This window comes from uncultured Endozoicomonas sp., assembly GCF_947495845.1.
Lineage (GTDB): Bacteria > Pseudomonadota > Gammaproteobacteria > Pseudomonadales > Endozoicomonadaceae > Endozoicomonas.
This window is the reverse complement of record NZ_CANMAO010000005.1, coordinates 115344-173014: the sequence shown is the minus strand read 5'-3', so window position 1 is coordinate 173014 and position 57671 is coordinate 115344. Positions and strand designations below refer to the sequence as shown.

Below are 57671 nucleotides of genomic sequence, written 5' to 3'. Positions count from 1 at the left end.
GACCCTTTGCTTCGTGGGGCTGCGTATGCCCAATGGAATGGTGAGCAGCATCATTGGGATATTTTGAGGGGCAACCGGATAGACGGTACGGTTCTGTTGGAAGAAGCTGAAGAACAATCGCTGTTTCCATTACAGTTGCTGTGGGCGAACCCGAATGCAGAAAGTGATGGTATTTGGACGTCTCCCCGGGGCAGCGCTAAAGTGGGCTGGTTGGTCAGTTATATTATTCCTATTAAATCTGAATCGGGTTTGCGGGGCTATTTTTGGGTTGATATTAATTTATCAGACTTTCGGCATCATCTACTGGATGCAGGATCAGACGTAGCGCATTTTTCCATAGTGAACAGTGCCGGGAAGTACCTGCAAACGGACAGTGAAACCCCCAGAAAACATGCGCTTGATACAATCCATGAGAGTCAATTTTATTATGGCTCCCCGGGGATGTGGAATGATTTGGAGGATTTGATTGCCCGGGGTGAACCTGAGTTCAGAAATACATGGGTACCGGCTCGTCAACATGAATACTGGCTAATGGGGGCGCCAATTAACCCGGTGTCCTGGTGGATGATCAGTTATGCCCCTAAAAAAGTGGTGCTGGCCTCTGTGCTTGATCAGGCTCAGATCAATGCACTGTTAATGATGCTTTCCCTTGCGCTCATTTTTTCCTGTGCAAGTCTGGTATCGGTCAGAATTACACGTCCAATCGTTCGATTGAAAAGAGCGATGGATGATTTTGCTTTCCGGCAAATTAAACCATCGATTCAAAAGTTCAGCGAAGATGAAATTGGCAGTCTGACTGAAAGTTTCCAGCAGTTGGCTGACCGTTTATGTGATCGTGAAAAAGCACTGCATCAAGCGAGAACGAATAATATTGGCCACCTGCTTGGCAAGGTGAAAGGGAAGTACTTCTATTTCAATCTTAATAAAGAAGGGTGCGTGACCCATGTCAGTCCGTCCATACTGGCAATTCTTGGGTATTCTCAACAGGCCTTTCTCCGACCACTGATGGGATTGCTGGAAGGGCAGGATAGCCAGTATCGTTTTCGTCAGGAGTTTCGGGAGGTGATGGCGGGATGTGGTGATCATGCTTTTGAGCTGGATGTGCGGCACATTGATGGCAGTGTGCGGCAGTTGGAAATTTACTGGAGTGACATGGGGGATCTTCCAGGAAGACAGTATCAGATCGAGGGGCTGGCTCATGATGTTACTGATCGGGTTAGCGATACCCGGAAATTTAAGTTGCTGCTGGACAGTGCACCGGATGCCACCGTGATCGCGACGCCGGAAGGCATTATCAGCATGGTGAATTCCAGAGTAGAAACCTTGTTTGGCTATCATCGGGAAGATCTGGTGAATATGCCTCTGGATCTTCTCACGCCCATTGGCAGCCGGCCCCGGCATCCATTGCTGAGCGATCTGACAAATGCCAGTTGGGAAACCCTCTGTCTTGAAGGCTTTGAATCGGAAGCGGTGAATAAAGAGGGCAGGGTCTTTCCTGTGGAAATCACCAGTAACCCCTTGCGAATGGACGACGGTCTTCTTATATCAATGGTTATTCGGGATGTGACTGAAAGCAAGCGAATAAAGGATGAGCTGCTGAGCGCTAAAGAGGCTGCAGAGCGGGCGAATCTCGCCAAGGGATTATTTCTATCCAATATGAGTCATGAGCTTCGAACCCCTTTGAACGGAATTCTGGGTAATGCTCAATTGCTGCTCAGAAACCCTGACGTGCACAAGGCTCAACGTAAGAGTTTGAATACGATAGAAGCCAGTGGGCAGCATTTGCTGTCCTTGATCAACGATATCCTTGATCTGACGAAGATCGAATCCAGTGAGATTGAGTTGCATTTCTCAGCTGTTGATCTGAAGGCATTATTAAAAGGTGTACAAAGTATCTTATTAGAGAGGGCCAACAGTAAAGGGATCGATCTACGGTTGATTATTGAGCCATCACTGCCTGATATTGTGATGCTCGATGAAATAAAAGTACGACAAGTGTTGCTTAATCTGATCAGTAATGGTGTTAAATATACATTAAATGGTTGGGTGGAATGCCATGTTTCGATCGCTAAGGCGCAGTTGTATTTTGCGATCTGTGATACCGGTGTTGGCATTGCTGCCGGTGATTTGGAAGCAGTATTTGAGCCCTTTCGACAAATACACCTCGATTATCAGATGGGTGGTACTGGCCTTGGATTAGCGATCAGTCGCCGATTGGTTTTGGCAATGGGAGGGCAGCTTGAGGTTGTCAGTGAGCCTGGAAAGGGGAGCCGGTTTTCATTCACCTTGCCATTGGTGGTGCCTGTCAGTCATGAAGGTGGGAAGCGGGTGAGTGAGTCTCCTTATGCCTCAGGCTATACCTCTCTCGACAGCAAGTGTCAGCAGATTATGGTGTTGGTTGTTGATGATGTCAGTAGTAACCGGGAAATGCTCGATGCTTTACTGGTTTCTGCTGGCTTTAATGTGATGACAGCGTGCAATGGGGTTGAAGCTGTTAAAGCAATGAGAAACACCTATTTCGATCTTGTGATGATGGATATTTCAATGCCAGTGATGGGCGGTGTAGAAGCAATGAAGCTGATTAGAACGCTGCCCACCGCGGATGATATTAAAATTATTGCGGTAACGGCCAGTGTTAGCCAAGGGGCTAGAAAACAGTTGCTTGACCAGGGGTTTGATGAATACATCGCTAAACCAGTGGACGCTGGTGTTATGTTTGAGAAAATCGGAAGGCTTCTGGGGGTGCAATACATTGGTGATGTTTCTGAACCTGTTGAAACATCCGAAGTATGGAATGAAGAGTGTGTCTTGTTACAGCTAAAAGAAAAGAATGTATTTTCTGATACCGTTATTTCTCTTTTTGATCAGGGAGATTTAGAGCAGTTGAAACGTTATCTGCTGAGTTTTCAACAGGACGACAGTTTTCAACATATTATTGGGTTTATATTGTCGCTTATTAGCGAAATGGATATCGCCAGATTGGAGAATTTTATCCGTCGGCTCTCTAAGTAGTTGGCCATTTGGAATCGAATATTTCTGGCTTGTTGACCAGGTTCTCTGCAAGGCGCAACGGCGGGAGCATAGCGAGCTATGTGACAAGAGTTGCAACGCAGTCAGAGGGCCTGATCAACAAGTCAGAAAATATGATTTCATATGGTTGGGTACTTAAAGCAAGAATCTGAAGCAAGAGTTACTGGAAAAGACTGGCTTCAGAAAAATCTGAAACCAGTGGTTGTTATCATTGTCTACGACGTTGTCCAAAATAGATCAATAATAAAAGTAGAAACGCAGGAATCCAGACCAATTGTTTTGGTGGGCGTTCTGCAGCAACTTCAAGCTTCAGTATCTGCCAGTCAAAATCGATACCGACTTTTTGAGCCTCACTGTTAAAGTCCACCATATCGATGATCAAGTCATCACCATTCAGTAGCACTTCGAGACCCATGTTGCGGAAGCGATCATCAGCGAGACCTATATCGCCTGCGGGCAGAATGGCCATCTGCGTCACCTGTCGTCCTTCCAGTGTTTCACCAGTCACCCAAAGCCTTGCTCCAGCCTGATCGGGCAGCGCTTCGACCTGTTCAACAATGGCGGCTCCTTCGTAGGTGTTATACGGCGGATAGACTTTATCCCACCAGAAGTCCGGGCGGAAAAGGGTAAAGGCAATTAACAGGAGGCCAAGGGTTTCGTACCAACGGTTTTTCACCAGCCAATGCCCTTGTGTCCCGGTGGCAAACACGAGCATGGCGGCAATCGCGCCGAATACAATAATGATGAGCTGTGGAATGCTATCAACCCCGATCAGCAACAGCTCCGTATTAAAGATAAACATAAACGGCAGAATCGCGGTTCGAATATCGTAAATAAAACCCTGAATACCGGTTTTAATCGGGTCTGACTGAGCAATAGCAGAGGCGGCAAAGGCTGCCAAACCTACAGGCGGCGTATCGTCTGCCAATATGCCAAAGTAAAACACAAACAAGTGGACAGCAATCAACGGTACGATCAGGCCGTGTTGAGCACCTAAAGTGACAATGACCGGTGCCATGAGTGTCGAAACCACAATGTAGTTTGCCGTCGTCGGCAGACCCATGCCCAGAACCAGGCAGATAATGGCGGTAAACAACAGCATCAGTATAATACTGCCGCCAGACACCCACTCTACAAACTCGGTCATGACCAGACCAATACCTGTCAGAGTGACTGCGCCAACCACAATGCCAGCAGTCGCCGTTGCAACACCAATGCCGATCATGTTCCGTGCGCCGGTGGTCATGCCATCAATCAGATCAAAAAAGCCTTCCTTCACATGGGTGATGGTGTTTTCTTTTCGGAACCAGTCAATCAGTGTTTTATGGGTCAGGGTGATAAAGATCATCACCATTGTTGCCCAGAAGGCAGACAGGCCGGGAGAGTAGCGTTCAACGGTCAGGCACCACAACAGCACTACCAAAGGCAGAAGGTAGTAAAGGCCGCGTTTGATGGTTGGGCCGGGTATCGGTGTGCTGCGAATCTCATCTTCAATGTTGGTGATCAAATCGGGCTGGGCTGCGGCAATTTTCAAAAGCACAAGGTAGGCTCCCAGCAGAGCGACTGTGATAATCCATAAGGCGTGATCCCCCATATATTGCTGGGTCCAGCCAACCCCGTAAAACACCGCAGCGCCCAGGACACACATTCCGGCAAAGGTGCCGGTAAATGACATCAGTGCCTGAGTTTTGGTGCGGGTTACGCTTTTGGGTAAACCCTGCATGCCTGCTTTTAATGCTTCCAGATGCACGATATAAAACAATGCGATATAGGAAATCAGCGCTGGCAGAAGCGCATGGCGGATAACATCGATATAGGAAATACCAACGTATTCCACCATCAAAAACGCAGCGGCGCCCATAATAGGCGGCGTTAGTTGTCCATTGGTGGATGCGGCGACTTCAATGGCCCCTGCTTTATGGGCAGGAAATCCGACCTTTTTCATCAATGGAATCGTAAATGTGCCCGTTGTCACCACGTTGGCAATAGACGAACCTGACACGATACCGCTGAGTCCTGAAGAAACCACTGCCGCTTTAGCTGGTCCGCCTTTCAGGTGGCCGAGCAGTGAAAAGGCAACCTGAATAAAATAGTTACCCGCGCCAGCCTTCTCTAATAAAGAACCAAACAGAACAAACAGGAAAACAAAGCTGGTAGAAACGCCCAGAGCAACGCCAAATACGCCTTCTGTTGTTATCCAAAAATGGGACAGCGCCTTGTTCAGGCTGGCACCTTTATGAGCAATAACGTCTGGCATATAAGGGCCAGCAAAAGCATAAGTGATAAATACCGCGGCCACGATCATTAATGGCGGGCCAAGTGCTCTGCGGGTCGCTTCCAGTAATAACAGCATACCTGTTGCAGCGGTTATGAGATCTAAAGTGATCGGGGCGCCGGCACGGGTTGCCAGTTCTCTGTGAAAAATATACAGATAGGCGGCGCAGAAACTGCCGGCGGCTGCGAAGACCCAATCCGTGACAGGTACCTGGTTAGAAAACGATGTCTTTCTGGCAGGGTAAGCAATGAAAGCAAGAAAAATGGCAAAGGCCAGGTGAATGGCTCGAGACTGGCCATCATTAAAAATGCCGATGTTGAAAATATACGGCAGTGGTGAAGCATTCCACAGCTGGAAGAGAGACCAGGTCAGGGCGATACCCAGCAAAATGAATTTAGCCGCGCCCTGAGGTTGCCGCCCACCCTGTTCCGATTGGTTGACGATTTGTTCGGCAGAGCTTGTTGGCTCTGAATAGGGTGATGAGTTCAGCTTATCGCTGTTGAGTGTGTCCATAAATTACCTGTTAATTGAAAATAGAGGCGCCGCAAAAGTGAGATCACCTTGTCAGCCCAATAAGGGAAAGGAAGCTCTGTACTGAAAAAGCAGAAATGACTTCCAGAACCAGTGCACTGGATTGCACTGAAGCTGTCGCATAATGAGTTCAGGCAGCACTCGAAAAGCGCAGCATTTTGAGAAAGCGACTGCGTTTAGGGAGGTAGCGAGCAAGAACATACCATCGTCATCCTCGCGAAGGCGGGGATCCACTGACAACGATGGATTCCCGCCTTCGCGGGAATGACGGTAGCCGGTACTTTCTTCCCTTCTACTTCCCTTAGCAGTCGCTAACTGAAGACTCGGTTAGAGAAGACCAGCTTCTTTGTAGTAACGCTTGGCGCCTTCGTGGAGAGGAACACTCAGGCCGTCAGTGACCATTTGTTCTTTCTGCAGGGTGCCAAAAGCCTGATGCAGTTTCTTGAAGGTGGTGAGATCTTCAAACACGGCTTTGGTTACTTGATAAATGGCTTCATCACTGGCATCGGTAGATGTTACGAAGGTCGCAGCAACTCCAAAGGTTTCAACGTCCTTATCATTGCCAGCGTACATACCAGCTGGAATGGTCGCGGTGCGATAGTAAGGGTTGTCTTTGATCAGCTGTTCCACTTTGTCGCCGGTCACGTTAACCAGAACTGTGTCGCAGGAGGTGGTGGCTTCTTTGAAAGAACCGGATGGGTGGCCAACGGTGTAAACAAAGGCGTCAATCTTGTTGTCGCACAGCGCTTTGGCATGTTCCGCCGCTTTCAACTCGGAGACCAGAGAGAACGCACTGTGATCCCAACCATAGGATTCCATCAGCAGTTCCATGGTGCCGCGCTGTCCAGAACCCGGGTTACCGATGTTCACGCGCTTGCCTTTCAGGTCTTCAAAGGTGGTGATGCCGGCATCTTTTCTGGCCAGAATGGTGAACGCTTCCGGGTGTACAGAGAAGATAGCGCGCAGCTTTTCATTGGCGCCCTGTTGTTCAAAAGCGCTGGTGCCGCGATAGGCGTGATACTGCCAGTCGGATTGAACGATACCCATGTCCAGCTCACCGGCACGGATGGTGTTCAGGTTGTAAACAGAACCACCGGTGCTTTCAACTGAACAACGGATGCCGTGTTCTTTGCGGCCTTTATTCACCAGGCGACAAATAGCACCGCCAGTAGGATAGTAAACACCAGTAACACCACCGGTGCCAATGGTTACAAATTGCTGGTTGGTAGCAGCGCTGGCCGTTGAAGATACAGCAGCGAAACCGGCCCCCAGAATGGCAAGTCCCAGTTTTTTGAAAATGGTCATTGTCCGTCCTCGTTATTGTACTTTTATTACCATGGGATAAAGTCAGAGAGCTAATAAAGTACCCCTGACTTTTGCACACGGCTGTTTTTTTATTCAGTCCGGAAAACTCGTCATGAGTTGTCCGCTCCCCCTGACTGATTGTGGAGTCTGAATCCAGAAGGAAGAGATGCAGACATTGCCTGTTGGACTATCCCGGTTGAGTGGATAGTCCTGATGGAGGACTGGAATGCTAACACAGGAGAAGGGTGATTTCTTTGATTTGCGTCTCTTGTTCTCGGTATACGCTTATGATATTGCGATAAATACAATCTGCTTGTGTTATTGGCAGCACTTTTTGTATTTCTTGCCACTGCTGCAAGGGCAGGGATCATTTCTTCCGATCTTCTGGAAAGGCTGATTTGGGTAAATAAAATACCACCGTCCGTTTATTTTGCTGAACGATGAGCACTCCTGATGAGCATGAACGGGGCCATCTTCGTCTTCTCGAAATGAGGCTTTGAATTCAACAGTGCCCGAAGTGTCGCTTTCCTGCCCTGCCTGTGTGTCTAGAATTTCCAGCTTTTGCCACAAGGTGTCGGGTGTTTGTTCATACACCTGTTGTTCTCTCAGAGCCGCTTGTTGTTCCGGGTGCGTGGTGGTAATTAGATACGGAAAGTCGTTCAGGGTGTAGGCGGTATACCTGGAGCGCATCAGTTTCTCTGCGGTAGGGGCTGATAGGTTTTCCAGATATTGCCCGCAACACGCTGCCATTGTTTGTTGGGAGCCGCAGGGACAGAGAGATTCAGTGACTGTTTGTTTCATGTTGTTTGGTTCATACGGCTGAGTTCAATGAAATGGGCTGGCGAAATGAAGAATCATAACGCAAACGAGTCGCTGTATAAAAAAAGATCTCTATTATTTGATGTGTATCAATACGCATTTGATCAAAAAAACGGTAAGTTGTATGTACATATACCTAGCCAAGCAAGAAGTATAAGAAGTAATGGAAGTCAGTGCCGACGAGATTGAGGATTTACTCTATTGGACCCTGCAGCAAAGCTGGCCGGTAGAGGAGCATCTCGTCAATTTTGCCACCCGGCAAATTGGTTACGTTAATAAAGGTGGCAACTGTGGCATCAGTTATCCCGGGTCACCAAGGTTTCCGACGTTACAGCCAGGGCAGGTAGCGGTGCAGCACTGGTCGTCTGGTTTAGTGTTGGCGGTGAGCGAAGTGGCTTACCTAAAAACATTGCAACAATTTTTGGTAGATCGTGGAGAAGGTGAATGGCTGGCAGAAATGCCTGAGCCTGAGTCTCGCCGCAGACAATCGCTGATTCTGGAACTTTCTGGCATGACAGACGCTTATCGCCTGACCTCTTACCTTAAACAGCAATTGGGCGTATTGACTCACCTTCAAGGGCTTTCGGGAATCAAAGGGGCAATGATGGACGATCGTCTTTCCAATATGCCAGAAAGCCTTGTGATTGAAGGTCTCGGTTTTATTGAAACATTTTTGCCTTACAACTCTGTTGAGCTGCAAGAGATGTTTGCCGATTATCAGCGCGCATTTCCGTGTCGACAGCTGTCATTGCAGCTGGAAAGTCCATCGGGTGTTGGGCAGTTTTTCTAATCCTCCGTTCAATCTTTTCGCTCAACGCTTTTGCTCTGTGGCATCTACCGGTGGTAACTCCCGACATATTCGATACAATCATTCAGTGTTGAATTCTCTTTATTGATAAAGTCCCCCAGAGCGAAGCGCGCAGTGCTTGATGAGTCCCAGAAAAAAACAATCCAGAAAGCGTACAGCGCATTTCTTGAAAGCAAGAAGCTGAAAGCCCGCAGTGGGCAGAAGCAAATGATTGCCGAAATTGCCCGCGCCCTTGGCGATATTAAAACCGACAGCGAAGGCAGTCGTATCTCTGATCCATCCGTCACTGTGATTGAGGCGGGAACGGGCACCGGTAAAACCGTGGGTTATGTGTTGCCTTCGGTGGTGATGGCGCAGGCGGCCAAGAAGCGTTTGGTGATTGCCACGGCGACGGTCACGCTGCAGGAACAGGTTATTAATAAAGACCTTCCGGACATTATTCTCAAAACCGGGTTGAAATTTTCCTACACCCTCGCCAAAGGTCGTGGTCGTTACGCGTGTCTTAGCAAACTGGATCGCCTGCTGCAGGAAGAAGAAGCCACTGCTTCGCTCATGGATATGTTTGCGTACGATGGCTTCACTCTGGAAAGCGATCAATCGTCTCTGGCGCTTTACCAAAATATGCTGGAAGCCTTCGCTGCATCAAAATGGGAGGGTGATCGTGACAGCTGGCCCGATGCACTGGAAGATCAGCAATGGCGAACCATTACCACCGATCACGCTCAGTGTAGCGGCCGACGCTGTGGCTTTTTCAAGAACTGTCCTTTCTATAAAGCCCGGGCGGATCTGGAACATGCCGATGTTGTGGTGGCAAATCATGACTTGGTGCTGGCGGATCTTGCTCTGGGTGGCGGTGCTATTTTGCCAGAACCCAAAGACGCTATTTATGTGTTTGATGAAGGCCATCACTTGCCGGACAAAGCCATCGGTCACTTTACCTGTCAGACCCGCGTCAAAGGCACAGCCACCTGGTTGGAACGAGCTGGTCGGAACCTGCAAAAGATGTTGAGTCAGCAGGCGCTTCCCGGCGATCTTGGTGAATTTCTGGAAAGATTGCAGCCTGAATTCGATTCTCTGGTGAATGCGCTGGGGCACACCCGCGAGATGTTGCACAGTATTGCCCAGTTTGAACCCAGAACCCAGTTTACACCGCAAGGTGAAAGTCAGGTTGCCCATTACCGTTTTCCGGAAGGGGTTATCCCGGAAGAATTGCGACAGCAGGCAGAACGGTTGAAAGCTGGCTTCAGCAAATGCAGCGGTATGCTGGAAAAAGTCGCCAGCGCATTAAACGATGCAATGGATGGCGATGTTCCCGGTATTGATCGCTGGCAGGCGGAACAGTTGTATCCGGAAATTGGCGGCATGCTGTCCAGAATGGAAGGGCATTTTCAACTCTGGCTAACCTACACCATGAAAGACCCGGAAGGTGAACCGCCATCAGCCCGCTGGCTGAAATGGAGTGAAAACAGTTTTGGCGAAGAGCTGGAAGTGTTCAGCAGCCCGATTCTCTCCTCAAGAACGCTTTGGCAAACTCTTTGGAATCCCGCTTACGCAGTGATTGCAACTTCTGCAACACTGGCGGCGCTGGGAAGCTTTAGTCGTTTCCGTATGCGCTCCGGTGTGCCGACAGAATCCAAGTGTGTGATTGTCCCGAGCCCGTTTCTGCATCAGGAGGCTGCTTCTCTGGTGGTTCCTGCTATGTCATCGAACCCGAAAAATGCAGAAGAACATACGGCTGAACTGGTGGAGTTGCTGCCTGACCTGCTCAATGAAGCTGATCACCCAAGAGGGTTGTTGGTATTATTCTCTTCCCGTCGGCAAATGAAAGATGTGCATTTTGGTATGGATGCAGCTCTGCAGGATAACATTCTCTTGCAGGACGATTATTCACGACAGGAGTTGCTTAAAAAACACCGTCAGAATATTGATGACGGTAAAGTCAGTATTTTATTTGGGCTTGCGAGTCTGGCGGAAGGTATCGATTTACCTGGCCATTACTGCGAGCACGTGATTATCGCTAAAATTCCCTTTTCAGTTCCGGATGATCCAGTGGAGTCTGCGTTATCGGAATGGTTGGAAGCCCAGGGGCGTAATCCGTTTATGGAAATCACGGTGCCGGATGCCGCGATTCGTTTAATACAGGCCTGTGGTCGTTTATTAAGAACGGAGCAGGACCGGGGCAGAATTACGCTTCTGGATCGCCGTTTGGTCACTGCTCGTTATGGGCAGATGATTCTTAACTCTTTGCCGCCTTTTCAGCGGGTGATTGAGCCGGTATCAACCACTACGATTCGTTAATAACCGTTGTTTTCCAGTGATCGTATAAATCAGTAATCTTAGAAGAGCAGAGCAATTTCATTACGGCATTGAGTTGCTCTTCTTCCCAGTGCCACCACTGCATTTCTTGCAGCTGACCAATACTTTTTTCATCAAAGCGGTATTTGATAAGCTTTGCCGGATTGCCTCCCACTACTGAGTATGGTTCAACATCTTTCGTCGCCAGGGCACGGCTGCCAATAATGGCGCCATCGCCAATGGTGATGCCGGGCATGATCATTGCTTCGGAACCAATCCAGACATCATTGCCAACGACGGTGTCACCGGTGGGCTGGTAACCATCGGGTGCTTGTTCGTGGCCTACATAAAAGAAGGGGAATGTGCTGACCCATTCGTGGCGATGTCCTTGATTGCCTGCCATTAAGAAAGAGGCGCCAGAACCAATGGAGCAGAATTTTCCAATGATCAGTTTGTCCACATCATCCCGGTCGGGCATCAGGTAGCGGGCGCAGTCATCAAAACGGTGGCCGTGGTAGTAACCCGAATAATAACTGTGATCACCCACGATGATGTTTGGGTTGGTAACCTGATCTTTTAAGGGTATTCCCGCAAAGGGACTTTCAAAATAATTTGGCATAATGGTGAGCAGATAGACGCAATAAAAAACAAAGAGGTGGTTAATGGATATTATCGACAAAGCATTTAATGAGCTGGATAGTAATGCCCTTTATGACATTCTGAAACTGCGGGTCGATGTTTTTGTGGTTGAACAAACTTGCCCTTATCCAGAGCTTGATAACAAAGATAGGCTTTCTGGTGCTCGCCATATTTATCTGAAAAATGATGAAGCCGTTATAGCTTGCGCCCGCTGTTTGGCACCGGATGATGTGTTCACGGGTAGCTCTGCGATCGGGCGGATTGCGGTGGCTGCCAATGAGCGCGGACATGGGTATGCGCGTTTGATTATCAACAAGGCCATCGACGTCTGTCGAGAGCGATGGCCGAATAACCCCGTGATGATGTCAGCCCAGACGTATTTGCTGGATTTCTATCAGAGTTTTGGGTTTCAATCTGTGGGTGAACCCTATGAAGAAGATGGTATTCCTCATCAGGATATGGTGCTTCACACTCTCTAATTGAGGTGGTTGCATTCAGGGCTTATCTGGGGGAAGGTAAGCCCTGCTGACAAATGGACTTTCATCAAAGTGTAAAAAAAGTGTAACCACTACACGTTAGATTTCGTTGCAGTCGAACAATAACCAACAAAGAACAATAACAGAAAAGGTGTCCCGTTGAAGATTCTTAAAAAATCCCTCTTTGTTCTCTTTCTGATCGTTGCTGGCGCGTACCTTTGGCCAAAGCCGGATCCGGTGAGTCATGTGTATTTTGAGGGCGTCGATGAGCCAGAGGTGATCGCTCATGGCGGCGGGCTTGGTGTACGACCTGCTAATACGCTGGCTGCATTACAACAGGCGACAGTGGATCAGGCTGACGTGTTAGAGATTGATCTGCAGTTAACGAAAGATGGCGAGTTGGTTCTGCTTCATGATTCGACACTGGATCGCACGACCGATTTGAGCGGTCCTGTCGAAGAGATGACAGTAGAAGAAGTAAAAAAGGCTAACGCCGGCAAATGGGATACACCTTCTGGCGATAACTTTGCCGATTTGGCGATCCGCATTCCAACCATCGATGAAGCCTTTACCGAGTTTGGCCATAAGCGCTGGGTTATCGAAATTAAAAATGAAGGAGAGAATGGCGCTATTGCCCTTTGTCAGAAAATTCGACAGTTTGAAATGAGCCAGAAGGTGCTGGCAGCCTCTTTTCATGATGATGCGATTCAAACGTTCCGTGCCGTTTGTCCTGAGGTGGCGACCTCTTCATCCAGCGGCGAAACAACCTTGTTTGTTGTGGCGGCCAAGTTGGGGGTATCTCATTTGATTCCGATGGGTGCCGTGGCTATGCAGCTGCCTCCTAACAGCTCCGGATTAGAAATATTGGAGCCCCGTGTCATCCAGGCCGCAAAAGATCGAGGTTTGAAAATTCATGCCTGGACGATTAATGAAAAAGAAGAAATGGAACGGCTGTTGGCGCTCGGTGTGGATGGGGTGATTACGGATTTTGTTGAACGAGGGCGTAGCGTTTCAGGTCTTTAATCGTTTGATTTACTGTGTCAGGCGTCTATTAAAGCGAAGTGTGCGTGGTGTTTTGTTGAAATTGCCAGCCGGAAAAACTGGCTGGTAGGTTAGAGAAAATTCTTTTCAGTTATAGGTGACTATTGCTGTAATTGCAGTGGTTCCATCTATTCTATTTTGCTCATAGTTGTTTTTTTCTGGTATAGACTGATTGCGTCTCTGGCTCATAAGAAAAAAGGACATGTTATGGAGGTAATACCGCCTTGTAGCTCCAGTCAAACAAAATCATCAATCCAGCAGAGAGGCTGCGGGATCTTCAGGCTGTTCTGCAGCTGCTTTGGTCGCACTGTTAAATCAAACAATGCGCATGAAGTGATATTCGTTCAAAAGCGTGAGCGATCAGTTTATAAGGATCTGACTGTAAAGGATGTTCGTGATCGAGGTTCGCATACGGTCGAGAAAGTAGTTACTAATATTCTACAGAGGTTGTCAGAAGAGGATATTAGGCCAACGGTTTCAGTGCACTTGGTGAGAATGTTTTCCAGGAGAGTAGTCGATCAGTTAAAAGATGGAATGACGTCGCTGACTGTGACAATGCCTCATGGCAAAAGCAGTGTTTTGGCAGTAGAAATGCCTATACAAGCATCGAAAAATGTTGCTCCAGGTGCCCAATTAATGTTGACAAAAACCATGGAAGAGGCGGTTAATGAAATATTCACTGTAATAGGTGAATATGTTAAACCGATATTACGCTCTCATATTGTCAGTAATGGTTTAGAAATAAAAGCCCCCTTGGACATACGAGATCAATTGAACGGTATTGCAAATGAAATCTTTGCAAAGCTGGAAAAATCAGACAATGTTAAACTTTTTATAACAGTTCGCAAGGCATCTTCTATCACTAACAAGAGTGACTTTGTCACAGTCGGAAGCACTCGCTGGATTTGCGTTTCAAGAGAGTGTTTAGAAGAAAAACTGTCCCATAATGGAAAGAAAGGGCTTAAGGCGTATTTTCAAGCTGAAACAAAGCAAGGCACATCCGTTAGGCTTTATCGAAAGCTTGTGATCACTGGTAAGTCCAAAGCCTCATGACTAATGAATAGGATATTCACCGGTCATGAGGTTAGAAACCGAAAAAATCAATTAATAAGAGGGTTTTTGAGAGCCTCGCAGGCGCCGGTGAGTCCGGGGTAGTCATGAATGATCAGGCTCGTTGGAATGCCTTGCAGATACCCAGTCATTTTGTCGTTAACTTCAAACGATGAGCGGAATCCAGATTCCGTAAAAAACTCAGGAAACCTTGGAATAATACCGCCAGCAATATAAACACCACCCTGAGCACCAAGTGCTAATGCAGAGTTACTGGCTGCTCTGCCCAGCAACGAACAGAAATGTTCCAACGCCTGTTTACACATCGGTTCGCCTTCCAATGCACGGGTCGTGATTTCGTGATTCTTCAAGGTCATTGGGTTGCTGGCCAGAATGCTGTGTGCCTCAAACAGTAACTCAAGACCAGACCCGCACAGTACAGTTTCCCAGGATACGTAATCCATCTTCTGTTGAATAATGGCGAGAATATCGCTGTCTAATGGTGTAACCGGAGAAAATGCGGCATGGCCACCTTCGCCGGGCAGAGGTAACCAATGATCCCCTACTTGTTTTAATCCGGCAACGCCAAGGCCGGTGCCCGGGCCAATAATGAGTTTGGCAGTGCCTTCAATGGCTTTTCCGCTACCGATTTTCACTAAAGCGGCATCGGGCAGTGCCGGCAGCGCCAATGCCTGGGCAGTAAAGTCATTAATGACCTTGAATGTTTCAAGTTTCAGCAAAGCCTTCATTTCCGATTGATCAAATGTCCAGTGATTGTTGGTCATTTTGATACGAGGGCTATTTACCGGGCAGGCAAAGGCCATGCAGGCTTGGGCGACGGTGGTCTTCTGGCTAGTCAGGTAATCGGCAACCGCCTGATCCAGGTTGGAATAATCACCGCAGGGCAGCACCCGGATGGACTCTTCAATAATCTGCCCATTTTGCGCAAGAGCAAAGCGAGCATTGGTCCCGCCAATATCGGCGACCAGGGCGGAAGTATTTTGCGAAACGATGTTAGCTGGCATAAGCAAACTCTTCGAAGAAGAAGTATAAGGCGAAAGGAATATAGTATGACAGTTCAGGTTCTGTATTCTACTGACTGTCTCTCAAATGTGTTTGATGAGGTCGTTTCAACACAGTGCAGGTTAATGTAGAATTGTCCAGTTATACTGCAGGGTTTCTTGATCAGTTTTCCCTCTTGAGTTTTTAGATTATCTGGCTGGCACGTCAGGTGAGTTTGTGTTTGGCGTACGAAGCCCGTCCGTCCTTATAAAGTGAGTGATAAAAGCACATGTTTGAAGTAAATCCCATCAAGGAGCGTATCAAGGATCTGACGGCGCGTACTGACGTGCTTAGGGGGTATCTTTGACTACGCTCAAAAAAGCGAGCGCCTGCAGGAAGTAGAACGAGAGCTGGAAGACCCGAATGTCTGGAACGATCCGGAATATGCTCAAAAGCTGGGTAAAGAACGTTCCACTCTGGAAACCATTGTCAGCACCATTGATGACCTGACCGGCGGCCTGACCGATTCCGAAGAATTGTTGGAAATGTCCGTTGAAGAAGAAGACGAAGACGGCGTTCAGGGTGTTGTGGACGAACTGGATGAACTCACTGAGAAACTGGAAGTGCTTGAGTTTCGCCGTATGTTCTCCGGTGAAATGGATCCCAACAGCGCGTTTTTGGATATCCAATCCGGCTCCGGTGGTACAGAAGCTCAAGACTGGGCCAACATCCTTCTGCGTATGTACTTGCGCTGGGGTGAAGCCAACGGCTTTAAAACTGAAATTATTGAAGTGTCCGCCGGCGAAGTAGCGGGCATCAAATCCGCAACGGTGCAATTTATTGGCGACTACGCTTTTGGCTGGTTGAGAACAGAGATTGGTGTGCACCGTCTGGTGCGTAAATCGCCTTTCGACTCTGGTAACCGTCGCCACACCTCTTTTGCGTCGGTATTTGTTTCTCCGGAAATTGATGACAATATTGATATTGAAATCAATCCATCCGACCTGCGGGTAGACACTTATCGCTCCAGTGGCGCAGGTGGTCAGCACGTAAACACCACGGATTCCGCGGTTCGTATTACTCACGAACCTTCTGGTATTGTGGTTCAATGTCAGAACCAGCGCTCTCAGCATCAGAACAAAGACAAGGCAATGCAACAGCTGAAAGCCAAGCTGTATGAGATGGAGATGCAGAAACGAAACGAAGCGTCCCAGGCCATGGAAGACACCAAGTCCGACATCGGTTGGGGAAGCCAGATTCGTTCCTACGTTCTGGATGACTCGCGCATCAAAGACTTGCGCACCGGCGTAGAGACCCGCAACACCCAACAGGTGTTGGACGGTGATCTGAACAAGTTTATTGAAGCGAGCCTGAAAAAAGGTCTGTAATTCGATTCTCGGATGGCATGCACCATCCGTGACTGAACCGTTACTGAAAGAGCGTCTATCTATTATGTCTGAAGAACATCAAGTGGAAGATCGAGCTGAAGCAGCTCATGAAGAAAACCGACTGGTCGCCCTGCGTCGGGAAAAGCTGAATGGCATCCGTGAAAAGGGTGTGGCTTTCCCCAATAAATTCCGTCGTGACGCCCTGGCCGGAGATCTTCAGGCACAGTTTAAGGATCATGATAAACCGTCACTGGAAGCTTTAGGGCATCGGGTGAAGGTGTCCGGTCGTATCATGTTGAACCGTGGTGCGTTTATGGAACTGCAGGATATGTCCGGCCGTATCCAGCTGTACGTTAACCGCAAACAGCTGTCCGCCGAAACGCTGGCTGACGTGAAAAGCTGGGATCTTGGGGACATTATTGGTGTGGAAGGTAACCTGCAGCGTTCCGGTAAGGGCGACTTATTTGTGGATATGGAAGCGGTACAACTGCTGACTAAATCCCTGCGCCCGCTACCAGAAAAGCACAAAGGCCTGACGGATACCGAGCAGCGCTACCGCCAGCGTTATGTGGATCTGATCACTAATGAACAGTCCCGGGAAGTCTTCAAAATCCGCTCCAAAATCATTCAGGGCATCCGTAACTACTTCCTGGAACAGGACTTTATGGAAGTGGAAACCCCAATGTTGCAGGTCATTCCTGGCGGTGCCACGGCGCGCCCATTTGTGACGCATCACAACGCCCTGGACATTGATATGTACCTGCGTATCGCTCCAGAGCTCTATCTGAAGCGCCTGGTTGTGGGCGGTTTTGAACGAGTATTCGAAATTAACAGGAACTTCCGGAACGAAGGATTGTCTACAAGACATAACCCGGAATTTACAATGATCGAATTTTATCAGGCCTATGCGGATTACACTGACCTGATGGATCATACCGAAGCGATGCTGAAGAAGCTGGCTCAGGACGTTCTGGGTAAAACGGAGTTTGAATATCAGGGGCAAAAGGTTGATTTTGGCAACTCATTCGCCAGATTGTCAGTGTTTGATTCGATCTTGCACTACAATCCTGACCTGAAAGCATCGGATATCGATACTCTGGAGGCAGCGACGGCAGTTGCGAAAAAGCTGGGTATTCAGGTAAAACCGATCTGGGGGCTTGGTAAAGTCCAGATGGAAATCTTTGATGAAACCGTTGAGCATCATTTGCACAACCCGACCTTCATCACCGATTACCCGACGGAAGTGTCGCCGCTGTCCCGTAAGAATGATGACAACCCATTTGTGACAGAACGTTTTGAGTTCTTCGTAGGTGGGCGTGAAATTGCCAATGGTTTCTCGGAGTTGAATGACTCTGAAGATCAGGCAGAGCGCTTCAAGCAACAGGTAGCAGAGAAAGACGCCGGCGATGATGAAGCGATGCATTACGATGCAGACTACATCAACGCGCTGGAATATGGTCTGCCACCAACAGCGGGTGAAGGCATTGGTATTGATCGATTGGTGATGTTGTTTACTGATGCACCGTCTATTCGGGATGTTTTGTTATTCCCGCATATGAAGCCTCAGTAACGGTTAAGCAGGCACCAGAGGCGAGAAAATCAGAGCTTTTAATGCTCTTTCAATTTCTCGCTTTGTTAAAAAAATTGCATCAGGCAGGTTTTACCTGCTTGTTTTGTATGTGAGGAGTGGATCTTTGCGATAACGGTTTGGCAACCAATACCGGTTCTTTTTGACAGTCTCCTTGCTGTCTTGAAGTGGGGTTGAATACACAGCAGTAGACTGTCATTGCCAACAGAATAAATAAGCAACGAAAGGATGGTTGTGCTGTCATAATATCGCTGGATCAGGTACTGGACGTAATTCAATAAAACAAACAGGTGACGTAAAGGCAGTCTTACTATGGTTTCAACAATGGAAGCTCCTGTAGCACACACGAGTGACTCGAAAAGCAACAACGCTGGTATGAATTTGAAATACCAGGGGCGTAAAACCAGTCGTGTAAATAGCGAGCAGCGTCGCAGAACAATTCTTGAGGCCGCTTTAAGAATAGTGGTTCGAGATGGGGTTCGTGGTGTTCGACACCGGGCTGTGGCCAAAGAGGCAGAAGTGCCGCTTTCTGCAACAACCTACTACTTCAAAGATATTACCGATCTGATTACCGATACCTTCACTCTGTTTGTTGAGATGGGGGCGCAATCGTTCAAAGCTTACTGGGAAGACTCTGACAGTCGTTTGAAATCTGCTATTCAGGATTTGCACGCGATCGATGACACGGCTAACCGACAGGTCTTCGCTAATCGAATTTCGGAACTGGCTGTTGAATACATTCTTCTCCAACTTCGTGAACATCGTGACTATTTGGTAGCAGAGCGTGCCTTTCAACAGGAATGCCTGCGTAATGAAAACCTTCGTCCTATAGCGTTTAGTCATCAGAAATTTTTCCTGGATAGTCTGGAAGGCTTCTTTACCCGCATTGGCTCCCATCATGCAGAGATAGATGCCGAACTGTTTGGTAGTGTTATTCTTCAAGTAGAGTATCAAGGGCTGGTGTCTGGTTTTGAATCGCCGCATCTGGATAAGTATCGTGCGATGCTGAAGCGTCAAATAGAATTGATGCTTGGGATTCATAATTAATTAGGCTGAAACGAGTCCTGATCGAGAGTGGCGTATCGATCAGGTGTTGTTTTTTCAGTGACAGTTAATGTCAAAAGCTAATGCCAAAAGACAGGGTATTCCAGCATGTCGATGGTGCTGTTCCTTTTTGCTAGATGAAAGCTCTGTATGTCAAATTCCTCCATGAATCCCATCATTATAATCGCATTTGCAAGCTTTTGGTCTGGATGTTGATCCTTTTGATTTGTTCCCGTTGAATAGACTGCTTCTGAATTGAGATATGACTGAAGGGTGCTTTTTTGCACCGTCTTCTCATCTTGATACTCATCAATAAACTCAGGGCTTTCTGCCATTGGTTTGTTGAGCAATAGGTATACGGTTTGACCATTCAGTTGATCGATGATCGCATCAGGGATTTGTCGTAATAAATATCTTAAATAGTGGATGCCACGCTGAATCTCGTTAGGGTTGATCGGAGTGAGAGTGCTGTTATGTTCAGGGGGCTTTTTTTGAACCACTTCCATCAAATAGGATATAACGCTTAGTGAACCGGTCTGGATTTTAAAAGATGCCAGATGGGTGTCTGGACTGGCGATTACTACATCGATACTGTTGCTACCAATGACCAGGGCTGACAGGTTCTGGTTTCTCTCCGCCAGTGACATGAGCGAGAAAAAATCCACTTGATCTCTTTCCTCGTTCGTCAGCATTTTAATGTTAATACTGGACTTGCGAGCAACCTGTTTCTTTAGCGTCTCTTCGTTAGAGGTAAGGCCTAAATCGTTTTGCGCTACGGCTCTCACTTTCTTTACCTTAAAGTGATCTTTGCGCCGGCGAAGTTGTTGAAAAATCTGCTGCAACTCGGTAATTGATTGAGGGCTGAGCTCTCCGCCCTCGGGAGGGATAATGCTCTTACTAAATGAATAGTGTTTAGAGCCATTATCCAGATGGCGATATATTTTCTCAGTATCAGTGTTGACATCTGCGATGGCAAAATGAACAGCATGTTTATCTATTTCAATTGCCATTCTTCGTTCCAGGTTTGCATGAACTGGATGACTGGCGACCATGACTGCGATAAAAACAGTAGAAACTCGGTATTTTTTAAAATTGGCGTACATCTGCCTTAAACTTATGTCGGTATATAAAATAAATATTTAGCTTTTATGGTTGGGCGTCCAAGCTCTACCGTGATAGCAAGATAGTTCAGTCTAGTTCGCTCACGGATGTGTATTTGTAAATAATTGTCTATTTCAACAGACCCTAAGGATTAGCAATGCCGGAAATTAAGTTAGAGCCGTCCTGGAAAGCCATGCTGCAGGATGAGTTTGAGAAAGAGTACATGCAGGTGCTTCGTTCTTTTCTCAGGGCGGAGAAGAGCCAGGGAAAGAGAATATACCCGGAGGGCGATGAATTTTTCCGGTCGATGGATTTGACCCCATTTGATCAGGTTAAGGTGGTTATTCTTGGACAGGATCCTTATCACGGCCCAGGGCAAGCTCATGGTCTCAGCTTTTCCGTTAGGCCCGAGGTTAGGATTCCGCCATCATTGGTGAATATGTACAAAGAGCTTGAAACCGATCTTGGCATACCACCGGCCTCCCATGGCTTTCTTGAGCACTGGGCTAATCAGGGTGTATTGTTGCTGAACAGCGTGTTGACGGTCGAACATAAACAGGCGGCTTCTCATCAAGGTCGCGGCTGGGAAACGTTTACGGATCGAATTATTGCGTTGCTTAACGAACGGCGTGAGCACATCGTCTTTATCCTATGGGGGAGTTATGCCCAGAAAAAAGGGCGGTTTATCGACCAGCAGCGACACTTGGTGCTGAAGTCCGTACACCCATCACCGCTTTCATCCTATCGGGGATTTTTTGGCAGCAAACCGTTCTCTCAAACAAATCAGTACCTGTCACAAAACGGTATAGAGCCAATCGATTGGCAACTGCCAGTGCTTCCTTAATGCCCAGATCCCGGAAGAGAAAAGTGATGAAAAGGGTAGTAAAAACCACATTTGACTCCGTCCAATGAAATCTCTATAGTTCGCATCCGTTGACGCAGGGCGCTCGTAGCTCAGCTGGATAGAGTACCTGGCTACGAACCAGGCGGTCGGAGGTTCGAATCCTCCCGAGCGCGCCAAGTCAACGAAAACAAAGCGATCATGCTTTGTTTTGATCAGTGTGTATGTATAACGCGCTCGTAGCTCAGCTGGATAGAGTACCTGGCTACGAACCAGGCGGTCGGAGGTTCGAATCCTCCCGAGCGCGCCATTTACAACGGTGAGGTGGCCGAGAGGCTGAAGGCGCTCCCCTGCTAAGGGAGTATACGGTTTGTAGCCGTATCGAGGGTTCGAATCCCTCCCTCACCGCCATTATCCCTTTTGTAACCTCCTTATTTCCCTTTCATAATTATACTTTTTAAACGATCACTGTCTTTTGTGTTAACTAAGTGTCCATTTTTTTGGTAAGGCTTTTACCAAAAAGTCTCCTTGTTGTGCTGGCGTCATCCGTATTTTTCTCTATATCTTCATGGCAACGGACTTTGCAATTGCTTATATCGCGGTAGAAACATGGATACGCAGACAGCGAGACTTTTTGTAGTAAGTACTGCATAACATGGAAATGGCTATTTCTGGGCAATGAGACAGTTACTATGCAAGGCGCAACGCAGGGAGCATAGCTAGCTATGTGACCGAAGTTGCAACGCGGTAGAGTGGCTGGCTCATTGAGTCAGAAATATCTGTTTTCATGTTGTGGAGTACTTATGCGCCACCACTTTTTCTCGGGTAAAAGTACGTGATTACTCTCTCCTCTAATGCCTTATACACAGACCTATCCTGCTACTACGACTTAATGTGTGCAGACATTGATTATCAAAATCAGAGTGACTATGTACATCGGCTTCATCAACTGTTCGGTAATAAAGGCACAAAACACTTAGATCTTGCCTGTGGCACCGGGCCTCATGTGCGTTACTTTATTGATAAGGGTTATCAGAGCAGCGGTCTGGATATTAATCAGCCCATGTTGGACATTGCTGGAGTGCGCTGCCCAGAGGCGGACTTTATTTTGCAGGATATGTGTGAATTCACGGTTGTACAGCCGGTAGATCTTATCACCTGCTTTCTGTATTCCATTCATTACAGTAATGGCATTGAAAGACTTAAGTCGTGCATATCAAGTGCGCATGCAGCGCTTAGTGACGGAGGGGTGTTCTGTTTCAATGCCGTTGAAAAAAACAAAATCAGTAACGCTTCCGTAATCAGTCATACGGTGGATTATGATGACAGCCATTTTGTATTCAGCTCTGGTTGGAATTACCCTGGGAGCGGAGACAAACAGTTGTTAAAATTGAGTATTGAAAAAAGTACGCCCCAGGAAAAGCAATGCTGGCAGGATGAGCATCCTATGGTCGCTATCAGCTTTAGCGAGCTTAAGAGTCTGTTAGAGCCATACTTTGAGGTTTACACCTTCGAGCACGATTATGAAAAAATAATGCCTCTTGATGGTCGTTCTGGCAATGCGATTTTTGCGTGTGTGAAAATCTGAATATCGAATGATTAGTGACGTGTATTATATGAGGTAATGCGATATTCATATCAATGAAAGTGGTATGGGTGGTTGAAATCATTGAGAAAACCCATAGGATAAGCCTACTATACAAAGGTAGAACGATAGATGAAGAAACTCGCTTCGCTGATGGCCATTCTCATGGCATTCAGCTTTGCTTTTACGCCCATTGACGCTGAAGCCAAGCGCTTTGGTGGCGGGAAAAGCATTGGACGCTCATTTAAAACGGCACCAGCACCCAAAAAAGCACCGGCTCATCAGCAGAATCAGAGCAACAAACAGCAGGCTGCACCGAACCAGAATTCCAGCCGTAAAGGCATGCTTGGTGGTATGCTTGGCGGTCTTCTGGCGGGCGGTTTGATCGCTTCTCTGTTAGGTGGGGGTTTTGGTGGATTTGGCGGTATCCAGATGATGGATATTTTGATTATCGCTTTGTTGGCTTTCGTGCTGTTCAAGGTGTTCCGCAGTATGAACCGGGCAAAAGCCATGGCTGGGAATCATTCCAGCGCATCCTATGGTGAACAGCGTAGTCCCCATGATTCGCTGCAGGATATGTTCCGCAAGGAAACACCTGTTCAGCCCTCTCAGTCTGGTTTCGGCGATGCTCAGTTTGACAGTGCGCCAGCCGCGCAAACTGGCTTTGGCGCTTCTGATGTACCCATGAACGTACCGGCGGATTTCAATCTGAATGGGTTTCTTAATGGCGCCCGTGACCATTACCGTGGTCTTCAGGAAGCCTGGAATAAGAGCGACTTTACGACCATGGCTGAGTATCTATCACCTGAATTGTTTGAACAGATGAAACCTGTTCGCAAACAGCTTCAGGGAGAGCAGCATACAGAAGTCATGTTTGTTGATGCTGAAATGGTGCGGGCGGATTATGACAGTCAGGTTGCCCAAATCAGCTTGCGCTTCACCGGTAAATATCGCGACACCGTAGAAGGTGTGGAAGAAGATATTACCGATGTATGGCATCTGGAGCGTGACCTAACTCAACAAGGTGCGCCTTGGTTGATTGTTGGTATTGAGTCGTAAAGTGGAATGTCAGAACACCTCCAGCGCTTGCTGAAGGTGTTTTTATATCAAGCTATTGCCGTTGATTTGTGATTCTTCAGCAGATTGATGATTTTCTTTCCTTTCAATCCTTGCATAGCAGATGCTGTCATTACGCCAGACATCAATGCACCACCAACGCCCGCGGTCATAACATCAGCCCCTGTCAGGTAGAATCCCTTCAACGGTGTCACTGGGTGTAAATAAGGCTGCTTGAACCGATCAACAAAATGATCCAATCCATAAATCTCACCTTTCTCATTATGCTGAAACCAACGAGTGGATAACGGCGTGGAAAGCTCATAAAAATCGAGGGCGTCACGCAACTGTGGGCGGTGTTTGAAAAGCGTCTCCAGCAAGCGTTGTGACATCTTCTCTTTCATTTCTTCGTAGTCCGCACCCCGTTGGCTCCATGTGGTATTTTCCCATTGGGAAAACCACTCATGGTCTGCAACGGTCACCATCTCGACGGTGGTTTTACCCGGATATCGGTTTTCCCAGTCGGGATCCTTGGTGGAGGGAAACGAAATATACACCAGCGGGAATGGCTGATCTTTGTCGTTTAGATAGGCGTCTACATTGGCTTCGTGGTTACCATCGGGGTAAACCCATAAGTTGGTTGTATCTAACCCTAATTCTTCGGCAGTTCCTTTAAACCCGGCATAAATACAGAGATGGGCGCTGGAGTGTTTGATGGTATCAGGCCATTGTCCTTTACCCATGGCTTTTCCTGCCCAGTCTGGAAGGAGATGGTTAGCTGTTGCCATTAACCCGATGTTACTGACGATCTGGTCAGCCTTGATCACGGTACCGTCTTCCATTTGCACGCCAATAGCTCGTTTACTCTCTTCCAGCACTTTATCCACTTTCGCGTAAGTGAATACTTCACCACCGGCTGCCTGAATGGTAGGTATGATTGTTCGGGCAATTTCTGATGATCCGCCAACCGGGTAGGCGCCACCGGCCAGATAATGTTTTGCAATCAGCGCGTGCATTAAAAAGGCGCAGTCAGCTGGTACCTGACCATAGTCGCCCCATTGTCCGGTGAGTACTGAGATCAGTTCCTGGTTGCTGGTGAGTGCTTCCAATACTTGCCGACTGGTTTTAAAGAATTCGCCGGGTACCAGGGCAGGGCGGATAAGGTTGTACAGTTTGGCCAAGGTTGGCGGCATCGCCTGTCCGGCAAAGAAACGAGGCGTTAATTTGCTGATTTTACGAATCAGAGCGACGTAGTCTCGAATGGCTTTCTCTTCATCAGGAAAGTACTCGATTAATTGCTCGGTGAACTGCTCGGTACCGGTCACAAAATCGTAGGATTTTTCACCGAGGATGATTCGATCATATACCGAATCCATCTCTGCCCATTTCAAGCGATTTTCGCTGACCACATCGAATACACGACGGAGTGTGGAATAAGGTTTATGGACTTCACCGATGTAGTGAACACCAACATCCCACTCGTAACCACTGTTCTCGTAGGCGTGTGTGTACCCTCCAGCAGTATAGTGTTGTTCGAGCACACATACCTTTTTGCCAAGCTTTGAAAGCAGGGCTGCAGTGGTTAAACCACCCATGCCTGAGCCGACGACAATGACATCATAATGATCTTCAATACGACTCGGGCGATAGCGTTTGCCGGTTCGCACGGAGACTTTCTTAGGCTTGGTTTTGGGGGGCTCTGTTACGGAATCGAGCATGGTCATACCTTGTTTTTATTGTTTTAAGGCAAAGGAGGGGGCAGGGCAGTGAGTCTGCCCTGCAGATGATCAGGAAACGGCGTCGTTCACTTGATCAAATTCAGCGACGATTTCATCGCTGGGCGCTTTGGTCAGCAGGCTAACCGCAACGATGGAGATCGTTGCAAACACAATACCAGGGACAATTTCGTAAAGATCAAACAGTCCACCAGTTAGCTGCTTCCATGCGACAACGGTCACGCCACCCACAATAATGCCAGCGAGGGCGCCGAGGCAGTTCATCCGCTTCCAGAACATACTGATCAGCAATGCCGGGCCAAACGCTGCACCAAAGCCTGCCCATGCATAGGATACTAAGCCTAATACTGAGCTATCAGGGTCCATGGCAAGGAACAGAGCCACCAGGGCGATCACGATCACGGCAATACGACCCATCATCATCACTTGCGCAGAAGAGGCGTCTTTTTTAATCACGCTTTTGTAAAAGTCTTCTGCCAGAGCAGAGGAGGAAACCAACAACTGAGAGTCAGCAGTACTCATAATAGCCGCCAGAATGGCAGCCAATAGCACACCAGCAATGACTGGATGGAAAATGGCGTTCACCAGAACCATAAAAATAGTTTCGCCGTCCGCCAGAGTTGTGCCCGTGCTGTTGAGGTACAGCAAGCCTGCCATGCCAACCAGCATCGCTCCAGCCATGGAGAGTCCGGACCAGGTAACGGCAATGCGTCGTGCAGTAGGAACATCATCCTTCGAACGAATACCGGCAAAACGAGCCAGAATATGTGGCTGACCAAAATAACCAAAACCCCAGGCAACCAACGACAAGATGGCAATCCAGGTTAGTGGCTCGCCGGCTGAACTGGTCCATGGATCCAACAAATGTGGATTTTTACTTTCCAGCATGGCCATCATGGATTGATCGCCACTAAACGACTGCATAGCGATAATAGGCACGATTAATAAAGCGGCGGCCATTAGAAGCCCCTGCACCAGATCAGTCCAGGAAACCGCAAGGAAACCACCAAACAGGGTGTAAGAAATAATGCAGAGGGTGCCAATGACAACCGCTGTTGTGTAATCCAAACCAAAGACCGTTTCAAATAACTTGCCGCCAGCAACCAGGCCAGAGCTTGTGTAGAACAAGAAGAACAGCAGAATAAAGAAGGCCGACACCATCTGTAGCATTTTCGAGGTGTCACGGAAGCGGTTGGTGAAAAATTCAGGCAGTGTGACAGAGTTACCAGCCACTTCACTGTAAACCCGCAGTCGTTTTGCCAGTAACAGCCAGTTCAGCCACGTTCCCAGTAATAAACCACCGGCTAACCAGAAGGCCTCAAAACCGGCAGCAAAGGCATAGCCCGGAAGGCCAAGCAAGAGCCAGCCACTCATATCCGAAGCACCGGCACTGAGTGCCGCCGGCCATGGGCCAAGGGTTCTTCCGCCCAGAAAATAATCGGCTGAATTGCTGGTGCGTTTCCAGGCCCAATAGCCAATGAAAAGCATCATGGCAAGGTAGACAAGAAAGGTGCCCATGATGGCACCGCTGTTCGCGTTCATGATTTGTCCTTATTTTTATGATTATTAGTTCATCAGCAATGAACATGCTGAATGATGAGGAACAGATTATCAGGTTATGAAAATACTGTCGTGTTAATTAAGCAGCAGGTTGTTTTGCTAAGTTAACCTCCCAACGTAGCATGATTTTGTCTCAGTCTAAATAGGGCATTGGTCTATATCTCAAGGTCTGTAGGTCACTGGTATGCTGGTTATCGTTTCTCAAATCAGTCCTTTGCTTATGAATAATACAGACGAGTAGTCGTGTTCTGGAGCGTGGGAAATAGAGAGCAATTTGCCAACCAATAACAATAAAAAGGGTCAACAATATGATCTATAAAAATCCCGGCGACACTGGCGCGGTGATGAACTTTAAAGCCCAGTATGAAAATTATATTGGCGGACAGTGGGTGCCGCCGGTGAATGGTGCCTACTTCGATAATACAACGCCGGTCACAGGTGCTTTAATTTGTAAAATCCCCCGATCTAATGAAGCAGATATCAATCTTGCGCTTGATGCGGCCCATGAAGCAAAAGCGGCCTGGGGGAAAACATCAGCAGCAGAGCGATCCAATGTTCTGTTGAAAATTGCAGATCGTATTGAACAAAATCTTGAAAAGCTCGCCGTGGCAGAAACCTGGGATAACGGCAAAGCTGTTCGTGAAACGCTGGCGGCGGATATCCCGTTAGCGGTGGATCACTTTCGTTATTTTGCCGGATGCCTAAGGGCGCAAGAAGGTTCGGCGGCAGATATTGATCAACACACAGTGTCGTATCATTTTCATGAACCATTGGGCGTTGTTGGCCAGATTATTCCGTGGAACTTTCCTATTTTAATGGCGGCATGGAAGTTGGGGCCTGCTTTGGCAGCGGGCAACTGTGTTGTGTTGAAACCTGCGGAGCAAACGCCGGCCTCTATTTTGGTCTTGATGGAGATTATTGGTGACCTGCTGCCACCCGGCGTACTTAATGTAGTGAACGGCTATGGACCGGAAGCGGGTGAAGCCTTGGCGACCAGCACCCGAATTGCCAAAATTGCATTTACTGGCTCAACACCGGTTGGCTCTCATATTCTGAAATGTGCCGCAGAGAATATTATTCCTTCAACTGTGGAGCTGGGTGGTAAATCACCCAATATCTATTTTGAAGATGTATTGACTCAGGAAGATGAATACCTGAATAAGTGTGTGGAAGGCACTGTGCTGGCCTTCTTTAACCAAGGCGAAGTGTGTACTTGCCCATCCCGAGTACTGATTCAGGAATCCATATACGACGAGTTTATTGCAAAGGTGGTGGAGCGTTCCCGGCAGATCAAACGGGGCAATCCGTTAGATGTGGACACTCAGGTGGGTGCGCAGGCTTCTCTTGAGCAGTTCGATAAAATTATGAGCTATCTGGAAATCGGGCGTCGTGAAGGTGTTGAATTCCTGATCGGTGGTAGCAGTGAAAATGTTGGAGAAGGTTTTGAGAAAGGTTTTTATATCCAGCCAACTCTGATGAAGGGAACGAACGATATGAAAGTGTTTCAGGAAGAAATCTTCGGCCCGGTGGTTGGGGTGACGACGTTCAAAGACGAAGCAGAAGCCTTAGCCATTGCCAACGAAACCCAGTTTGGCCTTGGAGCCGGTGTCTGGACTCGGGATATGAATCGCGCCTTCCGAATGGGTCGTGGCATTGAAGCGGGCAGAGTATGGACCAACTGCTATCACCAATATCCGGCACATGCCGCCTTTGGCGGGTACAAAAAATCCGGCGTCGGACGGGAAACCCATAAATTGGCTTTGGAGCATTACCAGCAAACCAAGAATCTGCTGGTGAGTTACGATATTAATCCATTAGGGTTCTTTTAACGCCTTGTCGAGGTGATCAGCACAGTGTGCTGGTTACCTCGAATTTAATCTTCAGCGATCAATTTGATACCTAGTGCTATCAGAACCACGCCTGTAACAGCCTCCATCCACTTGTTAAAAGACGGATTGTTCAATAGTTTCTTTGAAGAACTCAGTGCGCCAGCTAATCCACACTGCCAGGTCATAGCGATAACAAAGTGAATGCCAGCCATGGCAATGGATTGAACAAAAGCAGAACCTTCCGGATTAATAAACTGGGGTAGAAAGGCGAGATAAAAAATCGCTGTTTTTGGGTTCAACACATTAGAAAGAAAACCTTCCCGTGATGAGCGCCAACGACTTGCAGAACTAATGGATTTTGCATTCCCCCCTGCCAAAGCAAGTGGGTTTTTGCCCACATTTCTGAGTGACCCCACACCGAGCCAGATCAAATAGGCGGCACCAGCCAACTTGACCATATTGAACAGCTCAGCGGATTGTGCCAGTAATGCCGATATGCCGATGGCTGAAAACGTCGCGTGAACAAATAACCCAAGGCAAATGCCAAGGCTGGTTGTAACCCCATCTGAAAACCCACCCCGGGTAGTGTTTCTCAGTACCAATGCCGTATCCAACCCCGGTGTCAAAGTTAGAATAGTGATGGCAATAATAAATGCTTCAACGTTATCGATCACGAGGTGCCTTATTTGTCTGTGGTTAACTGCTTACAATGTACTACACAACTGTATGGTTACGAGAATCATCAGTATCAGTAGGGTGAAAACAGAGGCGATAAACGAAACAAAACGATATGGGATGTAGTTAGAGGTGATATGCACAAAAGCGTGCAGGTAACGGAAGATCACAAATGCGAACGCCAGCCCGACCGGAACCACGCCATTCATATCCAGAGCAAAAGCCATCAGGCAAACAATATGAAAAATGATAGGCGCTTCAAATTGGTTGGTGATGTTGTTGCTGACTTTAATGACAGCCTTTGGCCAGGCTCGGTTATCCAGCACTGCCTGTTTTGCATCCACTGCCTTTTCTTTGACCGCCTGATATCGGCGCACAGCCAGCACACCAAATAGGAGTATGATCAAGTAAAGGTGTGCCAACGAAGGCAATAAAATGGCATATTCGCTCATTATTTTAAGTTCCCTGAGTATTTTTGATTGTTATTGTCTGCTGAATAATAAAGCGACAACTCTTATCTATTCAAGGTTGGAGATCTGTGACCATGTTTCCGAGCCGATCAATGTTGCCAGTTTAAAGATCCTTTCTTTGATGATGGCATATTGACCATCATCGAAACTCTGCTCCTCCTGTCGGGTTTGTTGAAAACAGTCTTGCATAAAAGATAAGGCCGCTTGCAGCTCGGATTTCAGGGCGATCTGCTCCTGATCCTTATCATTCAACATCAAGGTGATCATATGAGTTTCCAGCATGATTTCAGCGGAGTACTCATCCAGCATAACCTGTATTGCCTGAGCGGAAGCGGCCTCCAATGGCCTTTTGATCAAGGTGTATTGGCTATCCAGTTTTACGTACAATTCTGACAGGCGGATGCGAATATCCTGCAGCCAGCGAAGTCGTTCATTAGTGACAATGGATGCCCGTAGTCGTTTTTGTTCCAGCCGTTCCTGAGAATTGATGGTTCTGCCGGTGACCAGATAGCTGATGATTGCTGAAACCGTTGCACCGAGAATGGCCGCGGCAGCGGAGACAGCGGCAACCCATACTGATACCAATTCTGCATTTAAACTATGGGCTGCGCAGCTCTTTTGAACCGCCGGATCTTCGTTGGAGCTCCTCGCAATAGCTCTGCTATTACTTGTCATTCCGCCTAGTCCAGCAGTCCAAAATAACTTGCTTACTCCATAGTTTAAAAGCGCCATTGGTATGAGTTGTCGGTTGCGGTATTACTGGCTATTTCCTGCAGGATTCTAATTTCTTCCATTATCTTATTCTTGTTGTGTGTACGACAGGAGAATTAGACCTGAAAGATAGGGGACTGACAATTGGTGAATTATTGGGCTGGGGAAATTCTAATAAAGTGAGAAAGCCCGCAAGCAGACTTTCTCTTAATGTAATCACGCTTCCTCTCTTAATTCACGACGCAGGATTTTACCGACGTTACTCTTTGGTAGTTCATCTCGAAACTCGATGTACTTTGGCACTTTGTAGGCCGTGAGTTCTTTTTTACAGTAATCTCGAAGAGCTTCTGCAGTTAAGTCTTTATTACTGCTGGCCAGATAGGCTTTAACCACTTCACCGCTTTTATCATCGGCTACGCCCACCACGGCGGCTTCAAGCACATCAGGATGAGAGGATAAAATATCTTCCACTTCGATGGGGTAAACATTAAAGCCGGAAACAATGATCATGTCCTTTTTCCGGTCAACAATGCGCATATAGCCGTCTTCGCGAATGGCAGCGATATCACCGGTTTTCAACCAACCGTCTTCGGTGATGGTTTCGGCCGTGGCTTCAGGACGTTGCCAGTAGCCTTTCATTATTTGTGGGCCTTTTACCCATAACTCGCCACCTTCTCCGATAGGCAATTCATTACCGCTGTCGTCCACTATTTTGCAATCGGTACTGGCTACAGGTAACCCGATGGTTCCCAGCTTGCCATGTCCAGGGGGATTAAACGACACCAGTGGAGAAGCTTCTGTCAGGCCGTAGGCTTCTGACATAGAGCAACCGGTCATTTTCATCCAGGTTTCCGTGGCTGCCTTGGTTAACGCCATACCGGCGGAGGTGGTTATTTTCAGCTTGGAGAAATCAACGGCTTTGAATTCGTCATCCGCACACAGAGCAACAAAGAGTGAGTTCAGACCGACAAATATTTCAAAAGGCTGTTGCTTTAAGGTTTTAATAAATCCGGGGATGTCTCGTGGGTTAGGAATCAGAATAGAGTGAGCCCCAAAGCGCGTCAGCGCCAGCAAGTGCACTATAAATGCGTAAATATGATAAAGCGGCAAGGGGGCAATAGCGGTTTCGCCATCGTCATTGAGGATGGAATCGAAGAGTACGCAACATTGCATCGTGTTGGCACTGAGGCTGGCGTGGGTCAGCATGGCGCCTTTTGCGATACCTGTTGTACCCCCCGTGTATTGTAAAACAGCAACATCATCACCAGCGACGTTTGGTGTTGAGTAGTTAATGTTTTTGCCTAAGGCTAGTGCTTTGCGAAACGGAATAGCGCCGGGAATGGTGACTGCGGGCACTTCTTTTTTGACATACTTAATGACGGAATTGATCAACGGGCGTTTGAGCCCGGTGTGCACATCACCCACCTGAGTGATGATGACGTGTTTAATCCCGGTTTTCTCCAAAACATTGGCAACGCGGTCAGTAAAGTTTGCCAGTACCACCAACGCTTTGGCGCCGGAATCATTAAACTGATGCTCCATTTCCCGTTCGGTGTACAGTGGGTTGGTATTGACGACAACAAGACCGGCGCGCATGGCACCAAACATAGCAATGGGGTACTGCAGTAAATTGGGTAATTGAATGGCAATGCGATCGCCGGGTTTTAAATCGGTGTGTTGTTGCAGGTAAGTGGCGAATTGTGCACTTAGCTGATCCAGTTCACCGTAAGTTAATGTTCTATTAAGGCAGGTAAAGGCGGGTCTTGTCGCATACTTTGTGAAACTTTCTTCAAAGAGTTGATTGACGGATTGGTAGAGGCTGGCCTCGATGGTTTTGATCACCCCTTCTGGGTAGCGATCCTGAAAAAATGCTTCTGACATTGTTTTCCCTTTTATTATTATTTTAGGAGTCAATGATTAAGCGACAACGGCTCAGCCTATCATCAATCTATTGTTCGATTAAAATTATCAGTATTTATGTTTGTAACCAAGCATTCGCTTGGTTGCTTTTGTTACGGATTGTAAAAACCTGATGCTGTTGGCAGTATTTTCCTGTCAGAAAACTACCCGACAGAGTTCTTCTGTTATCACTTTGGCTGACACTTCCTGACAGCCTGTTTGGTTGGTGCCTGCCCATAGGGGTGAATAATCTGATGAGCCTTGGGATTCGGCTTTCTGGCGTAGGGGCGAAATAGCAAGAGATGCATAGGGGAATGGTGGCGCAGCGCTGGAAATAAAGCCTTGGTCTTCCATCAGAAGGTTTTTGATCCCTCTGGCCAGCCGGCCTGAGAAGACATTGGTTAATTCGGTTGGCTGGTCTTTGGATGCCAGCGCTTTTCGGTGAACCTTGCTGGTTTTTGCTTCGTGGCAAAGGAGGTAAGTGGTGCCCATTTGAACGCCTGCAGCGCCCTGGTGCAGAGCTTCTTGCACATTCTTTCCCGTGGCGATACCGCCTGCAGCAATAACCGGAACAGACAACACCTGCAGTAGATCATTTAGTAATGTCATGGTTGAGCGCTGAGTGTCAGGATCAGAGGTCATAAACATCGCCCGATGACCACCGGCTTCGATGCCTTGGGCGATGACGGCGTCAGCACCGTTTTCCTGAAGCCAAATACCTTCTTCTACTGTTGTGGCGGAAGAGAGGATCACGGTGCCCCAGGACTTTATTCTCTTTATTAATGTTGGAGAGGGCAGGCCAAAGTGAAAACTAACGACGGGCGGCTGATAGGGTTCAATAATATCAGCAATGTGGTTATCAAAGGGAACACGCAGACCTGCGACTTCTGTTGGTGGGTTTACTGACAGCCTTTGAAAGTGCTTTTGTAGCGTGTATTCCCAATGCTGTAATGCCTGATGATCGATATCCGGCATGGTGTGACAGAAGAAGTTGAGGTTGTACGGCTTGGTTGAGTGAGCGATGAACTGTTGGATTTCAGTTTCAATCTGTTCATTGCTTAACATGCCACAAGGAATAGAACCCAACCCACCTGCTTCAGAAACGGCAACAGCCAGCTCCCAGTTTTGTACGCCCGCCATGGGGGCTTGAATAATGGGCTTTTCGATGCCCAACAGTTTACAAAGTGCCATTGTTGTTTGCCTGTCATCTTGTTGTTTTTGAAATTGCCTTTTATCTCAATAGTTCTTTGATCAATGGTGTCAGCTCACCAGCCACATTGACGAGATGATATTTGATGGTGAAGATTGCGTCGTACATGTAAGGGGCGCCGGAATAAGTAAACGTCCATGCGATAATGCTGCAATTGATGATGACAGAGGTCCAGAAAACTCGTTGGAATGATTTCTTGGCGGTTTTATGTCGGAATTTTTGCTGGGCAATGATAGCGCCGGGCCAGCCACCCAGAACAGAAAGCAGGTGCAGTTTGTCTTCATTGACCCGCCACTGGTTACTCTGGGCTTTGGATTTATCTCTGCCGTAGTAATAAAAGGAAATCAGGCTAAGAGCACCGATCCAGTAGGCGACTTCTATAGGGTATTCATTTCTGTAGATGGGCAGGCCAACGGCGATGAGAAACCCGAGCAAAGGAATATAGGCGAGAGAAAATACTGGCCATTGGGTGGCTGATTTAATGGCTTTTATATCGATGGCATGCATTCGGCCCTTATCATCTTTTGAAATACCAAAAGTGACTTCGGTGCCCATCATATTGTTTGATCGTCGTCCTTTTACATCACTGATGTGTGCGAAAACAGTGCTCTTGCTGTCCTCCGGCTTGATGAAACCAAAACCTTTGCTTTCATTCCAGTTGACAATCGTGCCTTTCAGATCCATGACTTCGTCTTAAGTTTGAGTTTTTGTGGAGAGGTATTAATAAACGACTAATGTCATTTTTTGGGCAAGGGTAATGCTGTCTAGGTACATAGTAAAGATGGGGAGTTGGATAATACCAATTCTGCTTTTAAATTATGGGCTGCGCAGCCATTTTGGACGACTGGATCTGCGTTGAAGTTCCTCGCCATAGCTACGGCTATGACTCGTCTCGTCGCCTTGTCCATTCGACCAAAATAACTTGCTCGCTCCATAATTTTAAAGCGCCATTGGTATAAAGCCCAAAGTCGGGCTTTACTGCTCAGTTTTCAGGGTAGTCTTGAGGGTAATCGTTAACGTCGGAGCTGTCCGTGTCTTTTAAACGCTCCTGTCGCTTTTGCTCTTCGATCAGTACCGCTTTGATTTCAGCCATGACGGAATCCACATCGGCGGAGTGTTCTTCTTCCACAAATAAGCCGGTCAGTTCTTTGTCTGGGGTCAGCTCTCCGTCTTCATAGAGTTTCCAGATCTCTTTCGCGTAACGGCTGTTTAGCAACTCTGGTGCAAATTGGCCGTAGTAGTGAGTGATATTGTCAATATCTCGGGCCAGCATGCTCTGGGCATTATTGTTGCCTGAAGCGTGAACCGCCTGGGGTAGGTCAATAATCACCGGGCCATAGTCGTCCACCAATACGTTAAATTCAGACAAATCGCCGTGAATCAAACCCGCACAAAGCATCAGTTTGACGTAATTCATCATGACGGCATGATCTTCAATAGCTTGTTCTGCCGGCATGGTCACTTCGCCCAAGCGTGGTGCTACATTGCCTTCATCGTCGGTGACCAGCTCCATAAGGAGGACGCCATCCAGACAAATGTAGGGCTGAGGAACCCGCACGCCCGCTCTGGCCAATCGGAACAGGGCGTCCACTTCGGCGTTCTGCCAAACTTCTTCCTGCTGTTTACGGCCGAACTTGGAGCCTTTTTCAATGGCTCGCTGCCTTCGGCTGTTGCGTTCTTTTCTGCCCTCCTGGTACTGCGCGGCTTTTTTAAAGCTGCGTTTTACGGCTTCTTTATACACTTTGGCGCAGCGGACTTCCGATCCGCAGCGCACGACAAAGACATCAGCTTCTTTGCCACTCATTAACTGTCGAAGGACTTCGTCTACCAGACCTTCATCAACCAGAGGTTGGATTCGTTTAGGGGTTCTCATAAGGAAACTTTTACCTTATTTACCGGCCCGATGGAATAGGGGTTTAGGCGGAGATGGATTTAGGAACTTAGAAAAGCCCGCTGTTACGGATGTTGTTCACCAGCTGTTGCAGTAGCCTTGCGCGGGATTCAAGGGTGGCCCAGGCAATGTGCGGAGTGATTATCAGGTTATCTGGCTGGTGGCGAATCAATGGGTAATCTTCCGGCGGGGGTTCTGTGGTGATGACATCCACAGCGGCACCAGCAATATCACCATTGTTTAACGCAGTGACCAGCGCTGCTTCATTAACAATGCCACCGCGAGCAGTATTGACCAGAATCGCAGAAGATTTCATCGCCTGAAATTCCGGCTCAGAAAACAGGTTTCTAGTGGATTCAGTTAATGGGCAGTGAATACTGATGATATCCGCGTCGCTCACCACCTGCTGAAACGGTGTTCTGCCCGGGCGCAGATTGTCAGCCTTTTTTTGTTCCGCAATCAGTACATTCATACCAAAGGCTTTCGCCAGATGTTCCACGGAGCGAGCGAGATGACCGTAACCCACCAATCCCATGGTCTTTCCCGCCAGTTCAATCATCGGGTAATCAAACAGCCAGAAAGACTGGCTTTTACTCCACTGACCCGATCTAACCAGTTGGTTGTACCCTGCGGCATGGGTGGTCAGCTCGAGAATCACATTAAACACCAGTTGGGCAATACTGCTGCCACCGTAATTGGTGACATTTTTTACCGCAATGCCCCGCTGCTCAGCGGTGACAAGATCCACATTGTTCATGCCGGTGGCGGCGATGCAGATGAGCTTCAGATGCCCGAGTTGACTGAGCACAGAGCCATCGAGAACCACCTTGTTCGTGATGATGATCTGAGCATTCTGGCAACGCTCCAGTACACGATCAGGCTGGGTAAAATCGTGAAGCTGCCATTGCACAGGCAGTTCGTGGAGTGGAGTCAAGTCCAGATCGGGCCCCAGAGTGGCAGCGTCCAGAAATACACCGTTGATCATTTTGTCTCCTATGGATGAAGGAATTGAACTCAACCCAGTTGCAATGCATTAGTTGCATAGATCATGTGCATAGATCATACCTTGTGTGCCATCTCGAAGCACGATCAGCCAGTACTAAGAACAGATAATATCTTTAAAAACACCCGTATCAGGAACTAATGCTCAAAAAAGCTGACTCTTGCTCGAAAAGTTAAGAAACTGAGCAATCAAACGCGGGCAGGTTTGCAGAAAATAAGTAGGCATCTGGCAAAAGTGCCAGAAACTCTTCTCCATAATCGGTCGATAAAAAAAGCGCAGCATGTTGTTCATAGCTTTGCCCATCGGTTCTACAACTTGCTTCAAGGTATGCGTTGAAACATGGTAAAACCTGAATGAGTTATCTTTATTAACTCTTCAGGTTGTTATCCATGCCACATTTCATTATTGAATGCTCCAGATCCATTGAAAAATTTACCCTTCCAGATCAATTGATGTCCTCTGTTTTTCAGTCTGCTGTGCAGTCGGGGTTGTTTAATGAAACCGATATCAAGGTGAGAGTGCAGCCATTTGATCACTATCTTCTGCCAGTTAAGAGAATGGATTTTATTCATGTGACAGCAAGAATTCTGTCGGGACGAAGTGAAGAACAAAAGCAGTTGCTGTCAGAGAATGTTATGGATGCTTTGGCGGGTTTTGGTTTCAAAAACACCTTAGTGTCTGTTGATGTTGAAGATAGTAACCGGGCGGTTTATTTGAAACGTGTTGTCTGAGTGACAACACGTTTGCATTGGGTTGGATCAACTGGCCGGGAAAATCATCTCATCATAGGCTGCTGAAGTGATCAGCTCCATCTGCGCTGCAATGTCTTTACCAAGAAAGTCCTTTGCTTCACTGATGCTGTGGAAGATCTTAGGCGTCTTATGGTCCAGTTTCAGCAGCTCAGAACCATTGATCTGACAAAGGTAAATATCCCCCTCGTGGCTAATCAACTGCACTGTGACTGGTGCTCTTTGTGCGGCTTTTTTAAGTTCTTTAAGGTACATGGGTATCTCCAGATTAGCTGTAATGTTTCCGGGGAATTAGATCTCCAAGGAAGGGGTTATCAATACTGCTGACGAAACCAGCAGGTTTTACCGGTTCAAAATGAGATGTGATGGAATCGAGGACTTTGCGGTCATTTTTTGTGCGTAGATCCACCATGAGCACAGCGCCGCCTTCACTGATATGGTCATGAAATGGCTGGAGTCGATAATTATCGCTGGACGCCCCAATCAATCCCCCCAACCAGGTAGAAAATCCCAGTACAATGACGCAGGCGAACCCGGTGATGAGCAGGCCAGCTGTATGGTCAGCTAGTAGTTTCCAGGAAATTATGCCTGTGAGTAAAGAAAGCATCATACCCACAAGAAATCCGCGCTCCCCGGAATGAATAACATCGGATTCTTCCAGAAAGTTAAGGTCGTTCAGGTGATATTGAATGGTTCTGGTATGATCCATATGGGCAATGTGCAACTGCTCATGATGAAGGCCGGCACTTTCCAACTGCTCTGAAAGGTGTCTGGCGGTTTTTAAGCCGGGTAATAGGTAGAGTTGTTGTTTCATGATGCAGCTCCGTTGCAATTTCTGTAATAAGTAAAGGGTAGCTCCGAAAATCTTTGTTATGCTGCCGTTTATCGGCGGTCCAATGTTTTACGCAGCATCGATCTGATTGGTTTTTTCGTACAGGGCTTTTTGACGTAAGGCTGTGAATTGCAATAAAAACAAATAGTTACTTATTAATAGCTGTCTGATACGAGCGCTGCTAAGGAGAAAATGTGAAAATTGCTGTGATTGGCTCAGGTCTTTCTGGAATAAAAACTGCAAGCTTATTGCATAAAATTGGTCATGATGTGACGGTTTTTGAGAAAAGCCGGGGCTTTGGTGGGCGAATGGCTCATCGTCGGTTGGAGTGGGCCGGCTTAGATCTGGGCGCGCAATATTTCACAGCGCGGGATCCTGCCTTTATAAAAGAAGTCCATCAATGGTGTCGCGATGGTGATGTGGCTCAGTGGCGCTTTTCTCCCCATCGAATAGAGGATGGGCAGCTGGTGGCGTCATCGGATGAGACTCAACGCTTTATTGGGCTGCCAACGATGAACCAGCCTGTTAAAAAGCTGGGTGCCGATCTTTCAGTAAAGTGGCGTACACAAATCGTAAGTGTCGAGAGAGGCCGGAAATGGACACTCTGCGGAGCGGAGGGAGAACGATTCACTGGTTTTGACTGGCTGGTGGTGAGTGCACCGGCAGAGCAGACACACGCGTTATTAAAACCGCATTCATTAATAACTGCAGCCATTCCTGAGGTGGTTCATGAGCCTTGCTGGGCGCTCGGCTTGGGCACCCGGGGTAACGTAGCAAATTCCATTCAAGGGATTTTTGGTGATGAAACGGTGCGCTGGGTGTCTCGATTGTCCAGTCGCCCTGGTTTTATTCAATCAAATCGTGTGGATGATGTTTGGATGCTGCATTTCGCGCCGGGATGGTCTGAGCAACAGAGCAAAGACTCTATTCTGGATGTTGGTCTTGAAGGTATTAGTTGGTTAAGCAACGTTCTTCAGATTGAACTGCACTCTGTTGAGCAACATCTTCATTTCTGGCGCTATGCCAATATAAGACCATTTTCACAGGAAAAGCCTTACCTGTTAGATCAGCAGAATCAACTTGCTGTGGTCGGTGCGTGGTGTGCGGGGGGAAGGGTTGAGGGAGCCTGGCTGTCAGCTAAGGCGTTTGTCGATGAATTTTCAGCATAATGAGTTAGGGGCAACCTGAATTTTTGTTTTGTAGCGTGTTTGCGCAGAAGTAAAGCTTAACCTTTCCAGAAAGCGGGTGTGAACAACACCAGCACCGTAATAACTTCCAGTCTGCCAAGTAACATGCCCGCACTTAAAATCCATTTGGCAGCGTCATGAAGAGCACTGAAGTTTCCAGCGGGGCCAATAATATCACCAAGCCCCGGTCCTACATTGGTAACCGCAGTCGTGGCTCCTGTCACACTGGTGATCGGGTCGAGCCCACACAGCGCGAGTAATAGGCTGATCAGTGCGATCAACAAAATAAAAAAGAACGTAAAGCCAATAAGGGAGCGAAGAATCTCACTGCTGATCTGTTGTCCATTATAGGTTTGTACAAAACAGGCTCTGGGATGCACCAACTGTTTCAATTGAATATGCAACAGTTTACTACCGATCTGGAAACGGAATATTTTTATCCCACCCGCTGTAGAGCCAGAACAACCGCCAACAAACAACAAAAAGAAAAAGGCGATGTTGGCAAATCCACCCCACAATGAATAATCACCATAAGCATAACCAGTTGTCGTCACCGTGGATGTTGTATTAAACGACACGAGGGTTAGTGACTCAAAGAAACTGTACTGTGAATGAAAGCAAAGCCAGGTTCCCAGCACCAGCCAAACGCACACCAGAAAACCGATAAATGCCTGAACCTGTGTGTCTTTATACAGGCAATCTATCTCTCCTCGCATGCCGCGCACGAACAGGACAAAAGGGAGGCTGGCCAGAATCATAAAAAAGGTACTGGTCCAGATAATGAATGGGCTTCTAAAATATCCCATGGAAGCATCGGAAGTTGAATACCCACCGGTGGATACCGTGCTCATGGAGTGATTAATTGCTTCGAATCCGGTCATGCCGCCGAGGAAATAGAGATAGGCGCAGAGTGCCGTCATGATCAGATAGACGAGGATGATGCGCTTGGCGATGCTGCCAGAGCGGGGGAGTGCTTTTTCAGACCAGTCCGATGATTCGCTTTGAAAAAGACGCATGCCGCCTACTTTCAAAAAAGGCAGCACAGCCACGGCCATAACAATAAATCCGATCCCCCCAAACCATTGCATAAGCGATCGCCAAAGCAACACACTGTGATCCATATAATCCAGCCCGGTTAAAACTGTGGACCCTGTAGTGGTGATCCCGGACATTGTTTCAAAAAATGCATCGGTATAGCTGATGGGCAATTTGAACCAAAAGGGTAACGCGGCAAAACTGCTCACAGCAATCCAGCACAGTGTTGTTAATACAAACACTTGCCGGGGCTTCATATTAAAGGTGTCGGGTTTGAAATTGATGGTCAGAGCAGCGCCGGTCACTAGAGTAATACCGGCAGCCGCAAGAAATTCCCAAATAGCTGAATTATCGGTGAGCAGATCATAGATCACCGGTATTAACATGAATTTTGCCAGGGCCGTCAGGAATAGACCGATGACATAAAGTACCGGACGATGGTTCATTACTTTTCATCAAACTGTGAGAATAGACAGTAATGCCCTGAGTTAGAACAGGGCATCCGGTTTGCTGACGGTGCTATAAACGACAGCCTTATAACCATCAGTTGATGGGAAGTGTAGAAGGTCGATGAAGGATTACAACTTGATCAGGGTACGACCAGTTACCTGTCCATTGGTGATGGCTTCTGCCAGCTCTGGTACGGCATCAAGCGCCACTTCGTTGCCGGCATTGCTGTAGAACGTTTCTGGCAGTAATTCTGCAACACGACTCCAGGCCTGAGTGCGACGCTCAAAAGGACACATGACAGAGTCCACACCGAGGAGTTTTACACCACGGAGGATAAATGGCATGACAGTGGTAGGCAGATCAAAGCCACCGGCGAGACCACAGGCAGCCACCGCACCATCGTAGTCTATCTGAGCCAGTACCTTGGCCAGCACTTTACTGCCAACCGTATCAATGCAGCCAGCCCAGAGTTGTTTTTCCAGTGGTTTTGCCGGTTCCAGTAGATCATCACGGGGGATGACACGGTCAGCGCCAATGGATTTCAACCACTCATTGTTTTGCTCACGGCCTGAGCAAGCCACTACCTGATACCCCAGCTGATCCAGTAGCGTGATGGCGACACTGCCTACACCACCGCTGGCACCAGTGACCAGAATGTCACCTTTGTCTGGTGTAATACCAGCGTCTTCTAATGCCATCACACAGAGCATGGCGGTGAGGCCTGCAGTGCCAATGATCATGGCTTTTCGGCTATCCAGGCCTGTGGGCATTGGGACAAGATAATCTGCAGGGACGCTGGCTTTTTCGGCCATACCGCCCCAATGATTTTCGCCGACGCCCCAGCCAGTGAGTACAACTGAGTCTCCGGGCTGGTAACGGTCGTCACTGGAGGTCAGCACTTTACCCGCGTAATCAATGCCCGGCACCATAGGGAATTGGCGAATAATTCTGCCTTTTCCGGTAATGGCCAGGCCATCTTTGTAATTCAGAGAGGAGTATTCAACGCTGACCACAACATCGCCAGCTGGCAGGCTGCTGTCGTCCAACTGCTCAACAGTTGAGACAGTGTTCGCATCCTGTTGATTAAGTACCAGTGCCTTGAACATGGTTGATCATCTCAGCAAAAAGGGAGTATTGACTATACTCCTGCTCTGATATTGTGGCGAGAGTTGGCTTTTTGCTGGACATTGAAAATACACTGCGCTATTGCGTCAATGTATTATCTTTACTGCTTTCCAAAAGCGTCACAAAGGCTTGAGCGGCATTAGACAAGGTGCGTTTTGGATGCAGAATATAGCCAAGCTCCCGTGCCGGCGAGGCACCTTTCAATCGCACATCCAAAACGGTGAGATCATCTTCCTGCATGGTCAGCGGCAATATACTCCAGGCTAACCCGATAGAGGCCAGCATGCGAAGTGTCTCCAGATAATTGGTGGACATCGCTGTTTGCAGTTGCAGTGCTTCCTGATCAAACAGATCTTGTACAATCTGGTAAGTGAAAGTGTTTTTCCCCGGCAGTACTGCTTGATACTCGCTAAGTTGTGCTGCGGTTATTTTTTTCAGACGAGTCAGTGGATGGTCTTTGGCAGCCATAAAAACCAGAGGGTCGTGCCAGAGCTTTTTGGGCAACAGGTTAGGTTGCTTCGTGGGCGATAAAGTAATAACTCCCAGTTCAATTTCACCCCGGTTCAACATTTCATAGGATGCTTCAGAGTCCACAAAGCGGATATCCAGTTTCACGTCGGGATATTGGTTGGTATAGGTTTTCAAAATTTCAGGTAAACGACGCAGGCCAATATGGTGACTGGTTGCTATGGACAGTGGCCCTTTGATGTCGCTGTTCAGGTTGATGATCTCTTGCCGGGTACCTTTTACCAGCTCCATCATCTGGCGAGCTCTGGGTAGCAAAATTTTACCGGCTTCATTTAACGTGGCCTGTCGTCCAATACGATCAAACACTGGTGTGCCCAGTTGATCTTCCAGTGCGGCAATACGCTTGCTGACTGCGGGTTGAGTGAGAAACAGTTTTTCGCCCGCCTCTGAAAAAGAGCCAGTATCCACGATTGCAAGAAATGCAGCCAGATTGGTGGTATCCATTGTCCTATCCTACTAATCATTCATTCCTATAAGTTATCAATAGCATAAAAAAGATGAATTTGAGTAATTTTTGTTGTGGGGCTAGGATTGTTACTGTTCCGAACAACTCACTGAAATAACAAAAACCGCTTATAAATCAAGCTGGTCATAAAAAGCACAGCGGTTTTTTGATAAAACAAAACGAGGGTAGAGTGATGGCTGGTCAGGCTTCCAGAGGTAAAACGCTTTACGACAAGTTGTGGGATGCCCACCTTGTCAGTCAGCGCGACGATGGTTCCGCATTGATTTATATCGATCGTCACCTGCTCCATGAAGTGACCTCACCTCAGGCATTTGAGGGCTTGAGGCTTGCTGGCCGAGCGCCCTGGCGGTTGGATACCAATCTGGCGACGCCGGATCATAACGTACCCACTACGTTCAGTGAGCGTCAACACGGTATTGAGGGGATTGAAGATTCGGTCTCTAAAATTCAGGTGAAAACCCTGGATGAAAACTGCGATCATTTTGGCATTACCCAGTTTGATATGAAAGACCGTCGTCAAGGTATTGTGCATGTGGTGGGGCCTGAGCAGGGCGCTACTTTGCCCGGCATGACCGTGGTTTGCGGTGATTCCCATACCTCCACCCACGGCGCCTTTGGTGCGTTGGCTCATGGTATTGGTACTTCTGAAGTCGAGCACGTCCTTGCCACCCAATGTCTGGTGGCAAAAAAAATGAAAAATATGTTAGTGCGCGTTGATGGTGCTTTGGGTACGGGTGTGACGGCCAAGGATGTGGTGTTGGCTATTATCGGGCGTATTGGTACTGCGGGCGGCACGGGTTGTGCTATTGAATTTGGTGGCGAAGTTATTCGTAACCTGTCCATGGAAGGTCGTATGACCATTTGCAATATGGCCATCGAAGCTGGAGCTCGCGCCGGAATGGTTGCGGTTGATCAGACAACCATCGATTACGTGAAAGACCGTCCGTTTGCACCCAAAGCTAAACAGTGGCAGCAGGCGATAAACGTCTGGAAAACATTGCATTCAGACGACGATGCCCAGTTTGATGACGTTGTCGTGTTAAATGGTGCAGATATTAAACCTCAGGTGAGCTGGGGTACTTCTCCGGAAATGGTTTTACCCGTCGATGGCAGTGTGCCTGCCCCGGAAGATGCGGAAGATGAAACCCGCAAAGAAGGTTATGCCCGTGCTCTGGAATACATGGGTTTAACCGCTGGACAAAAAATTACGGATATCCCCGTTGATCGAGTCTTTATTGGTTCCTGCACCAACTCCCGAATTGAGGATTTGAGAGAGGCGGCAACTGTCGTTAAAGGGAAAACTGTTTCTCCATCTGTTAAAGAAGCTCTGGTGGTGCCTGGCTCCGGTTTGGTGAAAGCTCAAGCGGAAGCCGAAGGGCTGGATAAAATTTTCACTGAAGCCGGCTTGCAATGGCGTGAGCCTGGTTGCTCCATGTGTCTGGCCATGAATGCCGACAAATTGGGGCAGGGTGAACATTGCGCTTCTACGTCTAATCGTAACTTCGAAGGTCGTCAGGGCTTTGGTGGTCGCACCCATCTGGTGAGCCCGGCTATGGCAGCAGCGGCAGCCATTGCCGGTCACTTCGTAGATGTACGTCAGTTTGTCAATAATGCTGAAACCGCAGCTTAAGGGAGGTTAATGACTATGCAGGCTTTTACTGTACATAAAGGGTTAGTGGCTCCCATGGATCGTGCCAATGTGGATACGGACATGATCATTCCCAAGCAGTTTCTGAAATCCATCAAACGCTCTGGTTTTGGTGTGAACCTGTTTGATGAACTGCGTTATGAAGATGAAGGTTTCCCTGGGCAGGATTGTTCGAAGCGCCCTCTTAACAAAGAGTTTGTGCTGAACCAACCTCGTTATCAGGGCGTTTCTGTGTTGATTGCACGGCAAAACTTTGGTTGTGGCTCCAGCCGTGAACATGCGCCCTGGGCTTTGGATGATTTTGGTTTTCGTTGCGTTATTGCACCCAGTTTTGCGGATATTTTTTACAACAACTGTTTTAAAAACGGCATTTTGCCTATCACGCTCTCTGATGAGCAAGTGGATCAATTGTTTTCAGACGTTGATGCCAACGAAGGTTATCAGCTGGAGATTAATCTTGAACGAGAAGTGGTGGTCAAACCAAACGGTGACGAATTGCCATTTTCCATTGACGCCTTCCGACGTCACTGTTTGTTAAATGGTTTGGACGACATTGGCTTAACGTTACAGGACGCGGATAAGATTCGAGCGTTTGAACAGGGTTATCAGATAAATAATCCATGGCTTTTTTCGTAGGTCGGTAACCCTTAGGAACTGTCCCTGAATAACTTCACTGCTCAGAGAAGCGTTTTCCGTTTACCGTTTTCCGTAAAAGCGCAAGCAGCAAGGCTTTTACGGTAAACGGACAACGGTAAACGGGCAACGCTTCTGGTTAAATGTGGAAGTTATTTTGTGACAGTTCCTTAGGGTTGCCGACGATGGTGAGAAATGTTGGCAATCCTTTCAGAATTACCAACCTACGAAACGCTTTGATGTAAATAAGGAATAACAATGAGCAAGCAGATTTTATGTCTTCCCGGTGACGGTATTGGTCCGGAGATCATGGCGGAAGCCCTGAAAGTGCTGGATGTGGTCAAGCAGACGTTTGGGCTGGATATTGAGGTTAGTCATGGTCTTGTGGGTGGTGCAGCCATCGATCAGGATGGTGTGCCTCTGACAGATGACGTGTTGGCTGTTGCCAAGGCTTCCGATGCTATTTTGTTTGGCTCGGTTGGCGGGCCGAAGTGGGATGATCAGCCCATGGTCAATCGTCCGGAAAAAGGATTGTTGAAATTGCGTTCCGAGTTGGATTTGTTTGCCAACTTGCGCCCGGCGATCTTGTTTCCGCAATTGGCGGCAGCGTCCAGTTTGAAACCTGAGTTGGTGGCTGGGCTCGATATTCTCATTGTCCGCGAATTAACCGGTGGCATTTATTTTGGCGAACCTCGAGGTGTTCGTACTCTGGAGGACGGAGAGCGCGAAGGTTATAACACCTATGTTTATCGGGAATCAGAAATTCGTCGTATAGCAAAAGTGGCTTTCGAGGCAGCGCAAAAACGCGGAGGTCGTTTATGTTCCGTGGATAAATCCAACGTATTGGAAGTGACGGCTTTATGGCGTGACGTGGTGGTTGAAGAATCTGCCGCATACAACGATGTTGAGCTGAGCCATATGTACGTTGATAATGCCGCCATGCAACTGGTGCGGGCACCGAAACAGTTTGATGTCATGGTTACCGGCAATATGTTCGGTGATATTCTCAGCGATTGTGCTGCGATGTTGACCGGCTCTATTGGTATGTTGCCTTCGGCTTCCCTGAATGAAAAGAATCAGGGCATGTATGAGCCGGTACACGGCTCTGCACCGGATATTGCCGGCGAGAATAAAGCAAACCCGCTGGCACAGATTCTCTCTCTGGCTATGTTGCTCCGTTACTCTTTGAACGAGAGTGTTGCGGCGGACGCTATTGAAAAGGCAGTAAGCGATGTGTTGGATAAGGGCTATCGCACCGGTGATATTGCTTCTGAGGGAAGTCAATTGCTCGGCACCGATGAAATGGGTGATGCGGTGGTTGCGTGTTTGCAGCATTCGTAATGATTTGTGATGTTTTTGATTAGATGTTTTGCGGCAGCGGGGGCAGCATGAAAAAAGTAGGTTTTGTGGGTTGGCGTGGCATGGTTGGCTCCGTTCTGATGGAGCGCATGCAAGAAGAAAGCGACTTTGCTCGTTTACAGGATAAAGGCGTTGAGTCCGTTTTCTTTACCACGTCACAATTGGGTCAGCCGGGGCCCGAGGTGGGGGTGCCAGTGGGAACCCTACAGGACGCTCATGATATTGACGCACTGGCGGCGATGGATGTCATCATTTCCTGTCAGGGTGGTGATTACACCGGCAAAGTGTTTCAGCCATTACGTGATACGGGCTGGAAAGGTTACTGGATTGATGCCGCCTCCTCCCTTCGTATGAACGACGAAGCGGTGGTGATACTTGATCCGGTCAATCGTGATGTTATCGATCAGGCACTGAACGACGGTGTTCGTAATTTTATCGGTGGTAACTGCACTGTGTCGTTGATGCTGATGGCCATTGGTGGCTTATTCCAGCAGGATGCAGTGGAATGGGTGAGTGCCATGACGTATCAGGCGGCCAGCGGTGCTGGAGCCCGTAATATGCGGGAGCTGATCAGTCAGATGGGTACTATTCAGGCGAACGTTGCCACTGAACTTGCGAATCCACACAGTGCCATCCTTGATATTGACCGCAAAACCTCATCCCTGTTAAGAAGTGCTGACTTGCCTCAGAGTGAGTTTGGTGTTGCCCTGGCGGGCAGTTTGATTCCTTACATTGATAAAGAATTGGAAAACGGTCAGAGTCGTGAAGAGTGGAAAGCTCAGGCAGAAACCAACAAGATTCTTGGTCGTCAGGGATCACCGATTCCGGTGGATGGTGTTTGTGTTCGCATCGGTGCCATGCGCTGCCACAGTCAGGCGTTGACCATCAAACTGCGAAAAGATATTCCCATGGCAGATATCGAGGCGATGATTGCCGGTGCCAATGATTGGGTGTCTTTGATTCCCAATCATAGGGAAGAAACCATACATCAGCTGACGCCTGCGGCTGTGACTGGTAAGTTGGATATTCCGGTGGGTCGTCTGCGCAAACTGAATATGGGGTCGGAATATCTGTCCGCATTTACGGTAGGTGATCAGCTGCTTTGGGGCGCGGCAGAACCACTTCGTCGTATGTTGACGATCCTGCTGTAAACAACGCTGCCTTAAGATAAGATAAAAGCCGGTTGCAGATGTGCCGCCGGCTTTTTTATAACAACAAAAAATGGCGCTTTTGCTTATGCCAACGGATGAGCAGCTCAATACGTTTGCAGGCAACTTCATTAAGATGTTGCCTCATTGTCATCATTTAAATATGTCCCTTATTCATGCAGCGCCGGACGGTGTCGAAATGGAGATGCCTTACGACGCTCGTCTAGTGGGTAATCCGGAAACCGGTGTGATTCATTCCGGAGTTATTACGACGTTGATGGATTCATGCTCCGGGGTTGCGGTTTATGCCCGGCTTAGCAAGATGGAAGCCTGCCCAACACTGGATCTGCGAATTGATCACCTGACGACAGCGGAACCGGAAAAACCGATTCGGGCATTTGCCGAGGTCTATCACATGACTGACTCTATGGTGTTTGTTCGTGGCGTGGCTTTTCAGGAGAGCAAAGAGAAACCGTTTGCCCATTCCATTGGCACTTTTATGCGACTTGGAAAAGAAGGCTTGAACCCTAAGGAGGGCAGGTCATGAATCGCCAGGAATTGGTTCAACAAATTATCACCGCCCGGGAAACCCGGAGCTTCAGTCTACTTACTCAGGTTATTCCTTATGCAGAACTGATCGGCATGGAATGTTTGTCAGTGGGGGATGATGCGCTGTTCAGCTTAAAGTATCAGCAAACGAATATAGGTAATCCCATTTTACCCGCCATCCATGGTGGTGTGATCGGTGGGTTTATGGAGATGTCGGCGGCCTTGCATTTAATGCTGTTTATGGATGAGCCTCGATTGCCTAAGATTGTGGATTTCTCCATTGACTATCTTCGCTCCGGTCAGCCCAAAGCGATTTATGCGCAATGTGCAGTTTGTCGACAGGGGAGTCGAGTGGCCAATGTGTCGGTGACGGCATGGCAAAGTAAAAAAGAAGAGCCTATTGCCATTGCCAGAGGGCATTTCAAACTCTCCAGAGCTAATGCTCTTTAGAAAGGGCTTGCCTGTTAATTGGTGGCTGTATAGAGTCACGGGTTTTCTTTGTCTTTGGGGCGTTTCCCCTATTTGACTGACAGGTTGCACTCCCCATGAATCAAACTCTTAATATTGCCATTTCTGCAGCGGATACGCTGGCGGGTGAAACTCTGGTTCGTCAGTTGGAAGAGCACTTGATGGATGGCCAGTCGCTGCCTGTGTTGAACCTTTATTTGATCAGTGAAAAAGCCGATGCCGTTTGCGAGTTGGAGTTTCATGGCGAAGAATTGGAATACACCAGTGCAGATGCGGTGGATTTCTCCATGGTTAACTTTCTGATGATCCCGTCAGGTACTCAACGTAACGTGGAGCTGATGAGTCGAGCGGTTGAGAGTGGTTGTTATATTGTTGATGCTTCCCGGGGGGCGGCGGCACAAGGATATACTTTGCCGGTGATGCCTGGCTTTAATGAGCACTTTTTGTCAGAGGTGGCTGAAAATCGTTACGCCGTAATGCCTTCTTCTATTGCTGCACCACTGTTGCCATTAATACAGATGATTCATCAATACTGTTCCGTTAGTCGAATTAGCCTTGCGGTGATGCAGTCAGTTGCTTCCCATGGTCGGATTGGAGTTGATGCCCTGAGAAAACAAACCATCGAGCTATTGAATGGTAAGCCTATTGAAAGCGAGCAGTTTGATCATCGGCTGGCTTATAATCTTGTGCCGGAAAAAGCTTCAGAAGATGAAAACGATAATGAATCCCTGATCGGTCACGAGTTAAGAATGGCTTTGGGTGAAGAAGTGGATATTCGTGTATCAGCAACCACCGTTCCTGTGTTTTTTGGCGACAGTTTTCTGGTGGATATTGATGGGGTGCAACCTTTTGAGCTGGAAGAGCTGAAAGCGGCTTTGGAAGAGTGGGGGGGAGTCTCTCTGCTGGCTGACGAGGAATTGCCAACAGTCGAGCGTATTGCGGGTTCAGATGAGATGTGCATTGGTAGAATACAGCAGGTTGGCACCTATAACAGAGGCTTGAGTTTTTGGGTTGTTGCCGATAGTTTGAACAGAGGGGCTGTACAGGCTGTTGAATTAGCAGGGTTATTGATCAAAGACTTGGCTAGATGATACCGTAAGCACATTGCGTATGATGTGAAAATAACGGGTAAGGAAAATTTTTTGTCCTGTAAATCACGGTATTAAAATAGAGCTGTAGCCACGGGCTGCCTATCCGAAGTAAAATGATTTTTGACATTTTCAGAAGGTTAGGCACCGGTCGGGTTTCGATAAGCGCAGCTATTTTCAATTTTGTCCATTGCAGCTTCGGGCCCTTTATATTTGGTGGCCTCTGGAGACAAAAGGCGCTGGCAGCCTATGTATATAACAAGGATTCACAATGAGACTGCATAAACTTGTCGTAGTGATGGCAGCATTGGCAGGGAGTTTTGCCCCGCTGAGTGCCAGTGCATTAGGTATGGGGGAGGTGAAACTCTACTCCTCCCTGAACCAGCCACTCATGGCAGAAATTGAGTTAACGCAGGTTCGGGAGCTCACCCGAAATGAGATACTGTCTAACTTGGCCAGCAAGGTGGATTTTCAGCGTGCCGGTATTGAACGCCCATTCATGCTCAGTGGTTTGAAGTTTCGAACAGAAGTAGGCCCTAATGGTAATGGCATCATCAAAGTTACCAGTACCCAACCGATCCATGAACCTTTCCTGAACTTTCTGGTAGAAGTCCACTGGCCAAGTGGTCGACTTTTGAAAGAATATACCCTGTTATTGGATCCACCAGCATTTAATGGCCAGTTGATGGCTCCGGTAGATCAGGCGGTTTCGGATGCAACACCCTACGGTGTAACGCCGGTGACGGATACGCCTGTGTTGCCTCAATCTTCCAGTGTTAATACGAGCGCAAGCCAATCTGCGCGAGGGGATGATAATTCTTCTCGTAGTACCCAGTCTTCAGCAGGCTCAACAGGGCGTCTGGATCGACCTAAAACTAATTTTTCATCGCCATCATCGTCCGGAAATCAATCAGGTGACCCGGATACTTATCGGGTTAATCGTAATGACAGCCTCTGGGAAATTGCCCGTGATGTCAGACCGGGAAGCGATCTCAGTATTCAACAGACCATGGTGGCCATTCAGCGTGCCAATCCTCAGGCATTTATTGATGACAATATTAATCGTCTGAAAACCGGGCAGGTGCTTCGAATTCCGAGCCGTAACCAGATCACCAGTATTGCGATGGGCGAGGCGATAAGTGACGTTTCCCGGCAAAATAGCGAGTGGGCGGGGAGAAGTCAGATCGCTCAGATCGATGCGACCCGGGTTACGTCGCCTGTAGCAGAAGATAAGCGGACAACCAATTCTGATGGCACGCTGGCGATCGTCACTCCGGACGGTTCCACAGGCCGTGGTCAGGATTTAGGTGGTGGTTCTGTTGAGAACGAAGCGGGTTTGCAAACTGAGCTGGCCATGACCCGTGAACAGATGGATAAGGTCAGTCGTGAGAATGCCGAATTAAAGAGCCGCCTGGGCAGTCTGGATGAACAGATTGAAACCCTTGAGCGCCTTTTGGTCGTTAAGGAAGATCAGCTGGCTGCGTTGCAAAATCAGGGGAGTCTTCAACCGGAAGAGAGCCTTCAGCCTGACGAGAGCCTTCAACCGCAAGAGGCAGATCTGGGTGTTGTGGTCAATGAACCTCCTCCGGCTCCAAAGCCTGAGCCAATGCCAGAACCTTTACCTGAGCCTGTAGCTCCAGATGATTTCCAGATGGAAAAAACAGGCTTTGTTAGCTTCCTGCTTGGAAATCCTATTTTGCTTGCAGCGCTGGGCGTATTGCCTTTCGGAGCAGCTATTCTCCTGTTCCTGAGGAATCGCAAAAAAAAACAGGAAGAAGCGGATGAGGATGATGGCTTTCAAACATTAGATCTGGTGCCAGCGTCTGGTAATCTTCAGTCAGCGGTCAGTGGAGACGACCAGCTAAAGTTTGATGAAGCGCTGAATATTGATGATTCCGTCGTTGATGATATTGACAGTGGTGTCACCACCCAGCAAACACAGGATGTCATCAGTGAGGCTGATATTTATATTGCCTACGGCCATCTGGATCAGGCGGAGGAGTTGGTGCAGCAAGCGATTGCCAACGAGCCTGGACGTGCTGATCTGAAAGCGAAACTGGCTGAGATTTATGCGGAAGCGGGTGATCAGGTAAAATTTGATCAGGCTGTCAGTGCTGTCCAGACTACTGGTGATACAACCGCTATTCAGGCTGCAGAAGGGTTCCGATCTCATTTTCCGAACAGTGCTGAACTAAATGCCTCACCCGCCGCCCCTCAACAGGGTGAGCTGCCAGAGTTTGACTTGAGCGAGTTCGACTCAGACGTGACAACCAATGATGCCTCTGATTCCGGTGATCTTGAGTTTGACTTGGATGGCTTTGGTAGTGAACCAGAGCCTGCGCCTGCAGCCACACCTGCAGCAGCTGAAGATGATTTCAATCTTGATGACATAGACTTTGGCTTTGATGTTGAAGATGATAATTCTGTCGGTCAGGATATTGAAGCAGCCTTTTCTGATGACGGTGGCTCGAGCTTTGAAGAGTCGCTGGATGATGATCTCGACTTTATGGATGATGGTGATGAAGCATCCACTAAGTTGGATCTGGCCAGAGCTTATATGGATATGGGTGATATGGAAGGCGCGGCCTCGATTCTTCAGGAAGTGGTTGATGAGGGCAGTGATGAGCAGAAGAAGGAAGCGATGGATCTTCTGCAGGCGGCCGGCGTGAGCTGATTGGTTTTGCAGGCTTGCTAGTAAAAGTGCAGTATAAAAAAATGGCAGCTACCTGTTATCGGGTAACTGCCATTGCTTTATTTGGGCGTTTACTTGGAGGGGATTAAGTAAACCAACGCCCAAATCTTGCCAGATGACTATCAATTGCTTTGATTTTTAATAGCCTTTGTTTGCATGGGTAAACCTCGCTATTTTAGGATGCTCCTTTTTCTTCTTGTAGTCGCTTGTTTTCATTCTTTAAGCGGGCAACCTGTATTTGGAGTTCAAGTATTTGGATGTCTCTTTTATGGATTTCAGTGTCAGCATCCTGCAGTTCCAATTCAGTAGCTTCGTTTTGCTTTTTCAGTACTTGCTTAAGATCTGCCACTATTTGCTGAGTAGACCGCTGCAGACATTCTGCGGCAAAATTCTTGCTATCGCTTGTCTTTTTATAGTCTGCAAGGCATCTCACTTGCTTGCGTAGAGATTTGGTTTTAGTTACTTCCTTCTCCAGCTTTTTCTGAAGAGTGCTTTGTGTATTAAGCAGTTCGCTTTGTTTGTTAAGTAGTGAGCAGTTTTTTGCAAAGGCTAAGGATAGTTTTGCCTGTTGAGTCCTTGTAGTAGATTTACTCTCAGCTTTGCTCTTTGCATTATCAATTTTTTCTTTAACAAGAAGATTTTCCAAAACCTCGACGTGTTCTTGTAGCTCAATATTTCGTTTTTTAAGATCGACGTTTTTAAATTTCAGAGCTTGCATTTCACTGGCAAGTTTGCTTAATGTTGGTTGTTCCTGAGTTGAAGGTTCTGTACTGGTGGAGGAAAAGGTTTCATCCATATAGCCACTGTCTTGTGATGTATGACTCGGACGTCGATTGAAGCTCTGTTTCCCAATGTTGTTATCGAGACCCTCTTTGATGGTGATGCTTGTGTAACCCGATATTGCATTAAAAACGCCCTTAAAAGTAAACCAGCCTGACTCTGGGATCTGTTTTTCTGCAACAGGTGCTTTGGTGGTAATCCCATTGGTATGAGTCTTGAGGGTCCAGTTTGGAGTAACGGTATTTAATAAACTAATCATGTGTTTGCCCTCCTAGGCCATAATGTGTACTTCATGATTATGTGCGTAATGCTTTTATGGTGTCCCCCTTGAGGGAGCGCCCGGTTGATGATGAAACTTACAATACAGAGTTGGGATGGCTTCATAAATGCGACATAAGGCTATTTAGCCATTGGTATAATGTGTGTGGTTGTTTAGAATTGCCGGATTTGACTATTGGGTTCAGGTGTTTATGCCTCGCTATGCTGCCAGTGTTCAATATGATGGTTCTCGGTTCTATGGCTGGCAGAGCCTGAAAACTGGCTTGCCAACCGTACAAGCTGCGGTCGAAAAAGCGCTTTCAACAGTGGCTGATCATCCGATATCGGTGATTTGTGCCGGTAGAACCGATGCACGGGTTCATGGTTCCAATCAGATTATCCATTTTGATTCAGACTCTGTCCGCACTGAGCGGGGTTGGGCTTATGGCGCCAATGCCAATTTACCCGATGATATTGCGGTCAATTGGGTTAAGCCGGTTTCAGATGATTTTCATGCCCGTTTTTCAGCAAAGTGGCGTCGATATCGATATGTGATTTATAACCATCCTATTCGCCCGGCACACTTATCCAAAGGGGTTACCTGGAATTACCGCCCTTTAGATGTGGCGCGGATGAAAGAAGCGGCAGAATACTTAAAAGGTGAACACGATTTTACCTCGTATCGAGCCATTCAGTGTCAGGCAAAAAATCCGGTGCGCACCGTCACCCGTATGGATATCTCCCGCCATGGCCCGTTGATTGTGATCGATGTGCAGGCGAATGCCTTTTTGCACCATATGATTCGTAATTTTGCGGGTGTGTTAATGGCAATTGGTTGCGGTAAACGGGAGCCAATCTGGGCAAAGGAAGTGCTGGATGCCCGGGACCGTGGCCAGGGCGGTGTCACTGCATCTCCCTGTGGTCTCTATTTTATTGATGTTGGTTATGATGAGGTGTTTGGTTTGCCTGAGAGCGAATCGAATCCGCACTTTATTGCTCCGCTGCTCCCCCTTTGAATTGCTGGTAAGAACCACGAGCGACACTATAAAGGAGAGCAGAGGAGAGGAAAGGAGAGTGCAGTATTTACCGAAAGGTTCTGATACTATCAACAGTCTATGTGCCTCCTTAACCGAAGACGGGAAAAGTAGACGGAAATGGATGTAACTCCCCGTATCAAAATTTGCGGAATTACCCGGCCTGAAGATGGTCTAATCGCCGTAGAAAGCGGTGCTGATGCCCTTGGGTTGGTGTTCTATGCCAAAAGCGCCCGTTATGTCACAGCAGAGCAGGCGGCTGACATTGTTTCAGTGTTGCCGCCGTTTGTCAGCGTCGTGGGTTTGTTTGTGGATGCACAAGAAGCACTGATTCAATCGGTTATGGAGTCGGTGCCGTTGTCTTTACTTCAGTTTCACGGTAAAGAAACAGAAGCCGAATGTTCCCGCTGGGGAATGCGTTATTTGAAAGCCTTTCGGGTCAGGCCTGATCATTCGGTTGAAGACATGGTCATGCCCTATCACTCGGCTTCCGGCTATTTGCTGGACAGCTACAAGCCCGGCGAACCGGGCGGCACTGGGGAATCATTCGATTGGGAATTAATTCCCCGATCGTTGAGCAAGCCTGTCATTCTGGCAGGTGGGTTAAGTCCTGATAACGTCAATCAGGCAATTAACAGGGTTCGACCCTATGGAGTTGATGTCAGTAGCGGCGTGGAAGTTCGCCCTGGCATTAAGGATCACGACAAAATCAAAGCCTTTATGAAGGCGGCGGGAAGATGATGGTCGATCAAAAGAAAAGTGATGTCTTGTTTACTGGTCATTATGACCAGCCGGATCTGATGGGCCATTTTGGCCGGTTCGGTGGCCGTTTTGTAGCTGAAACGTTGATGGGTGCTCTGGAAGATCTGGACAACACCTGGCGTGAGCTCTGGCAAGACAAGGCGTTTCAGGCGGATTTTGATCGGGATCTGGCGGACTTTGTTGGTCGCCCATCTCCGCTCTATTTAGCTGAACGCTGGACCAACGAGCGCGGCGGCGCAAAAATCTACTTGAAAAGGGAAGACCTGAATCATACCGGCGCCCACAAAATTAACCATGCGGTAGGTCAAGCATTGCTGGCCAAGCACATGGGCAAAACCCGGATTATTGCGGAAACCGGCGCCGGTCAACACGGTGTGGCTTCGGCCACGGTGGCAGCCCGCCTTGGGTTAGAATGCGTGGTGTATATGGGCGCTAAAGACGTAAAACGTCAGGCCCTGAACGTGTATCGTATGAAGCTGCTCGGCGCTACCGTGATTCCTGTTGAGACCGGTTCCCAGACATTGAAAGACGCCATTAATGAAGCACTTCGTGACTGGGTGGCTCGTCCGGAAGATACCTTCTATTTATTAGGTACGGTGTGTGGCCCGTCTCCTTATCCTGAAATGGTGCGTAACCTGCAAAGCATTATTGGCCGTGAAGCCAGGCAACAGATTATGGCTAAGGAAGGAAAATTGCCTGATGCCCTGGTCGCCTGCGTCGGTGGCGGCTCCAATGCCATGGGTTTGTTCCATGAATTTATTAAAGATACCTCGGTCAAACTCTACGGTGTTGAGGCCGGTGGCCATGGTGTTCATACCGATAAGCACGCTGCTCGAATGAGTTCCGGCCGCCCGGGTGTTTTGCAGGGTGCCAGAACCTATCTGATGACTGATGAGCACGGTCAGATTACTGAAAGCCATTCGGTGTCTGCCGGTTTGGATTACCCTGGCGTTGGACCCGAACACAGTTATCTCAAGGATATTGGTCGAGCAGAGTATCCTACTGCCACGGACGATGAAGCGCTGGATGCGTTCAGAAAGCTCACTCGTCTTGAAGGCATTATGCCGGCGCTGGAAACTGCTCATGCCCTCGCCTACGTGGATAAATTGGCTCCAACCATGGATAAAGATCAGATCATCATCTGCAACTTATCCGGCCGTGGTGATAAGGATATTCATACCGTTGCCGAGATCGACGGCCTTGATGGGTTTGAAGGGTAAGGATCGCACAGAATGAGACTGAAAAACTGTTTTGAGCAACTTCAGGCCAGCAATCGCAAGGCGCTGATTCCCTACGTGCTGGCGGGAGATCCTCCGGGTCAGACTATCAATGTGATGCATCAGCTGGTGGCCAGCGGTGCTGATATGATCGAATTGGGCTTCCCATTCTCCGATCCGGTGGCCGATGGGCCCGTGATTGCCCATGCTCATGAGCGTGCCGTATCACAAGGTGTTACATTGACTGACGTTTTTGCAATGGTTTCTGAGTTCCGTCAGACCGATAATGTCACTCCGATCATCCTGATGGGTTATCTCAACCCCGTAGAAATTATGGGTAATGAGCGTTTTGTTGAGATGGCCGCCGACGCCGGCGTTGATGGTGTACTGATGGTGGATTTACCACCGGAAGCGGCCGGAGAACTGCACGGAATGCTTCAGGAGCGTGGTCTGGACATGATCAAACTGATCACACCGACCACATCGGATGAACGTATTAAAAAGATATGCAGCGTGGCCAGTGGCTACCTCTATTATGTTTCTCTCAAGGGAGTGACCGGCGCCGCGACACTGGATACCGTTGAAGTGGCCGAGCGTGTGAATCACATTCGGCAATTCACCGATGTACCGGTTTGTGTCGGTTTTGGTATTCGTGATGGCGAATCGGCGGCGGCAATCAGTCGAACCGCTGATGGTGTCATTGCGGGCAGTGTGCTGGTTTCGGAGCTGGCGAAGTTCGCCACTGAAGGGCAGGCTGTCGTTGAGCGTGTGGGTGAAAAAATGACTGAAATGCGCTCAGCCATGG

At 48.0% G+C, this 57671-nt stretch carries 49 protein-coding genes and 3 tRNA genes (2 of these 52 cut by a window edge); 30 read left to right on the top strand and 22 right to left on the bottom strand.

Annotated features, from left to right (window positions below; translation table 11 throughout):
* Positions 1-3012, top strand: the 3' portion of a protein-coding gene (locus tag Q1B11_RS06245) for an ATP-binding protein (RefSeq protein WP_299729247.1). Its footprint begins 234 nt before the window's first position; 3012 of the gene's 3246 nt are visible here — the last part of the coding sequence; its start codon lies off the left edge, out of view; it ends in the stop codon at positions 3010-3012.
* A 226-nt stretch (positions 3013-3238) separates the two neighbouring features.
* On the opposite strand, the gene Q1B11_RS06240 is transcribed toward Q1B11_RS06245, so the two are convergent.
* From Q1B11_RS06240 to Q1B11_RS06230, 3 genes are all read right to left on the bottom strand, one after another.
* Entirely contained in the window at positions 3239-5818 is a 2580-nt protein-coding gene (locus tag Q1B11_RS06240; protein ID WP_299729244.1) for a TRAP transporter permease, read from the bottom strand.
* A gap of 345 nt (positions 5819-6163) precedes the next feature.
* Positions 6164-7141 (bottom strand): TAXI family TRAP transporter solute-binding subunit, encoded by a 978-nt coding sequence (locus tag Q1B11_RS06235; RefSeq protein WP_299729241.1) that lies wholly within the window; start codon positions 7139-7141, stop codon positions 6164-6166.
* A 318-nt stretch (positions 7142-7459) separates the two neighbouring features.
* Positions 7460-7942, bottom strand: coding sequence for a YchJ family protein (locus Q1B11_RS06230; protein ID WP_299729238.1), 483 nt, complete (start codon positions 7940-7942; stop codon positions 7460-7462).
* A 181-nt stretch (positions 7943-8123) separates the two neighbouring features.
* Here Q1B11_RS06230 and Q1B11_RS06225 point away from each other — a divergent pair, with 181 nt between their 5' ends.
* Positions 8124-8750, top strand: coding sequence for a hypothetical protein (locus Q1B11_RS06225; RefSeq protein ID WP_299729235.1), 627 nt, complete (start codon positions 8124-8126; stop codon positions 8748-8750).
* Between the two features lie 132 nt (positions 8751-8882).
* A complete protein-coding gene (gene dinG / locus Q1B11_RS06220; protein ID WP_299729319.1) occupies positions 8883-11066 on the top strand; it encodes an ATP-dependent DNA helicase DinG in 2184 nt (727 codons plus the stop codon).
* Here dinG and catB read toward each other — a convergent pair.
* Positions 11053-11682 (bottom strand): type B chloramphenicol O-acetyltransferase, encoded by a 630-nt coding sequence (gene catB, locus Q1B11_RS06215; RefSeq protein WP_299729232.1) that lies wholly within the window; start codon positions 11680-11682, stop codon positions 11053-11055. The genes dinG and catB overlap by 14 nt on opposite strands.
* A 43-nt stretch (positions 11683-11725) precedes the next feature.
* On the opposite strand from catB, the gene Q1B11_RS06210 reads away from it, so the two are divergent.
* From Q1B11_RS06210 to Q1B11_RS06200, 3 genes are all read left to right on the top strand, one after another.
* Positions 11726-12181: a GNAT family N-acetyltransferase gene (locus tag Q1B11_RS06210; RefSeq protein ID WP_299729229.1), complete on the top strand. Its 456-nt coding sequence runs from the start codon at positions 11726-11728 to the stop codon at positions 12179-12181.
* A gap of 156 nt (positions 12182-12337) precedes the next feature.
* Positions 12338-13201 (top strand): glycerophosphodiester phosphodiesterase, encoded by an 864-nt coding sequence (locus Q1B11_RS06205; protein ID WP_299729226.1) that lies wholly within the window; start codon positions 12338-12340, stop codon positions 13199-13201.
* 225 nt (positions 13202-13426) lie between these two features.
* On the top strand, positions 13427-14272 hold the full coding sequence (locus Q1B11_RS06200) for a hypothetical protein (protein WP_299729224.1): 846 nt from the start codon (positions 13427-13429) through the stop codon (positions 14270-14272).
* Positions 14273-14319: 47 nt separating this feature from the next.
* On the opposite strand, the gene glk is transcribed toward Q1B11_RS06200, so the two are convergent.
* Positions 14320-15294: a glucokinase gene (gene glk / locus Q1B11_RS06195; protein WP_299729220.1), complete on the bottom strand. Its 975-nt coding sequence runs from the start codon at positions 15292-15294 to the stop codon at positions 14320-14322.
* A gap of 266 nt (positions 15295-15560) precedes the next feature.
* Here glk and prfB point away from each other — a divergent pair.
* From prfB to Q1B11_RS06180, 3 genes are all read left to right on the top strand, one after another.
* Positions 15561-16659 (top strand): peptide chain release factor 2 gene (prfB, locus tag Q1B11_RS06190; protein WP_299729217.1). Its coding sequence is split into 2 segments (ribosomal slippage): positions 15561-15635 and positions 15637-16659, totalling 1098 coding nucleotides; the frame shifts between segments, so codons are not numbered across the junction.
* 64 nt (positions 16660-16723) lie between these two features.
* The gene (lysS, locus tag Q1B11_RS06185; protein WP_299729316.1) at positions 16724-18229 is read left to right on the top strand and encodes a lysine--tRNA ligase; all 1506 of its coding nucleotides are present in this window, start codon (positions 16724-16726) and stop codon (positions 18227-18229) included.
* 393 nt (positions 18230-18622) lie between these two features.
* Positions 18623-19294, top strand: coding sequence for a TetR family transcriptional regulator (locus Q1B11_RS06180; RefSeq protein ID WP_299729216.1), 672 nt, complete (start codon positions 18623-18625; stop codon positions 19292-19294).
* 77 nt (positions 19295-19371) lie between these two features.
* On the opposite strand, the gene Q1B11_RS06175 is transcribed toward Q1B11_RS06180, so the two are convergent.
* A complete protein-coding gene (locus Q1B11_RS06175; protein ID WP_299729214.1) occupies positions 19372-20394 on the bottom strand; it encodes a hypothetical protein in 1023 nt (340 codons plus the stop codon).
* A gap of 155 nt (positions 20395-20549) precedes the next feature.
* On the opposite strand from Q1B11_RS06175, the gene ung reads away from it, so the two are divergent.
* From ung to Q1B11_RS06145, 6 genes are all read left to right on the top strand, one after another.
* Positions 20550-21236, top strand: coding sequence for a uracil-DNA glycosylase (ung, locus tag Q1B11_RS06170; RefSeq protein WP_299729212.1), 687 nt, complete (start codon positions 20550-20552; stop codon positions 21234-21236).
* A gap of 99 nt (positions 21237-21335) precedes the next feature.
* Positions 21336-21412 (top strand) — tRNA-Arg (locus Q1B11_RS06165).
* 54 nt (positions 21413-21466) lie between these two features.
* A tRNA-Arg gene (locus Q1B11_RS06160) sits at positions 21467-21543 on the top strand.
* 8 nt (positions 21544-21551) lie between these two features.
* Positions 21552-21644 (top strand) — tRNA-Ser (locus tag Q1B11_RS06155).
* A gap of 481 nt (positions 21645-22125) precedes the next feature.
* Entirely contained in the window at positions 22126-22821 is a 696-nt protein-coding gene (locus tag Q1B11_RS06150) for a class I SAM-dependent methyltransferase (protein WP_299729313.1), read from the top strand.
* A 129-nt stretch (positions 22822-22950) separates the two neighbouring features.
* A complete protein-coding gene (locus Q1B11_RS06145; RefSeq protein WP_299729210.1) occupies positions 22951-23877 on the top strand; it encodes a TIM44-like domain-containing protein in 927 nt (308 codons plus the stop codon).
* Positions 23878-23924: 47 nt separating this feature from the next.
* Here Q1B11_RS06145 and Q1B11_RS06140 read toward each other — a convergent pair whose 3' ends face one another.
* Complete coding sequence (locus Q1B11_RS06140) at positions 23925-25592, bottom strand: NAD(P)/FAD-dependent oxidoreductase (protein WP_299729208.1); 1668 nt, start codon at positions 25590-25592, stop codon at positions 23925-23927.
* A gap of 69 nt (positions 25593-25661) precedes the next feature.
* Complete coding sequence (putP, locus tag Q1B11_RS06135; protein ID WP_299729206.1) at positions 25662-27152, bottom strand: sodium/proline symporter PutP; 1491 nt, start codon at positions 27150-27152, stop codon at positions 25662-25664.
* Positions 27153-27478: 326 nt separating this feature from the next.
* Between putP and Q1B11_RS06130 the strand changes: the two genes are divergently transcribed.
* Positions 27479-28999 (top strand): aldehyde dehydrogenase family protein, encoded by a 1521-nt coding sequence (locus tag Q1B11_RS06130; RefSeq protein WP_299729204.1) that lies wholly within the window; start codon positions 27479-27481, stop codon positions 28997-28999.
* A 44-nt stretch (positions 29000-29043) separates the two neighbouring features.
* Here the strand turns inward: Q1B11_RS06130 and Q1B11_RS06125 are convergent, their stop codons facing one another.
* The 8 genes from Q1B11_RS06125 to Q1B11_RS06090 all read right to left on the bottom strand — a co-directional run bounded on the left by Q1B11_RS06125 (position 29044) and on the right by Q1B11_RS06090 (position 36840).
* Complete coding sequence (locus Q1B11_RS06125; RefSeq protein WP_299729202.1) at positions 29044-29673, bottom strand: LysE family translocator; 630 nt, start codon at positions 29671-29673, stop codon at positions 29044-29046.
* 30 nt (positions 29674-29703) lie between these two features.
* Positions 29704-30126 (bottom strand): MAPEG family protein, encoded by a 423-nt coding sequence (locus tag Q1B11_RS06120; protein WP_299729200.1) that lies wholly within the window; start codon positions 30124-30126, stop codon positions 29704-29706.
* Positions 30127-30192: 66 nt separating this feature from the next.
* The gene (locus Q1B11_RS06115; RefSeq protein WP_299729198.1) at positions 30193-30819 is read right to left on the bottom strand and encodes a hypothetical protein; all 627 of its coding nucleotides are present in this window, start codon (positions 30817-30819) and stop codon (positions 30193-30195) included.
* Between the two features lie 252 nt (positions 30820-31071).
* On the bottom strand, positions 31072-32736 hold the full coding sequence (locus tag Q1B11_RS06110; RefSeq protein ID WP_299729196.1) for an AMP-binding protein: 1665 nt from the start codon (positions 32734-32736) through the stop codon (positions 31072-31074).
* Between the two features lie 174 nt (positions 32737-32910).
* A complete protein-coding gene (locus tag Q1B11_RS06105; RefSeq protein ID WP_299729194.1) occupies positions 32911-33945 on the bottom strand; it encodes a nitronate monooxygenase in 1035 nt (344 codons plus the stop codon).
* A gap of 40 nt (positions 33946-33985) precedes the next feature.
* Positions 33986-34648, bottom strand: coding sequence for a DUF1294 domain-containing protein (locus tag Q1B11_RS06100; protein WP_299729192.1), 663 nt, complete (start codon positions 34646-34648; stop codon positions 33986-33988).
* Between the two features lie 298 nt (positions 34649-34946).
* Positions 34947-35837, bottom strand: coding sequence for a PA4780 family RIO1-like protein kinase (locus Q1B11_RS06095; protein WP_299729189.1), 891 nt, complete (start codon positions 35835-35837; stop codon positions 34947-34949).
* Between the two features lie 67 nt (positions 35838-35904).
* Positions 35905-36840 carry a D-2-hydroxyacid dehydrogenase gene (locus Q1B11_RS06090; RefSeq protein WP_299729186.1) on the bottom strand — a complete coding sequence of 312 codons (936 nt, stop codon included), beginning with the start codon at positions 36838-36840 and terminating at the stop codon, positions 35905-35907.
* A 407-nt stretch (positions 36841-37247) separates the two neighbouring features.
* Between Q1B11_RS06090 and Q1B11_RS06085 the strand changes: the two genes are divergently transcribed.
* Positions 37248-37589: a 5-carboxymethyl-2-hydroxymuconate Delta-isomerase gene (locus Q1B11_RS06085; RefSeq protein WP_299729181.1), complete on the top strand. Its 342-nt coding sequence runs from the start codon at positions 37248-37250 to the stop codon at positions 37587-37589.
* Between the two features lie 27 nt (positions 37590-37616).
* Here Q1B11_RS06085 and Q1B11_RS06080 read toward each other — a convergent pair whose 3' ends face one another.
* Positions 37617-37862: a DUF6482 family protein gene (locus Q1B11_RS06080; RefSeq protein ID WP_299729177.1), complete on the bottom strand. Its 246-nt coding sequence runs from the start codon at positions 37860-37862 to the stop codon at positions 37617-37619.
* Positions 37863-37875: 13 nt separating this feature from the next.
* On the bottom strand, positions 37876-38421 hold the full coding sequence (locus Q1B11_RS06075) for a hypothetical protein (protein ID WP_299729174.1): 546 nt from the start codon (positions 38419-38421) through the stop codon (positions 37876-37878).
* Between the two features lie 212 nt (positions 38422-38633).
* Here Q1B11_RS06075 and Q1B11_RS06070 point away from each other — a divergent pair, with 212 nt between their 5' ends.
* Positions 38634-39608, top strand: coding sequence for an FAD-dependent oxidoreductase (locus Q1B11_RS06070; protein ID WP_299729171.1), 975 nt, complete (start codon positions 38634-38636; stop codon positions 39606-39608).
* Between the two features lie 56 nt (positions 39609-39664).
* Here the strand turns inward: Q1B11_RS06070 and Q1B11_RS06065 are convergent, their stop codons facing one another.
* The 3 genes from Q1B11_RS06065 to Q1B11_RS06055 form a co-directional block, all read right to left on the bottom strand.
* Positions 39665-41107, bottom strand: coding sequence for a TrkH family potassium uptake protein (locus Q1B11_RS06065; protein ID WP_299729168.1), 1443 nt, complete (start codon positions 41105-41107; stop codon positions 39665-39667).
* Between the two features lie 132 nt (positions 41108-41239).
* Positions 41240-42217 (bottom strand): MDR family oxidoreductase, encoded by a 978-nt coding sequence (locus Q1B11_RS06060; RefSeq protein WP_299729165.1) that lies wholly within the window; start codon positions 42215-42217, stop codon positions 41240-41242.
* Positions 42218-42314: 97 nt separating this feature from the next.
* Positions 42315-43208, bottom strand: a complete 894-nt coding sequence (locus Q1B11_RS06055) for a LysR family transcriptional regulator (protein WP_299729162.1) — start codon at positions 43206-43208, stop codon at positions 42315-42317.
* A 194-nt stretch (positions 43209-43402) separates the two neighbouring features.
* Here Q1B11_RS06055 and leuC point away from each other — a divergent pair, with 194 nt between their 5' ends.
* From leuC to Q1B11_RS06015, 8 genes are all read left to right on the top strand, one after another.
* A complete protein-coding gene (gene leuC, locus Q1B11_RS06050) occupies positions 43403-44860 on the top strand; it encodes a 3-isopropylmalate dehydratase large subunit (protein ID WP_299729159.1) in 1458 nt (485 codons plus the stop codon).
* A 15-nt stretch (positions 44861-44875) separates the two neighbouring features.
* The gene (leuD, locus tag Q1B11_RS06045; RefSeq protein WP_299729156.1) at positions 44876-45514 is read left to right on the top strand and encodes a 3-isopropylmalate dehydratase small subunit; all 639 of its coding nucleotides are present in this window, start codon (positions 44876-44878) and stop codon (positions 45512-45514) included.
* 255 nt (positions 45515-45769) lie between these two features.
* On the top strand, positions 45770-46852 hold the full coding sequence (gene leuB, locus Q1B11_RS06040) for a 3-isopropylmalate dehydrogenase (RefSeq protein ID WP_299729153.1): 1083 nt from the start codon (positions 45770-45772) through the stop codon (positions 46850-46852).
* A 47-nt stretch (positions 46853-46899) separates the two neighbouring features.
* Positions 46900-48021: an aspartate-semialdehyde dehydrogenase gene (gene asd / locus Q1B11_RS06035; RefSeq protein WP_299729150.1), complete on the top strand. Its 1122-nt coding sequence runs from the start codon at positions 46900-46902 to the stop codon at positions 48019-48021.
* 85 nt (positions 48022-48106) lie between these two features.
* A complete protein-coding gene (locus tag Q1B11_RS06030) occupies positions 48107-48565 on the top strand; it encodes a PaaI family thioesterase (RefSeq protein ID WP_299729147.1) in 459 nt (152 codons plus the stop codon).
* On the top strand, positions 48562-49017 hold the full coding sequence (locus Q1B11_RS06025; RefSeq protein ID WP_299729144.1) for a PaaI family thioesterase: 456 nt from the start codon (positions 48562-48564) through the stop codon (positions 49015-49017). Before Q1B11_RS06030 ends, Q1B11_RS06025 begins: the two co-directional genes overlap by 4 nt.
* Positions 49018-49112: 95 nt before the next feature.
* Positions 49113-50126 carry an Asd/ArgC dimerization domain-containing protein gene (locus tag Q1B11_RS06020; RefSeq protein ID WP_299729141.1) on the top strand — a complete coding sequence of 338 codons (1014 nt, stop codon included), beginning with the start codon at positions 49113-49115 and terminating at the stop codon, positions 50124-50126.
* 268 nt (positions 50127-50394) lie between these two features.
* Positions 50395-52797 (top strand): FimV/HubP family polar landmark protein, encoded by a 2403-nt coding sequence (locus Q1B11_RS06015; RefSeq protein ID WP_299729138.1) that lies wholly within the window; start codon positions 50395-50397, stop codon positions 52795-52797.
* A gap of 193 nt (positions 52798-52990) precedes the next feature.
* On the opposite strand, the gene Q1B11_RS06010 is transcribed toward Q1B11_RS06015, so the two are convergent.
* Complete coding sequence (locus tag Q1B11_RS06010; RefSeq protein ID WP_299729135.1) at positions 52991-53854, bottom strand: hypothetical protein; 864 nt, start codon at positions 53852-53854, stop codon at positions 52991-52993.
* A gap of 211 nt (positions 53855-54065) precedes the next feature.
* Between Q1B11_RS06010 and truA the strand changes: the two genes are divergently transcribed.
* The 4 genes from truA to trpA form a co-directional block, all read left to right on the top strand.
* Complete coding sequence (gene truA, locus Q1B11_RS06005) at positions 54066-54869, top strand: tRNA pseudouridine(38-40) synthase TruA (protein ID WP_299729311.1); 804 nt, start codon at positions 54066-54068, stop codon at positions 54867-54869.
* Between the two features lie 138 nt (positions 54870-55007).
* The gene (locus tag Q1B11_RS06000; RefSeq protein WP_299729132.1) at positions 55008-55628 is read left to right on the top strand and encodes a phosphoribosylanthranilate isomerase; all 621 of its coding nucleotides are present in this window, start codon (positions 55008-55010) and stop codon (positions 55626-55628) included.
* Positions 55625-56869, top strand: a complete 1245-nt coding sequence (trpB, locus tag Q1B11_RS05995) for a tryptophan synthase subunit beta (RefSeq protein WP_299729129.1) — start codon at positions 55625-55627, stop codon at positions 56867-56869. Before Q1B11_RS06000 ends, trpB begins: the two co-directional genes overlap by 4 nt.
* Before the next feature lie 12 nt (positions 56870-56881).
* Positions 56882-57671, top strand: the 5' portion of a protein-coding gene (gene trpA, locus Q1B11_RS05990; protein WP_299729126.1) for a tryptophan synthase subunit alpha. 20 nt of this gene lie beyond the right edge of the window; the window shows 790 of its 810 coding nt (coding positions 1-790); its start codon is at positions 56882-56884; its stop codon lies off the right edge, out of view.

What these genes read in the sequence shown, in the direction of transcription:
- Q1B11_RS06225 (WP_299729235.1), top strand. Translation starts at nt 8,124, where the DNA reads ATGGAAGTCAGTGCCGACGAGATTGAGGATTTACTCTATTGGACCCTG.
- Q1B11_RS06030 (WP_299729147.1), top strand. Translation starts at nt 48,107, where the DNA reads ATGCCAACGGATGAGCAGCTCAATACGTTTGCAGGCAACTTCATTAAG.
- Q1B11_RS06085 (WP_299729181.1), top strand. Translation starts at nt 37,248, where the DNA reads ATGCCACATTTCATTATTGAATGCTCCAGATCCATTGAAAAATTTACC.
- asd (WP_299729150.1), top strand. Translation starts at nt 46,900, where the DNA reads ATGAAAAAAGTAGGTTTTGTGGGTTGGCGTGGCATGGTTGGCTCCGTT.
- leuB (WP_299729153.1), top strand. Translation starts at nt 45,770, where the DNA reads ATGAGCAAGCAGATTTTATGTCTTCCCGGTGACGGTATTGGTCCGGAG.
- Q1B11_RS06175 (WP_299729214.1), bottom strand. Translation starts at nt 20,394, where the DNA reads ATGTACGCCAATTTTAAAAAATACCGAGTTTCTACTGTTTTTATCGCA.
- lysS (WP_299729316.1), top strand. Translation starts at nt 16,724, where the DNA reads ATGTCTGAAGAACATCAAGTGGAAGATCGAGCTGAAGCAGCTCATGAA.
- truA (WP_299729311.1), top strand. Translation starts at nt 54,066, where the DNA reads ATGCCTCGCTATGCTGCCAGTGTTCAATATGATGGTTCTCGGTTCTAT.
- trpB (WP_299729129.1), top strand. Translation starts at nt 55,625, where the DNA reads ATGATGGTCGATCAAAAGAAAAGTGATGTCTTGTTTACTGGTCATTAT.
- ung (WP_299729212.1), top strand. Translation starts at nt 20,550, where the DNA reads ATGCCGGAAATTAAGTTAGAGCCGTCCTGGAAAGCCATGCTGCAGGAT.
- Q1B11_RS06075 (WP_299729174.1), bottom strand. Translation starts at nt 38,421, where the DNA reads ATGAAACAACAACTCTACCTATTACCCGGCTTAAAAACCGCCAGACAC.
- Q1B11_RS06010 (WP_299729135.1), bottom strand. Translation starts at nt 53,854, where the DNA reads ATGATTAGTTTATTAAATACCGTTACTCCAAACTGGACCCTCAAGACT.
- Q1B11_RS06015 (WP_299729138.1), top strand. Translation starts at nt 50,395, where the DNA reads ATGAGACTGCATAAACTTGTCGTAGTGATGGCAGCATTGGCAGGGAGT.
- Q1B11_RS06090 (WP_299729186.1), bottom strand. Translation starts at nt 36,840, where the DNA reads ATGATCAACGGTGTATTTCTGGACGCTGCCACTCTGGGGCCCGATCTG.
- Q1B11_RS06230 (WP_299729238.1), bottom strand. Translation starts at nt 7,942, where the DNA reads ATGAAACAAACAGTCACTGAATCTCTCTGTCCCTGCGGCTCCCAACAA.
- Q1B11_RS06055 (WP_299729162.1), bottom strand. Translation starts at nt 43,208, where the DNA reads ATGGATACCACCAATCTGGCTGCATTTCTTGCAATCGTGGATACTGGC.
- Q1B11_RS06200 (WP_299729224.1), top strand. Translation starts at nt 13,427, where the DNA reads ATGGAGGTAATACCGCCTTGTAGCTCCAGTCAAACAAAATCATCAATC.
- Q1B11_RS06095 (WP_299729189.1), bottom strand. Translation starts at nt 35,837, where the DNA reads ATGAGAACCCCTAAACGAATCCAACCTCTGGTTGATGAAGGTCTGGTA.
- catB (WP_299729232.1), bottom strand. Translation starts at nt 11,682, where the DNA reads ATGCCAAATTATTTTGAAAGTCCCTTTGCGGGAATACCCTTAAAAGAT.
- Q1B11_RS06120 (WP_299729200.1), bottom strand. Translation starts at nt 30,126, where the DNA reads ATGAGCGAATATGCCATTTTATTGCCTTCGTTGGCACACCTTTACTTG.
- Q1B11_RS06025 (WP_299729144.1), top strand. Translation starts at nt 48,562, where the DNA reads ATGAATCGCCAGGAATTGGTTCAACAAATTATCACCGCCCGGGAAACC.
- Q1B11_RS06150 (WP_299729313.1), top strand. Translation starts at nt 22,126, where the DNA reads ATGTGTGCAGACATTGATTATCAAAATCAGAGTGACTATGTACATCGG.
- leuD (WP_299729156.1), top strand. Translation starts at nt 44,876, where the DNA reads ATGCAGGCTTTTACTGTACATAAAGGGTTAGTGGCTCCCATGGATCGT.
- Q1B11_RS06145 (WP_299729210.1), top strand. Translation starts at nt 22,951, where the DNA reads ATGAAGAAACTCGCTTCGCTGATGGCCATTCTCATGGCATTCAGCTTT.
- Q1B11_RS06240 (WP_299729244.1), bottom strand. Translation starts at nt 5,818, where the DNA reads ATGGACACACTCAACAGCGATAAGCTGAACTCATCACCCTATTCAGAG.
- Q1B11_RS06235 (WP_299729241.1), bottom strand. Translation starts at nt 7,141, where the DNA reads ATGACCATTTTCAAAAAACTGGGACTTGCCATTCTGGGGGCCGGTTTC.
- Q1B11_RS06105 (WP_299729194.1), bottom strand. Translation starts at nt 33,945, where the DNA reads ATGGCACTTTGTAAACTGTTGGGCATCGAAAAGCCCATTATTCAAGCC.
- Q1B11_RS06080 (WP_299729177.1), bottom strand. Translation starts at nt 37,862, where the DNA reads ATGTACCTTAAAGAACTTAAAAAAGCCGCACAAAGAGCACCAGTCACA.
- Q1B11_RS06130 (WP_299729204.1), top strand. Translation starts at nt 27,479, where the DNA reads ATGATCTATAAAAATCCCGGCGACACTGGCGCGGTGATGAACTTTAAA.
- Q1B11_RS06020 (WP_299729141.1), top strand. Translation starts at nt 49,113, where the DNA reads ATGAATCAAACTCTTAATATTGCCATTTCTGCAGCGGATACGCTGGCG.
- Q1B11_RS06110 (WP_299729196.1), bottom strand. Translation starts at nt 32,736, where the DNA reads ATGTCAGAAGCATTTTTTCAGGATCGCTACCCAGAAGGGGTGATCAAA.
- Q1B11_RS06100 (WP_299729192.1), bottom strand. Translation starts at nt 34,648, where the DNA reads ATGGATCTGAAAGGCACGATTGTCAACTGGAATGAAAGCAAAGGTTTT.
- Q1B11_RS06065 (WP_299729168.1), bottom strand. Translation starts at nt 41,107, where the DNA reads ATGAACCATCGTCCGGTACTTTATGTCATCGGTCTATTCCTGACGGCC.
- Q1B11_RS06140 (WP_299729208.1), bottom strand. Translation starts at nt 25,592, where the DNA reads ATGCTCGATTCCGTAACAGAGCCCCCCAAAACCAAGCCTAAGAAAGTC.
- leuC (WP_299729159.1), top strand. Translation starts at nt 43,403, where the DNA reads ATGGCTGGTCAGGCTTCCAGAGGTAAAACGCTTTACGACAAGTTGTGG.
- Q1B11_RS06060 (WP_299729165.1), bottom strand. Translation starts at nt 42,217, where the DNA reads ATGTTCAAGGCACTGGTACTTAATCAACAGGATGCGAACACTGTCTCA.
- Q1B11_RS06000 (WP_299729132.1), top strand. Translation starts at nt 55,008, where the DNA reads ATGGATGTAACTCCCCGTATCAAAATTTGCGGAATTACCCGGCCTGAA.
- Q1B11_RS06180 (WP_299729216.1), top strand. Translation starts at nt 18,623, where the DNA reads ATGAATTTGAAATACCAGGGGCGTAAAACCAGTCGTGTAAATAGCGAG.
- glk (WP_299729220.1), bottom strand. Translation starts at nt 15,294, where the DNA reads ATGCCAGCTAACATCGTTTCGCAAAATACTTCCGCCCTGGTCGCCGAT.
- Q1B11_RS06210 (WP_299729229.1), top strand. Translation starts at nt 11,726, where the DNA reads ATGGATATTATCGACAAAGCATTTAATGAGCTGGATAGTAATGCCCTT.
- putP (WP_299729206.1), bottom strand. Translation starts at nt 27,152, where the DNA reads ATGAACGCGAACAGCGGTGCCATCATGGGCACCTTTCTTGTCTACCTT.
- Q1B11_RS06115 (WP_299729198.1), bottom strand. Translation starts at nt 30,819, where the DNA reads ATGACAAGTAATAGCAGAGCTATTGCGAGGAGCTCCAACGAAGATCCG.